59 protein-coding genes, 2 tRNA genes and 1 riboswitch are annotated in these 55,186 nt (G+C 59.1%); of the genes, 26 read left to right on the forward strand and 35 right to left on the reverse strand.

The annotated features are described in order from the left end of the window. Positions 1-73 precede the first annotated feature (73 nt). The 13 genes from FBY04_RS08785 to FBY04_RS08850 form a co-directional block, all read right to left on the reverse strand. Complete coding sequence (locus tag FBY04_RS08785; protein ID WP_145314995.1) at positions 74-1,018, reverse strand: site-specific integrase; 945 nt, start codon at positions 1,016-1,018, stop codon at positions 74-76. A 681-nt stretch (positions 1,019-1,699) separates the two neighbouring features. Next, positions 1,700-1,773 (reverse strand) — tRNA-Gly (locus FBY04_RS08790). A 270-nt stretch (positions 1,774-2,043) separates the two neighbouring features. Beyond that, the gene (locus FBY04_RS08795; RefSeq protein ID WP_084322634.1) at positions 2,044-2,928 is read right to left on the reverse strand and encodes an alpha/beta fold hydrolase; all 885 of its coding nucleotides are present in this window, start codon (positions 2,926-2,928) and stop codon (positions 2,044-2,046) included. Between the two features lie 314 nt (positions 2,929-3,242). Continuing rightward, complete coding sequence (locus FBY04_RS08800; RefSeq protein ID WP_145314996.1) at positions 3,243-3,935, reverse strand: pseudouridine synthase; 693 nt, start codon at positions 3,933-3,935, stop codon at positions 3,243-3,245. Between the two features lie 57 nt (positions 3,936-3,992). Then, complete coding sequence (locus tag FBY04_RS08805; protein WP_084322636.1) at positions 3,993-4,187, reverse strand: cysteine-rich CWC family protein; 195 nt, start codon at positions 4,185-4,187, stop codon at positions 3,993-3,995. A 6-nt stretch (positions 4,188-4,193) separates the two neighbouring features. Beyond that, on the reverse strand, positions 4,194-5,681 hold the full coding sequence (locus FBY04_RS08810) for a sensor domain-containing diguanylate cyclase (protein ID WP_145314997.1): 1,488 nt from the start codon (positions 5,679-5,681) through the stop codon (positions 4,194-4,196). 321 nt (positions 5,682-6,002) lie between these two features. Continuing rightward, positions 6,003-7,775, reverse strand: coding sequence for an allophanate hydrolase (atzF, locus tag FBY04_RS08815; RefSeq protein ID WP_145314998.1), 1,773 nt, complete (start codon positions 7,773-7,775; stop codon positions 6,003-6,005). A 25-nt stretch (positions 7,776-7,800) separates the two neighbouring features. Continuing rightward, positions 7,801-11,418, reverse strand: coding sequence for an urea carboxylase (gene uca, locus FBY04_RS08820; protein WP_145314999.1), 3,618 nt, complete (start codon positions 11,416-11,418; stop codon positions 7,801-7,803). A 277-nt stretch (positions 11,419-11,695) separates the two neighbouring features. Beyond that, a complete protein-coding gene (locus FBY04_RS08830; protein WP_017336948.1) occupies positions 11,696-12,337 on the reverse strand; it encodes an urea amidolyase associated protein UAAP2 in 642 nt (213 codons plus the stop codon). Between the two features lie 11 nt (positions 12,338-12,348). After that, positions 12,349-13,074 (reverse strand): urea amidolyase associated protein UAAP1, encoded by a 726-nt coding sequence (locus FBY04_RS08835; RefSeq protein ID WP_084322640.1) that lies wholly within the window; start codon positions 13,072-13,074, stop codon positions 12,349-12,351. Positions 13,075-13,086: 12 nt separating this feature from the next. Further along, positions 13,087-13,875: an ABC transporter ATP-binding protein gene (locus FBY04_RS08840; protein ID WP_145315001.1), complete on the reverse strand. Its 789-nt coding sequence runs from the start codon at positions 13,873-13,875 to the stop codon at positions 13,087-13,089. Further along, the gene (locus tag FBY04_RS08845) at positions 13,872-14,687 is read right to left on the reverse strand and encodes an ABC transporter permease (RefSeq protein WP_145315002.1); all 816 of its coding nucleotides are present in this window, start codon (positions 14,685-14,687) and stop codon (positions 13,872-13,874) included. The genes FBY04_RS08840 and FBY04_RS08845 overlap by 4 nt, the downstream gene beginning before the upstream one ends. A gap of 15 nt (positions 14,688-14,702) precedes the next feature. Further along, positions 14,703-15,770: a putative urea ABC transporter substrate-binding protein gene (locus FBY04_RS08850; RefSeq protein ID WP_145315003.1), complete on the reverse strand. Its 1,068-nt coding sequence runs from the start codon at positions 15,768-15,770 to the stop codon at positions 14,703-14,705. Positions 15,771-15,832: 62 nt separating this feature from the next. Continuing rightward, a riboswitch (guanidine-I (ykkC/yxkD leader) is annotated at positions 15,833-15,933 on the reverse strand. Positions 15,934-16,213: 280 nt separating this feature from the next. On the opposite strand from FBY04_RS08850, the gene FBY04_RS08860 reads away from it, so the two are divergent. After that, the gene (locus tag FBY04_RS08860; protein ID WP_145315004.1) at positions 16,214-16,456 is read left to right on the forward strand and encodes a hypothetical protein; all 243 of its coding nucleotides are present in this window, start codon (positions 16,214-16,216) and stop codon (positions 16,454-16,456) included. A gap of 167 nt (positions 16,457-16,623) precedes the next feature. Then, complete coding sequence (locus FBY04_RS08865; RefSeq protein WP_084322645.1) at positions 16,624-17,067, forward strand: hypothetical protein; 444 nt, start codon at positions 16,624-16,626, stop codon at positions 17,065-17,067. A 124-nt stretch (positions 17,068-17,191) separates the two neighbouring features. Here the strand turns inward: FBY04_RS08865 and FBY04_RS08870 are convergent, their stop codons facing one another. Next, positions 17,192-18,295 (reverse strand): enoyl-CoA hydratase/isomerase family protein, encoded by a 1,104-nt coding sequence (locus FBY04_RS08870; protein ID WP_145315005.1) that lies wholly within the window; start codon positions 18,293-18,295, stop codon positions 17,192-17,194. Between the two features lie 132 nt (positions 18,296-18,427). On the opposite strand from FBY04_RS08870, the gene ung reads away from it, so the two are divergent. Further along, complete coding sequence (gene ung / locus FBY04_RS08875; RefSeq protein ID WP_010462292.1) at positions 18,428-19,120, forward strand: uracil-DNA glycosylase; 693 nt, start codon at positions 18,428-18,430, stop codon at positions 19,118-19,120. 131 nt (positions 19,121-19,251) lie between these two features. Here the strand turns inward: ung and FBY04_RS08885 are convergent, their stop codons facing one another. From FBY04_RS08885 to FBY04_RS08900, 4 genes are read right to left on the reverse strand one after another with little or no spacing between them, the layout of a single operon-like run. Continuing rightward, entirely contained in the window at positions 19,252-20,292 is a 1,041-nt protein-coding gene (locus FBY04_RS08885; protein WP_145315007.1) for an AbrB family transcriptional regulator, read from the reverse strand. After that, positions 20,285-21,799, reverse strand: a complete 1,515-nt coding sequence (locus FBY04_RS08890) for a tripartite tricarboxylate transporter permease (RefSeq protein ID WP_084322651.1) — start codon at positions 21,797-21,799, stop codon at positions 20,285-20,287. The genes FBY04_RS08885 and FBY04_RS08890 overlap by 8 nt, the downstream gene beginning before the upstream one ends. Position 21,800: 1 nt before the next feature. Further along, positions 21,801-22,259 (reverse strand): tripartite tricarboxylate transporter TctB family protein, encoded by a 459-nt coding sequence (locus FBY04_RS08895; protein ID WP_145315008.1) that lies wholly within the window; start codon positions 22,257-22,259, stop codon positions 21,801-21,803. A gap of 59 nt (positions 22,260-22,318) precedes the next feature. After that, entirely contained in the window at positions 22,319-23,296 is a 978-nt protein-coding gene (locus FBY04_RS08900) for a tripartite tricarboxylate transporter substrate binding protein (RefSeq protein ID WP_084322653.1), read from the reverse strand. Between the two features lie 390 nt (positions 23,297-23,686). On the opposite strand from FBY04_RS08900, the gene FBY04_RS08905 reads away from it, so the two are divergent. Both FBY04_RS08905 and FBY04_RS08910 read left to right on the forward strand, forming a co-directional pair. Further along, positions 23,687-24,358, forward strand: coding sequence for a response regulator (locus FBY04_RS08905; RefSeq protein WP_084322654.1), 672 nt, complete (start codon positions 23,687-23,689; stop codon positions 24,356-24,358). After that, on the forward strand, positions 24,351-25,739 hold the full coding sequence (locus FBY04_RS08910) for a sensor histidine kinase (protein ID WP_084322655.1): 1,389 nt from the start codon (positions 24,351-24,353) through the stop codon (positions 25,737-25,739). Before FBY04_RS08905 ends, FBY04_RS08910 begins: the two co-directional genes overlap by 8 nt. Positions 25,740-25,874: 135 nt before the next feature. Here the strand turns inward: FBY04_RS08910 and FBY04_RS08915 are convergent, their stop codons facing one another. Next, entirely contained in the window at positions 25,875-26,696 is an 822-nt protein-coding gene (locus FBY04_RS08915; protein WP_145315009.1) for an HDOD domain-containing protein, read from the reverse strand. Positions 26,697-26,730: 34 nt separating this feature from the next. Next, positions 26,731-27,672, reverse strand: coding sequence for a folate-binding protein YgfZ (locus FBY04_RS08920; protein WP_084322657.1), 942 nt, complete (start codon positions 27,670-27,672; stop codon positions 26,731-26,733). 150 nt (positions 27,673-27,822) lie between these two features. Between FBY04_RS08920 and FBY04_RS08925 the strand changes: the two genes are divergently transcribed. Together FBY04_RS08925 and FBY04_RS08930 are read left to right on the forward strand one after the other, a co-directional pair. Continuing rightward, entirely contained in the window at positions 27,823-28,077 is a 255-nt protein-coding gene (locus FBY04_RS08925) for a succinate dehydrogenase assembly factor 2 (protein ID WP_019692540.1), read from the forward strand. After that, positions 28,061-28,513: a protein YgfX gene (locus tag FBY04_RS08930; protein ID WP_145315010.1), complete on the forward strand. Its 453-nt coding sequence runs from the start codon at positions 28,061-28,063 to the stop codon at positions 28,511-28,513. Before FBY04_RS08925 ends, FBY04_RS08930 begins: the two co-directional genes overlap by 17 nt. Here the strand turns inward: FBY04_RS08930 and nadB are convergent. Then, on the reverse strand, positions 28,482-30,098 hold the full coding sequence (gene nadB, locus FBY04_RS08935; protein ID WP_084322659.1) for an L-aspartate oxidase: 1,617 nt from the start codon (positions 30,096-30,098) through the stop codon (positions 28,482-28,484). The two genes, FBY04_RS08930 and nadB, sit on opposite strands and share 32 nt — an antisense overlap. Positions 30,099-30,655: 557 nt before the next feature. On the opposite strand from nadB, the gene rpoE reads away from it, so the two are divergent. The 4 genes from rpoE to FBY04_RS08955 all read left to right on the forward strand — a co-directional run bounded on the left by rpoE (position 30,656) and on the right by FBY04_RS08955 (position 34,426). Then, positions 30,656-31,237, forward strand: a complete 582-nt coding sequence (gene rpoE / locus FBY04_RS08940; RefSeq protein WP_003172477.1) for an RNA polymerase sigma factor RpoE — start codon at positions 30,656-30,658, stop codon at positions 31,235-31,237. A gap of 30 nt (positions 31,238-31,267) precedes the next feature. Next, on the forward strand, positions 31,268-31,855 hold the full coding sequence (locus FBY04_RS08945; protein WP_084322660.1) for a sigma-E factor negative regulatory protein: 588 nt from the start codon (positions 31,268-31,270) through the stop codon (positions 31,853-31,855). 8 nt (positions 31,856-31,863) lie between these two features. Further along, positions 31,864-32,820 carry a MucB/RseB C-terminal domain-containing protein gene (locus tag FBY04_RS08950; protein ID WP_084322661.1) on the forward strand — a complete coding sequence of 319 codons (957 nt, stop codon included), beginning with the start codon at positions 31,864-31,866 and terminating at the stop codon, positions 32,818-32,820. A 181-nt stretch (positions 32,821-33,001) separates the two neighbouring features. Then, a complete protein-coding gene (locus tag FBY04_RS08955) occupies positions 33,002-34,426 on the forward strand; it encodes a DegQ family serine endoprotease (protein ID WP_084322662.1) in 1,425 nt (474 codons plus the stop codon). 77 nt (positions 34,427-34,503) lie between these two features. Here FBY04_RS08955 and FBY04_RS08960 read toward each other — a convergent pair whose 3' ends face one another. Beyond that, a complete protein-coding gene (locus tag FBY04_RS08960) occupies positions 34,504-35,937 on the reverse strand; it encodes a M48 family metalloprotease (RefSeq protein ID WP_084322663.1) in 1,434 nt (477 codons plus the stop codon). Positions 35,938-36,035: 98 nt separating this feature from the next. On the opposite strand from FBY04_RS08960, the gene FBY04_RS08965 reads away from it, so the two are divergent. Continuing rightward, positions 36,036-36,275: a sulfurtransferase TusA family protein gene (locus FBY04_RS08965; RefSeq protein WP_084322664.1), complete on the forward strand. Its 240-nt coding sequence runs from the start codon at positions 36,036-36,038 to the stop codon at positions 36,273-36,275. Positions 36,276-36,307: 32 nt separating this feature from the next. Next, positions 36,308-37,378, forward strand: coding sequence for an AI-2E family transporter (locus FBY04_RS08970; protein WP_017336972.1), 1,071 nt, complete (start codon positions 36,308-36,310; stop codon positions 37,376-37,378). 161 nt (positions 37,379-37,539) lie between these two features. Here the strand turns inward: FBY04_RS08970 and FBY04_RS08975 are convergent, their stop codons facing one another. Together FBY04_RS08975 and FBY04_RS08980 are read right to left on the reverse strand one after the other, a co-directional pair. Beyond that, the gene (locus FBY04_RS08975; protein ID WP_084322666.1) at positions 37,540-38,013 is read right to left on the reverse strand and encodes a peroxiredoxin; all 474 of its coding nucleotides are present in this window, start codon (positions 38,011-38,013) and stop codon (positions 37,540-37,542) included. A gap of 10 nt (positions 38,014-38,023) precedes the next feature. After that, the gene (locus tag FBY04_RS08980; RefSeq protein WP_084322667.1) at positions 38,024-38,584 is read right to left on the reverse strand and encodes a glycine cleavage system protein R; all 561 of its coding nucleotides are present in this window, start codon (positions 38,582-38,584) and stop codon (positions 38,024-38,026) included. A gap of 328 nt (positions 38,585-38,912) precedes the next feature. Here FBY04_RS08980 and dapA point away from each other — a divergent pair, with 328 nt between their 5' ends. From dapA to FBY04_RS09015, 6 genes are all read left to right on the forward strand, one after another. Then, positions 38,913-39,791 carry a 4-hydroxy-tetrahydrodipicolinate synthase gene (gene dapA / locus FBY04_RS08990; protein ID WP_084322668.1) on the forward strand — a complete coding sequence of 293 codons (879 nt, stop codon included), beginning with the start codon at positions 38,913-38,915 and terminating at the stop codon, positions 39,789-39,791. Positions 39,792-39,808: 17 nt separating this feature from the next. Further along, positions 39,809-40,924 carry an outer membrane protein assembly factor BamC gene (gene bamC / locus FBY04_RS08995; protein ID WP_084322669.1) on the forward strand — a complete coding sequence of 372 codons (1,116 nt, stop codon included), beginning with the start codon at positions 39,809-39,811 and terminating at the stop codon, positions 40,922-40,924. 4 nt (positions 40,925-40,928) lie between these two features. Further along, positions 40,929-41,687 carry an MBL fold metallo-hydrolase gene (locus tag FBY04_RS09000; protein ID WP_008034928.1) on the forward strand — a complete coding sequence of 253 codons (759 nt, stop codon included), beginning with the start codon at positions 40,929-40,931 and terminating at the stop codon, positions 41,685-41,687. 28 nt (positions 41,688-41,715) lie between these two features. Continuing rightward, positions 41,716-42,429 (forward strand): phosphoribosylaminoimidazolesuccinocarboxamide synthase, encoded by a 714-nt coding sequence (purC, locus tag FBY04_RS09005; protein WP_008034929.1) that lies wholly within the window; start codon positions 41,716-41,718, stop codon positions 42,427-42,429. 83 nt (positions 42,430-42,512) lie between these two features. Continuing rightward, positions 42,513-42,602 (forward strand) — tRNA-Ser (locus FBY04_RS09010). A 160-nt stretch (positions 42,603-42,762) separates the two neighbouring features. After that, positions 42,763-43,518, forward strand: coding sequence for a hypothetical protein (locus FBY04_RS09015; RefSeq protein WP_145315011.1), 756 nt, complete (start codon positions 42,763-42,765; stop codon positions 43,516-43,518). Between the two features lie 43 nt (positions 43,519-43,561). On the opposite strand, the gene FBY04_RS09020 is transcribed toward FBY04_RS09015, so the two are convergent. The 11 genes from FBY04_RS09020 to FBY04_RS09070 all read right to left on the reverse strand — a co-directional run bounded on the left by FBY04_RS09020 (position 43,562) and on the right by FBY04_RS09070 (position 49,545). After that, positions 43,562-44,779, reverse strand: a complete 1,218-nt coding sequence (locus FBY04_RS09020; RefSeq protein WP_145315012.1) for an Arm DNA-binding domain-containing protein — start codon at positions 44,777-44,779, stop codon at positions 43,562-43,564. After that, positions 44,776-44,991, reverse strand: a complete 216-nt coding sequence (gene xisR / locus FBY04_RS09025) for an excisionase family protein (RefSeq protein WP_145315013.1) — start codon at positions 44,989-44,991, stop codon at positions 44,776-44,778. Before xisR ends, FBY04_RS09020 begins: the two co-directional genes overlap by 4 nt. Then, positions 44,988-45,827 (reverse strand): DNA cytosine methyltransferase, encoded by an 840-nt coding sequence (locus FBY04_RS09030; protein WP_256666817.1) that lies wholly within the window; start codon positions 45,825-45,827, stop codon positions 44,988-44,990. The genes xisR and FBY04_RS09030 overlap by 4 nt, the downstream gene beginning before the upstream one ends. 150 nt (positions 45,828-45,977) lie before the next feature. Continuing rightward, positions 45,978-46,790, reverse strand: coding sequence for a DUF2303 family protein (locus FBY04_RS09035; RefSeq protein ID WP_145315014.1), 813 nt, complete (start codon positions 46,788-46,790; stop codon positions 45,978-45,980). Between the two features lie 42 nt (positions 46,791-46,832). After that, entirely contained in the window at positions 46,833-47,183 is a 351-nt protein-coding gene (locus FBY04_RS09040) for a hypothetical protein (RefSeq protein WP_145315015.1), read from the reverse strand. 59 nt (positions 47,184-47,242) lie between these two features. Next, positions 47,243-47,485, reverse strand: coding sequence for a pyocin activator PrtN family protein (locus FBY04_RS09045; protein ID WP_145315016.1), 243 nt, complete (start codon positions 47,483-47,485; stop codon positions 47,243-47,245). Then, positions 47,482-47,865 carry a hypothetical protein gene (locus FBY04_RS09050; RefSeq protein WP_145315017.1) on the reverse strand — a complete coding sequence of 128 codons (384 nt, stop codon included), beginning with the start codon at positions 47,863-47,865 and terminating at the stop codon, positions 47,482-47,484. The genes FBY04_RS09045 and FBY04_RS09050 overlap by 4 nt, the downstream gene beginning before the upstream one ends. Continuing rightward, the gene (locus FBY04_RS09055) at positions 47,862-48,137 is read right to left on the reverse strand and encodes a hypothetical protein (RefSeq protein WP_145315018.1); all 276 of its coding nucleotides are present in this window, start codon (positions 48,135-48,137) and stop codon (positions 47,862-47,864) included. Before FBY04_RS09055 ends, FBY04_RS09050 begins: the two co-directional genes overlap by 4 nt. A 10-nt stretch (positions 48,138-48,147) precedes the next feature. Continuing rightward, complete coding sequence (locus FBY04_RS09060; protein WP_145315019.1) at positions 48,148-48,525, reverse strand: hypothetical protein; 378 nt, start codon at positions 48,523-48,525, stop codon at positions 48,148-48,150. Continuing rightward, positions 48,522-48,728 carry a hypothetical protein gene (locus tag FBY04_RS09065; protein WP_145315020.1) on the reverse strand — a complete coding sequence of 69 codons (207 nt, stop codon included), beginning with the start codon at positions 48,726-48,728 and terminating at the stop codon, positions 48,522-48,524. Before FBY04_RS09065 ends, FBY04_RS09060 begins: the two co-directional genes overlap by 4 nt. A 139-nt stretch (positions 48,729-48,867) precedes the next feature. Next, positions 48,868-49,545 carry a LexA family transcriptional regulator gene (locus tag FBY04_RS09070; protein WP_145315021.1) on the reverse strand — a complete coding sequence of 226 codons (678 nt, stop codon included), beginning with the start codon at positions 49,543-49,545 and terminating at the stop codon, positions 48,868-48,870. A gap of 101 nt (positions 49,546-49,646) precedes the next feature. On the opposite strand from FBY04_RS09070, the gene FBY04_RS09075 reads away from it, so the two are divergent. The 7 genes from FBY04_RS09075 to FBY04_RS09105 all read left to right on the forward strand — a co-directional run bounded on the left by FBY04_RS09075 (position 49,647) and on the right by FBY04_RS09105 (position 55,132). Then, on the forward strand, positions 49,647-49,844 hold the full coding sequence (locus FBY04_RS09075) for a hypothetical protein (RefSeq protein ID WP_145315022.1): 198 nt from the start codon (positions 49,647-49,649) through the stop codon (positions 49,842-49,844). Between the two features lie 139 nt (positions 49,845-49,983). Beyond that, positions 49,984-50,472, forward strand: coding sequence for a phage regulatory CII family protein (locus FBY04_RS09080; protein ID WP_145315023.1), 489 nt, complete (start codon positions 49,984-49,986; stop codon positions 50,470-50,472). Next, positions 50,465-50,671: a TraR/DksA C4-type zinc finger protein gene (locus FBY04_RS09085; protein ID WP_145315024.1), complete on the forward strand. Its 207-nt coding sequence runs from the start codon at positions 50,465-50,467 to the stop codon at positions 50,669-50,671. Before FBY04_RS09080 ends, FBY04_RS09085 begins: the two co-directional genes overlap by 8 nt. Beyond that, positions 50,668-53,367 (forward strand): DUF5906 domain-containing protein, encoded by a 2,700-nt coding sequence (locus tag FBY04_RS09090; RefSeq protein WP_145315025.1) that lies wholly within the window; start codon positions 50,668-50,670, stop codon positions 53,365-53,367. The genes FBY04_RS09085 and FBY04_RS09090 overlap by 4 nt, the downstream gene beginning before the upstream one ends. 328 nt (positions 53,368-53,695) lie before the next feature. After that, the gene (locus FBY04_RS32640) at positions 53,696-54,184 is read left to right on the forward strand and encodes a hypothetical protein (protein ID WP_145315026.1); all 489 of its coding nucleotides are present in this window, start codon (positions 53,696-53,698) and stop codon (positions 54,182-54,184) included. A gap of 254 nt (positions 54,185-54,438) precedes the next feature. Further along, a complete protein-coding gene (locus tag FBY04_RS09100; protein ID WP_145315027.1) occupies positions 54,439-54,783 on the forward strand; it encodes a phage holin family protein in 345 nt (114 codons plus the stop codon). After that, entirely contained in the window at positions 54,764-55,132 is a 369-nt protein-coding gene (locus FBY04_RS09105) for an HNH endonuclease (RefSeq protein ID WP_145315028.1), read from the forward strand. The genes FBY04_RS09100 and FBY04_RS09105 overlap by 20 nt, the downstream gene beginning before the upstream one ends. The last annotated feature ends 54 nt before the right edge of the window (positions 55,133-55,186 follow it).

Here is a 55,186-nt window from a genome sequence, read left to right on the forward strand (position 1 = left end):
GACGTCACAGTTTCAACAATCAGCTGTCACCGGTAGAGTTTGAAAAGCGTTACGCAGCGAGCCTGGAGAGTGTCTAGAAAACCCGGGGCGATTCAGGCCGTACATCCAGATAGTCAGCCAGAGACTCAAAAAACAGGCTCTTGAAGGGCTCGAACATTACAATGGTCGCAAGTGTTCTGCCTTTGAATGGCAGCTTTCTCGCAGCTTTCTCCGCCGCAGGGTTGCGGTGGAAGTTAGGATCTTCAATCCGGATGGTACGCGAATCAATATCGATGTCCGACCGTCTAATCCCCCAAACTTCTGAATGGCGTAAGCCGCCTGCGGCAATCATTGCGGCAGCGCACCTGCATTGAGGGTCTTCAATGCTATTGAGTAGCGTCAGAACATGTTCAGTGGGGAAATTCCGACTAACGTGAGAGCTTTTGACCTTACCGCCGGGAATGCCGCCAGGGGCGTAAGCATGGGCATCCTTAGGTGTATTGCCGAATGTCAACGTGTTGTTATGAATGTTGTCCATTTCGGCTTTGGTGCGCCGTCTGTCCTGCGTTTGGGGTAGAGACATGACGTTGGCGAATGCGTCGCTCTTGGTGAGGATCCGAATGAGGGATGCCAAGTCATTGAGCTTCATTTGGCTGGTGCGAAGGAAGTCATTAACCCCGGCCAAATACTTTTCAGCACTCACAGTTTTGACTGGAGTCTTTCCCAGCGCTTTAGCAGCTCGGCGCACGATGAAGTCAGTGCTGTTAACCCCTTTGGTCAAAAACTCCCAGTACAGGTTAATGGTCTTTTGAGCGACTTCGGGTGGCATAGGCTGGCCTCCCATCACACCTGTTTCGTAGCAGTAGTCGAAGAAATGAGCTACCGAGCTGCAATATTGGTAGGGCACAGATTCACCAAACGCATGACCCACTTCTTTCGTCTTGTATCCCGCATACCTGTTGAAGGCGTCAATCGGGCGTTCGGTGGCTACCTCGAATAGGCGGGGTGTGTCCATCTGAATGAGGTAAACATGCTTCACAGGGCTCTCCTTCCGACCTGGAGGGCCCGAGCTGACAGCCGAGTATCTGCGCTTGGGAATGGAGAAGACTGACAATTCTGTGTAAAAACATTAAGCATATATTGACGCGCCAGGCATGGTGGTGTATAAATTAGTGCCGAATTCTACGCATCTAGCATTTCAATTGTGTAATTCCTTTTTGGAATTAAAACTTTAATTTTGGCTGTGTTCAGGAATATAGGCGTTTCGGGCCTTCCGTCATTCGTAGATTTATGGGAAGTCGCTTATTCCCTCCGCAGTTTCTTTGGCAATAACTCCCACATCATTCGCGTCTCTTGTCCGGTTCCCTGTGCTCGATAAGCCAGACATCCGTCGGGCACGCTGCTGTGCGAATGCTGTATGGGCTTAGAGCTCTCAGTGGAGTTTTGTAGGTTGTCTTGGTCTGATGCGCGACGGAGGTTCTCTATGATTTCCTGCCTCATGCAGGTCTCACTGCCTAGCGTGTATTCACTGCGTCCGATAGTTACCGTTTGGCGTGCGTTTCAGGGTTTCTTTATTCACAACTTGATGTGATCGCGGATGGTTGTTTATTGGCGCGGAGGGAAGGGGGTGTGTGATTGGAAAGTAGGTTGGGATGGAGGGAATGCTGATCAGGGATCAGGGAGGGGAAGTCCATATTTGCTGGGGCGTGGTGCTGTGTTGTGGAGCGGGTAGAGGGAATCGAACCCTCAACTAAAGCTTGGGAAGCTTTCGTTTTGCCACTAAACTATACCCGCATTACACATATTTCTTTGCTCACAAAACGGGATGTCCTATAAGAACCCTCGTTATCAGCTTGGGAAGCTGGAGTAATGCCATTATACGACACCCGCTCAGAGCGGCTGACTTTGTACCAGATGTGCGCGTGGAAATGAAGTTTTTCTTTGCGCGAGATGGCTTTAGCGCAGGTGAAACAAGACATCGGACCGCGTGACGGTCGTTCGCGGGCAAGCCTCGCGCCTACTGTATGGCGTTAGGCTGCGAAGCTTGCTCGCGATGACGCTGTTTCAGATTGACAATGCATGGTGGTCCTGGACGTAGTGGTAACGCGGTCGGCTTGCCTGTTGCTCTGGTTTCAGGAAACCGAGCAATGCGTTGCGACTGTCTCGGCAGGCGGCTTTGTGTTCCATGTCGAGAAAGTGGCCCGTCGCATCCAGCGTCGTGAAGGAGGCGTGTTTCACGTGGTCGGCGAACAACCGGGCGCCATCGGCGGCGGTGTATTCGTCCCATTCGCCGTTCATGAACAGCACCGGCACGTTGATTTTCTCAGCGGCTTTGAAGAAGCACTGGCGATCGCTGTGCAACAGGTCGTTGATGTGGAAGTGCATCTGCCCGTATTCATGATCGGCCAGGCTGCTGACGTGTCGATAGTTGAAGCGCTTGAACAGGGTCGGCAGGTGTTTGCCGATAGTGCTGTTCACCAGGTTGCCGACCCGGTCGCCGTCACGGCTGCCGAGGTAGTCAACACCGCGCTCGAGGTAGTCGAGCATGTGCGCGTTGATCTCCGGGGAGAACGAGCTGATCACGGCTTTTTCGATCCGTCGCGGTTGTTGGGCGAGGGCGACCAGGGTCGCGGCGCCACCCCAGGAAAACGACAGCACGTGTTCGGCGGCGAAGTGGTCGATCAGCTCCAGGAGGATCTGCCCTTCGACTTCCTTGGTCAGCAATTTCTCATGCAGGTTGTGGGCTTTTGACTTGCCCGCGTAGGGCTGGTCGTAGCAGACCACATTGAACTGCGGATGGAGGTTTTTCACGGTTTGTGCAAACGACGCAGTCGTGGCCATCGAGCCGTTGACCAAGATAATGGTCTTCTCTGCGGCGTCTGCGCGATAGAACTCCGTGTAAACCCGATACTGACCCTGTATATCCAGCACAGCGATTTCTGGCCTCATGTCATAAGACTCCTGGCAAGCGGGTATGCGCGCAAATGAGATTGCACGAGCTTTGTGACAGGTAGGCATACGCCTGGAATTTTGGAGGCCCATGTCGATCCATTGCAGTCCGGTCGACGGGTATTGTTATTGGCGGGCAGTCTGCCGGTCTGAGGCGGAACCTGAGGGTTCTCTAACCGACAAAAAGTTTCTTAGAAGTATGTTGTGACTCGTCAGTCACATTTCGGCTGACGACCTGATTCAAGCAGGGGAGAGGGGATCGCGCAAGTGCCATTGGTGAATTGTTCGACAACTTCTGCTGAGCGGTAGGCTGCTTAGATCAATTGGATCTCTTCGGTGCGCAACGCACGGTACTCGCCCGGTTTTAGCGCGTTATCGAGCACCAGCGGACCCATGCTTTCGCGGTGCAGGCGCAGTACTTTGTTGTCGAAGTGGCCGAACATCCGCTTCACCTGGTGATAACGGCCTTCGACGATACTCAGGCGCGCCGACTTCGGCCCGAGCACGATCAGCTCGGCAGGTTGGGTGGTGAGGTCTTCGAAGGCGAAATACAGGCCTTCGGTGAATTTCAGCGCGTATTGCGGGCCGATCTCCTGTTCGGTCTCGACGTAATAGACCTTGGGCAGTTTGGTCTGCGGTTGGGTCAGGCGTCGCGACCAGCTGCCGTCGTTGGTGATCAGCATCAGACCGGTGGTGTTGAAGTCGAGGCGGCCGGCGATGTGCAGGTCTTCCTTGTCCGGCTCGTCGATCAGGTCGAGCACGGTCGGATGCTCTGGGTCGCGAGTGGCGCTGACGCAACCGGGCGGTTTGTGCAGCATGAAGTAGCGGGCGGGTTTGCCGACTTGCAGGACTTCCTCATCGACCTCGACACGGCTGAATTCCAGCACCTCGGTGTGCGGGTCGCTGACGATTTTTCCGTCAACCCGCACGCGCTTTTCCACCAGCAACAGGCGAACCTGCTTACGGTTGAAGCGGGGCAGGTTGCTGAGGAAACGGTCAACACGCATGAGTTGAGATCGGCAGGAAAAGGGCCGCGCATCTTACGCGATCGGCCGGGCCGCTGCTTACAACTGCGACTCGACCTGTGCGCAGCGAGGGCACAGGCAGGATTTGTCGCGCAGCTCGGCGGGCAGCGCTTCGAGTACCGCCGGGTCGATGCTGACGCTGTAGCACCAGCAGGGCCGATCGGCGGTTCGCGGGTCGGCCAGGGTGCAGTCATTGGAGGCGCCGCAGGCCGGGCAGAATTCAGGCTTGTTCATGTAGGGCTATGCATAACTGGTGTGAGGCATTTCCGCGCAGGTACGGCTACGGCCGGATTGCTTGGCCCGATACATCGCATGATCGGCCCGAGAGAGCAGGGTGTGTAAGGTGTCATCCGGTTGCAAGGTGGTCAAGCCGATGCTGACCGTCAGCTGCAAGGCATGATCGTTGTAGGCATAACGCTGGTGTTCGACATGCTGGCGAATTTTCTCGGCGATCATCAGACCCGTCTCACCGTCTGTGTCCTTGAGCAGCACGATGAACTCTTCACCGCCCCAGCGACAGACGATGTCGGAATGGCGCAGGCAGCTCTCAAGATCCCTTGCGAAACCGATCAGCACCTGATCGCCGGCGAGGTGGCCATAGGTGTCGTTCAAGGCCTTGAAGTGGTCCAGATCCAGCAACAATGCAGTCAGCGGTTTCGGTTCGCGTTGGGCTTCGTGCATGGCTTGCGCGGCCAGCAGGTCGAAGCCGCGACGGTTCGGCAATTCGGTCAGGCTGTCGAGCGTCGCCTGCGCGTGGATCTTGCCCTGATAGCGTTTGATCACCCGGTTGAGCAGCATCAGCACGATCAGCGTAACGAGCAGGCAAATCAGTAAATTGAGGTACAGCGACTGACGGATCTCACTCAGGGCGCCGTCTTCGCGTTTGTCGACGAACAGGTACCAGTTCAGCTCCGGAATGAACCGCACGTTAAGGAAATGTCCCTGGCCCTGGACGGAATATTCGTAGCTGCCGCTGTGGGGTTTGGGCAGTTGGCTGACCAGGTCTTTCATGCTCTCGAGTTCACTGAGTTTCTGGCCGATGTGCGCGCCTTGCGGGCCACCCTCTGCGCCGGTGAGTACCAGCCTGCCAAAGCTGTCGACGAAGTACACACTGCGCTGGTAGCGCTGCTGGTACTTGTCGATCAGCTTGATCACCGCATCCACCGTCAGACCGACGCCCGCCGCGCCGATGAAACGGTTGTTGTAGTCGTAGACCTTGTAGTTGATGAAGAACGTCAGGTTGTCTTTGTTGGCAAGGTCGGGGTCGACGTTGATCTCGTAGGGATCGGCCATGTCACGCACGCGGAAATACCAGGCGTCGCGCGGTTCAGTGACTTTGACTTGCTTGAGCACGCCTTTGGCGTGGTAGTAGGTGAGCGTGCCGTTGGAGACGAAAAACGCGGTGTAGGCGCCGTAGTGGGTCATGACCTCGTTGAGGTAGCGGGTCATCTGGTCGGGGTCTTTTTCGCCGTTGACCACCCAGTCGCGCATGAAGGTGTCGCGAGACATCATCGAGGAAATCAGGATCGGTCTGACAAGGTCTTTCTGGATTTCCGAGTAGACCGTGTCCGATGTCAGCGGCAGCTCGGTGTTGACGATGTTGTCGCGGATCGACGCGCGCGAGGCGTAGTAGCTGAGGAATGACGTGGCGAGGAAGCCTGCGCCCAGCAGCGCGATCAGCGTGAGGACCAGCGAACGTTGCGAATACAGCGGCGAGTGAAGCGGCATGGCGATTCCGTTGGCAGTGACCTGATGGGGAGCATTCTAGAGGGACTGCGGGGAAATAACTGCGGGATTTGTGGGGTGAATCGGCAGGAATCAGGTGCGATGGCGCCTGTGCGGACGCCTTCGCGGGCACGTCGGAACGCCGACCGCTCGCTCCAGATCAACACCGCATGACCTGTAGGAGCCGGCTTGCTGGCGATGGTGGGTCAGCTACATAGACGTCAACTGACACACCATCGCCAGCAAGCCGGCTCCTACAAAGGGTATTGCGGTGTCACTCTGGAGCGAGCGGTCAGTGTTCCGACGTGCCCGCGAATCGTGAGATCAGCGCCGATCTGTCAGATACGCACGCCACCCACCCAGATGACTGATATCCACCGCCCCCTCCAATCCATATTGCTCACAGATAAAGCCACTCTCCCAACGCCCATCCGCCAGTTGCACCTTGCCCAATCCCAACGGCGCCGGAATTCCGGTCAGGAACGACCCCAGCTCACGGCTCGGCAATTCCCAGACCTCCACTGCAATCGCCACACCGCCGTCCTTCACCCGCACCATCCCCGGACGAAACGGCGGACCACCAGCCAGTGCATACAGCTGATAGTCCGGCGAACTGAACGTCGATTCGACCAGCGTCGCGCCGCGCTGCTTCAGTTGCCAGTTCAGCGCCAATCCATCCAGGTGCGCACCGCACACCACCAACCGTGCGCGGTCATTGCGGGCGACTGCCGACGATGCAGGCGCATCCGAACGACGCTGAAACGCATCCGCCACGCTCAATAAGTACTGATCGGTAAACGCCCGACCAAACACCGTCACACCCCACGGCAAACCATTGCCCATGAACCCGCTCGGCACGGCGACGGCGGCGTAGTCGAGCAGGTTCATGAAGTTGGTGTAGTAACCCAGTTCCGAATTGCGCAGCACCGGTTCAGCCTCAAGTTCGGCCAGCGTCACTGGACGGCCGAGGGTCGGCGTGACCACACAATCGAGTCCTTCCAGCGCCTTGTCGCACAGCGCCTTCAAGGCTTGCAACCGATACTGCGCACGGAACGTTTGCACGCCGCTCACCGCTGGCGCCTTGGCCAACACGGCGCGAATCACCGGCAACACCGCTTGAGGATTCTGCTCCATCAGTTCGCCGGCAACGCTGTAGCGCTCCGCCACCCACGGGCCTTCGTAAAGCAAACGCGCGGCTTCGAGAAACGGCGACATATCCAGATCCACCGCTTCACCGCCCAGCGCCTTGAGCTGATCGATGGCGTCTCCAAACAACAGCGGACCTTCAGGGCAACCGAAGAACTCCAGGTCCTGCGCACGCGGCACGCCGAAGCGGAAGGGGCGCGGAGTGCCGAACGCCGAGCCGTCATTCCACAGTGGATTCCTGCGGCTGTATTCGTCCCGCGGATCGAGGTGTGCGGTGAGCGCCAGCAACTGGCTCGCCTCCCGCGCCGTCGCGGTAAACGTCGTGACGCAATCGAGCGTCCGGCACGCTGGCACCACACCTGCCGTCGAGATCAGCCCCTTGGTGGCTTTCATCCCCACCAGATTGTTCAGCGCCGCCGGCACGCGCCCGGAACCTGCGGTGTCCGTGCCCAACGAAAAACTCGCCACTCCCAGCGCCACTGCCAGCGAAGACCCGGCGCTGGAACCACCCGACGGATACTCCGGCAACACGCTGTTCGGGCAGGCGCCATACGGTGAGCGACTGCCGTTGAGCCCGGTGGCGAACTGATCGAGATTGGTCTTGCCCAGCGGAATCGCGCCCAGCGCCAGCAACTGCTCGACGATGGTCGCCGACTGCTGCGGCACATAGGCAAACGCCGGGCACGCCGCGGTGGTCGGAATGCCGGCCAGATCGATGTTGTCCTTGATCGCGAACGGCACGCCGTACAGCGGCAGGCTGTCGATGTCCTGACCGTCGAGCGCGGCGAGGTACGGTTCCAGTTCTTCAACACTGAGCAAATGAATGAACAGGTGATAGTCGGGGTTCAGCGCGGCGGCTTTGTCGCGCAGGCTCAGCAGCAGTTGTCGCGGTGTGGTGCGGCCTTCGCGGTAAGCACTGCGCAGGGCGTCGAGTTGCAGATTGATCGTCATGGCGTTAATCCTTTTTCAAATGGGTTCAGTCGAGTTCCAGCACCACGACGCGCTGTCCGGCGCGCACCGCCGAACCCGGTTGCACGCGGATCTCGCGCACCACGCCGGCCATGGGCGCGAGCAGCGGAATTTCCATCTTCATCGACTCCAGAATCACCAGCACATCACCGGCGGCCACGCGGCTGCCGGTCTGCACCTGAACCTGCCAGAGGTTGCCGGCGATGTGGCTGTCGACGCTCATTTCACCACTGGCCAGTGGTGCGTCTTCAGTCGTTTCCGGTGCCGGCTCTTCACTGTCGTAATGCGCCTGGCCGCTGGCGATCCAGCGCTCGCGCTCGGCGTTGAACGCGCCTTTTTGCTGCTCGCGAAACGTGGCAATGGTCTCGGCTTCTTTCGCCAGGAACGCCTGGTAATCCGCGAGGTTCAACTGGCTGTGTTCGATGTTCAGATCGAAGCGCCCGAGCGGGAAATCCCGGCGGATGCGCAGCAGTTCATCGGCGCTCACCGGGTAGAAACGGATCTGATCGAAGAAGCGCAGCAGCCACGGTTTGCCATCGAACGCGGCGACTTCGCGGTAGCGGTTCCACATCTGCAACGTACGACCGACGAACTGATAACCACCGGGACCTTCCATGCCGTACACGCACATGTAGGCGCCACCGATGCCCACCGAGTTTTCCGCGGTCCAGGTGCGGGCCGGGTTGTACTTGGTGGTCACCAGGCGGTGGCGCGGGTCGAGCGGCGTGGCGACCGGTGCGCCGAGGTAAACGTCGCCCAGGCCCATCACCAGGTAACTGGCATCGAACACTGTGCGCTGTACTTCGTCGAGGTTCGGCAGGTCGTTGATGCGGCGGATGAACTCCAGATTGCTCGGGCACCATGGCGCGTCCTTGCGCACGGTGGTCATGTATTTCTCGATCGCCAACTGGCAGGCCGGGTCGTCCCAGGACAGCGGCAGATGGACGATGCGCGAGGGGACTTGCAGGTCCTTGGCGGCGCACACCGCGTCCCATTCACCGGCGACGATGCCGAGCAGATCGGCCAGCGGCAGTTGTTCGGGTTGGTAGTGCACTTGCAGTGAACGGATGCCGGGTGTGAGGTCGATGACACCGTGCAGGTTTTTGCTTTCCAGGGCTTGCATGAGTGCGTGGGCGCGGAAGCGCAAAACAAGGTCGAGTTCCGGTGCGCCGATCTCCAGCAGAAGATGAGTATCCCCCGAAAGACGTGCAACCAACCGCGTATCCTCCTGACCCAAATCCAACACCACAGGCGACTGTAGGCGCCGGCTTGCTGGCGATGAAGTTGACGCGGTGTCTGTTAGGGCCCCATCGCCAGCAAGCCGGCTCCTACAAGGGTTCCATTTCAGGGCGAGATTGCGGGCGGTTTTGAGATCGACGGGGAGGAACTGCACTTTGTCCCCAGCCTTCAATTGCCCCAACTGCCAAAGATCCGCCTCGATCACCGTCACCGGGCACACAAACCCGCCCAGGCTCGGACCGTCCGGCCCGAGAATCACTGGCATGTCCCCAGTGAAATCCACCGCGCCAATGGCATACGGATTGTCATGAATGTTCGACGGATGCAGCCCCGCCTCACCACCATCAGCACGCACCCATTCCGGCTTCGGCCCGATCAGCCGCACGCCGGTTCTGCTGGAGTTGAAATGCACTTCCCACTGAGTCGCAAAGAAAGTGCCGATGTAGTTTTCGGTGAAGTATTCCGGTGCGCCATGCGGGCCGTAGATCACCCGAATTTGCCGCAGGGCAGGCAATTCAGCGATTTCAGACAGTTGCTCGCCGACGCTGCGATCAATCAAAGCAGGCACATGCAACACGTCACCTGCGCGCAACGCCCGACCACCATGCCCGCCAAACTGGCCAAGGGTGAAGGTACTTTTACTGCCCAGATAATCCGGCACCTGCAGACCGCCGCGCAGGCACAGATAACTGCGAGCGCCCGCACCGGCAATCGTCCCGAGACTTAGCGTGGCACCGGCCGGAATCAGCAGCGCCGTGTTCATCGCAACCGTTTCACCGTTCAACGCCAGCGGAATCACCGCCCCGGTGACCGCCACCACGGCGTCGCAATTGAAGCGCAGCAACGGCCCGCTCATGGTGATTTCCAGCGCGGCGGCACCTGCTTCGTTACCCAGCAAAAGGTTGCCCAAGCGCAGCGCGCGACTGTCCATCGGCCCCGACGGTGGCACGCCCACGGCCCAGTATCCAAGGCGGCCGGGATAGTCCTGAACACTGGTCTGCGTACCGGCGCTGAGTACTTCAAATGTGTTGGCCTGATAGACCAGATGTTCGAGGCAGCGGGTCCACGGCTGACCGCTGGCGAACGGCGCATCGAGCAAAATCTGCCGCAGATAATCGCGGTTGGTTTCCACACCGTAGAGCAGGCTATCGCCCAATGCTTGATGCAGATCGGCGCGCGCTGCTTCGCGGGTCGGCGCCCAGCAAATGACCTTGGCGATCATCGGGTCGAAGTACGGCGGAATCTCGCAACCGGCCTCGACCCAGGTGTCGATGCGCAGCTGTTTGCCGTCGGCTACGGGGAAATTGACAGCGGTCAGCAAACCGGGGCTCGGCTGAAAATCACGACCCGGGTCTTCCGCATACAGCCGTGCCTGAATCGCATGGCCGTTGGCTTTCAAGCCTTGGCTCAACACGCTCAACGGCGGCAAATCCCCGGCCGCCAGTTCGACCATCCAGCGCACCAGGTCCACGCCCCACACCTGTTCGGTGACGCCGTGCTCCACCTGCAGACGGGTGTTCACTTCGAGAAAATAGAAACGCCGGGCCTCACTGTCGAAGACGAATTCCACGGTGCCGGCGCTGCGGTAATTCACGGCTTTTGCCAGTTTGATCGCAGCGGCGCAAAGCGCCTCCGCCATGCCTTCGGGCAGGTTCGGCGCCGGGGTTTCTTCAAGGACTTTCTGGTTGCGGCGCTGCACCGAGCAATCGCGTACGCCGAGGGCGATCACTTCACCGCGACCGTCGCCGAACACCTGGACTTCCAGGTGCCGTGCGCGCTGGATGTACTTCTCGATGAACACCCCGGCGTCACTGAAATTGTTCTGGCCGAGGCGTTTCACCGCTTCAAAGGATTCGCTCAACTCGGCCGCACTGCGGCACACGCGCATGCCGATGCCGCCACCGCCTGCGGTGCTTTTGAGCATCACCGGGTAGCCGACCTGTTCGCCGGCGATCAGCGCCGCGTCGAGGCTGTCGAGCAACTCGGTGCCTTCGAGCATCGGCACGCCGTGTTGCTTGGCCAATGCGCGCGCGGTGTGTTTGAGGCCGAACACGCGCAGTTGTTCTGGCGTCGGGCCGATGAAGGCGATGTCGGCAGCTGCGCAGGCTTCGGCGAACGCGGCGTTCTCCGAAAGGAAACCGTAGCCGGGATGGATCGCCGTGGCGCCGGTGGCTTTGGCGATGGCGAGGATTTTGTCGACCGCCAGATAGGTGCCGGCCGCCGCGCCTTCACCGAGGCTGTGGGCTTCATCGGCTTGCAGAATGTGCAGGCTCGCGGCATCGGCTTCGGAGTACACGGCGACGCCGTTGACGTGCAGCTCACGCAGGGTGCGCAGGATGCGGCAGGCAATGGCGCCACGGTTGGCAATCAGGACTTTTTCGAACATGGCATAGACCCCGGAGGGGATGCGGGCCGTCCCGCAGTTTTTCGTTGGGCGCCGGGGTCGTCCCCGACGGCAGAATCACTTGTCTTCAGAACGCCACCGAACCCCTGTGGGAAAGGGCTTGCTCGCGATGGGGCCAGTACATTCGAGATTGATGTCGACTGACACACCGCAATCGCGAGCAAGCCCGCTCCCACATTGGGTTTGTGGTGTTTTTACTTTTTGAGGCACTGGCCTGAGCGGGCCTGACACAAGGCATACAGCCAGCGGCGTAAACGACTCAGTTCCATACCAGTAACTCCGCAGGCGTAGGGTTGTAGGCATTGCACGGATTGTTCAGCTGCGGACAGTTTGAAATCAGCACGATCACATCCATCTCCGCCCGCAGATCAACGTACTTGCCCGGCGCCGAAATCCCGTCTTCAAACGTCAGCCCGCCATCCGCCGTGACCGGCACGTTCATGAAGAAATTGATGTTCGGCCCGATGTCGCCCTTGCCCAGTCGCCCGTCGTGGACGCAGGCGCGCAGGTAGTTGTCGCGGCAGCTGTGCATGTAGCGTTTTTCCAGCGCGTAACGCACGGTGTTGCTCTCTTGCGCGCAGGCACCGCCGAGGGTGTCGTGGCGACCGCAGGTGTCGGCGACGATGGTCAGCATCGGTTTGCCGAGGTTGGAATACAGCACGCTGCCGGTGCTCAGGTAGACGCTGTTTTGCCGGCGCAAAGTGCGTTGCACGTCGTAGCGTTCTTTCGGGTTGGCGACGCTGTAGAACAAGGTATCGACGGCCTGATTGCCTTCCAGATCGAGGATACGCAAGGTCTGGCCGGCCTTGACTTCCATCAGCCACGGTTCACCGGCGGGGATGGTGGCGCGATAGACCGCCGTTTCCGGATGCTTTTGAGCGGTAGCGATTGCGAGTGACATGGCAGCGATCCTCAGGCGAACAGACGGTCGGTGTTGATGAAGCCGCGCTCGTTTTCCGGGCGCGAAGTGCGACAGTGCTCGGCGACGCTGGCGTCGGCGTTCATCCAGCTCAGCTTCAGTGGTTTCGGTGCGTATTCCGGCGACGGGTCCATGGGATGTTGCAGGGCAGTGAGCACCACCAGCGTGTCCATCGGCGCGTACAACTCGATGTAGTCGCCGGCCTTGGAATTGCCTTCGACGAAGTGGAAACCCCCGGCCTCATCGACATTCACGCGGCTGAACAGGTTAAGGGTCATCAGCAGGTCCGACAGGCCCAGCCCCCACTTGCCCAGTTCCACCAACAGGTTGTCGGTGCCGTTGCGGAAGAAGCCGTTGCGCAGTTCCTGATAGCGGCCTGCGCCGTATTTTTGCGCGACTTCCTCAGCGCAGAGCACGCCGCCGAGGCTGTCACTCCAACCGCAGGTGTCGGCGGTTATTGCCGCCAGCACCCGGCCCATGTCCGAGTAGAGGCAATGGCCAGTGGTGAGCTTGGCGGTGTGTTGGCATTTGAGGCTGTCGGGCAGGTTCAGGCGTTCGGTTTTTTCGTTGGCATTGAGCAGCGTCAGGCTGACGTTGGCGCCGCCGCGCAGGTCGGTGAGACGCAGCAGTTGGCCGCGTTTCAGGACGAACGAACGATGGCCGCCACCGGGGAGTATTTCTTCGGCGAAGGGAGGGAACAGTTGGGTCGAATCAGTCATGTGCAGATTCCTCTAAGCGATACGAAGCGTGCCTGCCAGCTCAGCCGGCAAGGCATCGACGGCTTTGCTGTGGGCGCGGCGGTCGCTGTTCAAAGGGATGTCGTAGGTGATGCGCGCGCCATAGGCGCCGGGGGCGTGCGGGTCGACGCGGACCTTGTCGAAGACCAGCAAACGGGTGCCGAGGCTGAAACCTTCGGACAGGTCATGGGTGACCATGAACACCGTCAGTCGCGTCTCGCGCCACAGCTCCAGCAACAAGGCGTGCATGTCTTTGCGGATGCCCGGATCGAGGGCGCCGAACGGTTCGTCGAGCAGCAACACGCGGGGTTTCATGATCAACGCCTGGGCGATGGCCAACCGTTGTTGCATGCCGCCGGAGAGCTGCGCCGGGTACTTGTCCAGCGAGTGGCCGAGCCCCATTTTGTGCAGCAGCACCGAGGCCTGTTCTCGCGCCTCTTTTTTAGCGCTGCCGAACAACCGCCCAAGCAGCGGCGAGCGTGGCAGTTCGAGGCCGAGGGCGACGTTGTCCAGCACCGTCAGGTGCGGGAACACCGAGTAGCGCTGGAACACCACGCCACGGCTCGAGTCCGGTTCGCCGGCCAGCGTTTGACCGTCCAACAAAATCTCGCCGCGACTGGCGCGCTCCTGACCGAGTAGCAGTCGAAGGAAGGTGGATTTGCCACAACCCGATGCGCCGACCAGGGTGCAGAACTCACCTTCGTTGACGTTCAGGTTCAAACCTTCGAGCACCACTTGATCGGCGTATTGCTGCCAGACGTTTTTTACCGTGATGAAGCTCATGCGCGGGCTCCTTCATACCAGGGGAACGCGCGCTGGGTCAGGCGCTTCAGGCCCCAGTCCATTAGCCAGGCGAGCAGGGTGATCCACACCACGTACGGCAGAATCACATCCATCGCCAGGTAACGACGCACCAGGAAAATCCGGTAACCGAGGCCGTCGGTGGAGGCGATGGCTTCGGCAGCGATCAGGAACAACCACGCCGAACCGAGCATCAGCTGCAGCGAGATCAGCAGGCGCGGCAGCAATTGCGGCAGCACCACACGCAGCATCAGCGTCCAGGTTGAAGCGCCGAGGGTCTGGGCCTTGATCAGCAATTCCACCGGAATTTCCCGGGCGCGCTGTTCCAGATCCCGCGCCAGGCACGGGGTGATGCCGATCACGATCAGCATCACTTTCGACAATTCACCCAACCCGAAGACGATGAACAGAATCGGCAGGATCGCCAGCGGCGGCACCATCGACAGCACTGTCAGCAGCGGCGACAGCGGCGCGCCAAACAGCGGCAACGTCCCGGCGGCGATGCCCAGGCACAGCCCGGCCAGTGCGCTGATGCCGAGACCGATCGCGAGCCGGCGCAAACTGGACGCGGTGTCTTGCCACAGCACGTATTCGCCGGTGCGACTGTCGGCGGTGAACGCCAGGCGCTTCACCGCGTCGGTCATCTGCACCGCGCTCGGCAACAGTTTGTCGTTGGGGTTGTCCGTCAGCCGCTCGGCCGAGCCCATGAAGTAGGCGAACAGCACCAGGGCGAACGGCAAGATCACCAACAACAGGCGACTCGGACGATCCGGGTGGCGATTGATCAGGCGCATGGCCAGTTCCTCTTCTTACAGCTTGGCGTCGGCGGCCATCTGCACGTAACTCGGGTCGAAGCGCAGCTTGAGGTTGGTCTTGTCGCCGCTGGTCACGCCATTGGCGAAGGCCATGCCGACGGCGCTGGTGTCCTTGGCGCCTTCACCGAGCAAGCCGTGCTGAAAGGAGAACTCGGCGACCTTGCGCATGGTCTCCGGCAGTTGCTTGCTGGTGGCGAACCCCAGGGCTTCTTTCGGCGTGGCGAACAATTTGGTGGTGTCGAGCTGCGCCTGGAAACCTGCGAGGTCGGTGCCAGACGCTTTGGCCATGTGTTCGAGGGCCGCCTTGCTGGCCGCGTTTTTCGCGTTCATCAACTCGACCACTTCGAACCAGGCGCCGGTCAGCGCTTTGCCCAGGGCAGGGTTGTTTTTGAGGGTGGCGCTGTTGACCACCATCATGTCCATGATTTCGCCGGGGATCTGGCTGGAGTTGAAGACTTCGGTCACACCGGGCTTGGCCTTGATGTCGGAGAGCATCGGGTTCCAGGTGGTGACGGCGTTGACCTGGTCGGTGTTGAACGCCGCCGAGATGTCGGCGTCGGAGGTGTTGACCACTTTCAGGTCTTTCTCGGTGAGGTCCACCGAATCCAGTGCCCGAGCCAGCAAGTAGTGGGAAACCGACAGCTCGACGAGATTGACGTCCATGCCCTTGAGGTCGCTGACTTTCTTGCCGTCGCCCTTGAGCACGATGCCGTCGTTGCCGTTGGAGAAGTCGCTGACGATCAGCGCGGTGCTGTCGACGCCACCGGCTGCCGGAATGGTCAGCGCGTCCATGTTGGTCATGGTGCAGCCGTCGAACTGGCCGGCGGTGTATTGGTTGATGGATTCGACGTAGTCATTGAGCTGCACCACATCAATCTTGATGCCGTACTTTTTCGCCCATTTGTCGACGATGCCTTGGCTGCCGGCGTACTCCCAGGGCATCCAACCGGCGTAGATGGTCCAGCAGACGCTGAAGTGGTCTTTTTGCGCAGCCTGGGACGAAACGCTCACGAAGGCTGCGAACGCAGCGGCGAGGAGGGCGGGTAAACGAAGCTTGAGCATGGGTGGTTCTCCAGTTGATCAAGGGCGGGCAGGAGTCAACGCGGCACCGTGAACGGTGGCTTGTCTCCCGGGCTTTTGTCCCGCCGTGTAACCTCAACTGGAGGTCGCCAACTCTCGGACCAGTCACTCGCGTCAGCGAGCCGGAACCCTAGTCAGCCATTGCAAATTGTGGTGCCGCGAACCTGTGATGACTCCTGCACGGGGTTTGTTAAAGCGAGAGCCGTGCCAAGTCGCCCGAAGCGCTCTGGGCCGAGGGATTGCCATTAAATGGCGTGATGGAAGGGGTGTTCGTTGCTTTGTGATGGTGCGTCCGTGCACCGAGATGCAGCGCGGCTGGCCGCTGATCCGAAGGCCGGAGTCGCCCGGCACTCGCCATCGTATTTCCAGTCAAAACAGGTGTCAGCCGGCCTGTATCGGCTGCGGGTCTTTCAGGAGGCCACGCCATGTTTCGTCGACTGTTGCTGGGTGTTGTGCTTAGTGCCGGGCTGGCCGGTTGCTACTACTACGCCGGCTCATACGATGTGTACTCCACACCTTATTACTATCCCGGCTATGCGCCGTATTCCTACTACTACGGCCCGCGCTATTACTATGGCCCACGCTTTTATGGCGGCTATCGCTACTACTATTGGGGCGGGCATGGGCCACGTCATTACGGCGGTGGATATCGTGGAGGGCACCATTAATCAGCAGGTGAATGGATGAAAAACCTTTCATCGGCCAGATGTTTCAACTTGTTGCAGGACCGCACCAGATTTCGAATTCGATGTCTGATCTTTCGACAGTCACCGAATAATTGACTGTCGCTCGCCAGCGTCGCTGGTGTGGCTCACTCGCGGTCCAGGAGGCCGCTATGCTCCGTCGAATTCTTCTGATTGCCTTGTTGGGTTTGTCTGTTGGTGCGTGCGTACCCTATGCCGATGGAGGAGGCAGCTACTACAGTTCCGAGGTGTACACATCCCCTGCGCCGTATTACTCCGGTGGCGGGCCTTACTACTCCAATGGCGGTTACTACACATCGCCACGCCGGTATTACTCGCCACCGGCCCGGTATTACCAGCCTACTCCGCGGTATTACTACCAGCCGCGGGTTTATCAACCGGCGCCGCGTTATTACCAGCCGTCGCCACGAGGCGACTACCGAGCTCATCAGAGTCGCGGCTGGGACGGTCATGGCCGTGGCGGTTGGGACGGTCGTAACCGTGGCAATTGGAACAACGACAATCGCGGTGGCCATGGCGGACGCGATGGTCGGGGTGGACGGGGCGGCCATGATGGTCGCGGCAGTCACCGTTAACATGAGTTAACTGCAATACCTGTGGGAGCGAGCCTGCTCGCGAAAGCGGAATGTCAGTCACATCATTGATGGATGGCAAACCGCATTCGCGAGCAGGCTCGCTCCCACATTTCGTTTTGTGACCTTATAAGTCCGCCAGCGGATGCCGCCCTTCCCAAACCTTGTGAAAATGCGCCTCCACCACCGCATCCGGCACATTATTGATATCTGGCCAATGCCAGTGCGGTTTCTGGTCCTTGTCGATCAACCGCGCCCGCACGCCTTCGCTGAATTCCGGATGACGGCAGCAGTTGAGGCTCAAGGTGTATTCCATCTGAAAAACCTGTGCCAGCGACAGGTGTCGGGCGCGGATGATTTGTTCCCACACCAGATGAGCGGTCAGCGGCGAACCTTCACTCATTGTCCGCGCAGCACGGCTGAGGAGCAGGTCGGTGCTATCGCGCTGTTGGCTGATGGCCTTCCAGGCGCATTCCACGTCACTGACGTCCAGCAGTTCATCGATCTGCTGACGACGCGGCAGCCATTGGGCTTCGGGCATCTGCGCGAGCGCTTCCTGTTGCAACGCCTTCAGCAGACTGTTGAGCTGCATCGGCGTCTGTTCCTGCCAGTTCAATTGCAGCAAACCTTCGATCAGCTCTTCTTGCTGTTCATCGAGCAGGAAACGGTCGGCCAGGTCAAGATCGATCGCATCCCGACCGTTCATGTGCGCACCGGTCAGACCGAGGAACAGACCGAGCTTGCCGGGCAGGCGCGACAGAAACCAACTGGCGCCGACATCGGGGTACAGACCAATGCTGATTTCCGGCATCGCCAATCGGCTGCTTGGCGTTACGATGCGGATGCTCGCGCCTTGCAAGAGGCCCATGCCGCCACCCAGAACGTAGCCATGGCCCCAGCAGATCAGCGGTTTCGGGTAGGTGTGCAGGCTGAAGTCCAGTCGGTATTCCGCCGCGAAGAAATGCGCGGCCAGCGGCGGTACTTCACCCGGATGCGCGCGGCAGGCTTCCACCAGGCTGCGGACTTCGCCGCCGGCGCAAAAGGCCTTGGCACCTTCGCCGCGTAATAATACGCAGACGATTTGCGGCTCCTTGGCCCAAGCGTCCAATTGATCGCGCAAGGCGTTGATCATCGGCAAGGACAGGGCGTTCAGGGACTTTTCGGCATCCAGGCTGGCAACGCCGATGCGGGCGCCGTCGGTGCCGGTGAGTTCTTCGAAGTGCAGATTCATCGTGACCTCGATCGGGAATTTGAGCGTTCAGTATGATCGCAATGCAGGAAAGTGCCGGTTCTGTGTCAGATCAATTGACAAGCGTGATGGGCTTTCCTAGGGTTCGCCCCATTGTTTTTACCGGATGTAACCATGACTGCTGATGACCGTATCAAACTCGAACCGGGCTGGAAGGAGGCACTGCGTGCTGAGTTCGACCAGCCCTACATGGCAGAGTTGCGCAATTTCCTGCAGCAGGAGCGCGCGGCGGGCAAGGAAATCTATCCTCCGGGACCGATGATTTTCAATGCGCTCAACTCGACGCCGCTGGACAAGGTCAAAGTGGTGATACTCGGTCAGGACCCGTATCACGGCCCGGGCCAGGCCCATGGCTTGTGCTTCTCGGTGCAACCGGGCGTGCCGGCGCCGCCGTCGCTGGTGAACATCTATAAAGAGCTCAAGCGCGACCTGAACATCGACATCCCCAATCACGGTTACCTGCAGAGCTGGGCCGATCAGGGTGTGTTGATGCTCAATACCACGATGACGGTGGAGCGGGCCAATGCCAATGCGCACAAGGACAAGGGCTGGCAGTTTTTTACCGACCGGATCATTGAAGTGGTCAGCCAACAGCAACCGCATCTAGTGTTCATGCTGTGGGGCGCCCATGCCCAGAGCAAGCAGAAACTGATCGATGCGACCAAGCATCTGGTGTTGACGTCGGTGCATCCGTCGCCGCTGTCCGCTTATCGCGGTTTTCTCGGGTGCGGGCACTTCAGCCGGACCAACAAGTTTCTTGAGCAGAATGGCGAGACACCGATCGAGTGGCGGTTGCCGCCGGTTTGATGGGGTGTACGTGATGGCCCCATCGCGAGCAAGCCCGCTCCCACATTCGATCTGCTGTGAACACAAACAGTGTGTTCACAGCAGATCGAATGTGGGAGCGGGCTTGCTCGCGAAGTAGGCGCCTCGGTCTATCAGACGGAATCTGGGGTGCGATTCCAATACTTGAACAACGGCTCCGCCAGAAACAACACAAACAACAACCGCATCACCTGCATTGCCGTCACCAGCGGCACCGACAATTGCAGGGTCTCCGCCGTCAGGCTCATCTCCGCAATCCCGCCGGGCATCATGCCCAGGGTCAGCGAACGCAAATCCAGATGCGTCAGCGCACTCAATCCGAGCGCTGCCGCCGTGGCGATCAGCATGGTCAGCACCGTCCCGATCAAGGTCCGCCCCATAAACGAAGGCGCCCGCCGAAAAAACTGCCGATTGAAATGACAGCCCAGGCCGCTGCCGATCAGCCATTGGCCGATCTGGCTGCCGCCATGGGGCAAACCGATATGCAAATCCCAGCCAATGCTCACCGCCGCACTTACCAGCAGCGGTCCGAACAGCCATGGGTTGGGTTGACGAAGACGTTCCCAAAGCCAGGCCGCCAAGGCGCCCGCCGGGAATAGAAGGGCCAGCCACCACCAGTTGACGGCTGTCGGATGAACGATCGGCGCACCGTCACCCAGCAAATACTTGAAGGCGGCCGGCACACACAGCACGACTACCAGCACCCGCAGACTTTGCCCGGCCGCTACGCGACTGAGCACCGCGCCATTGCGCGCGCCGAGGTTGACCATCTCCCCGGAGCCGCCGGGCATGCTGGAAAAGAACGCCGTGGCGCGATCCTCACCGGTGCGCCGCATCAGCCAGACCCCGACGATGGCCGAGAGGCTGGTGACCAACGCACCGAAGAAGATCAGACCGAAGTGGCTCAGCACCTGCTCCATCACCATCGGGGTGAAGTGCAGGCCGATGCCGATACCGACAATCCACTGACCGCACTTGCGGCCGCCAGGGATTTCCGCCAGTTGCCAGGGCGTCAGGCAACGCACCAGGATGATCGCCAGCAACGAGCCGACCATCCACGGCAGTGGCCAGGCGACAAGGCTGGCCAGGTAACCGCCCAGCGCGCCGACCAGCGGCGTACCCCACCAGGCGTTGAAGGGTGTTCGATCAGACATCAGCAATGGCGCGCTGAGCAGCCGAACGTTTACGCCAGATCCGCAGCAGTGGCATCAGCAGCATGATCGCTGTCAGTACCCAGACACCGAACGTGATCGGGCTCGACCAGAGGATCTCCAGCGCACCGTTGGAAATTGACAGGGCGCGACGCAGGTTCTGCTCCATCAAACCTCCGAGGATGAAACCCAGCAGGACGGGCGACAACGGGAAGTCCAGCTTGCGCAGGATGTAACCGAAGATGCCAATGCCGATCATCAGGAACAGGTCGAATGTGGTGGCGTGCACCGCGTAGACGCCGATCCCGGTGATGATTGCGATCACCGGCACCAGTGCCCAGTTCGGCACGGCAAGGATGCGGGTGAAGATGCGGATCATCGGGATGTTGAGGATCACCAGCATGATGTTGGCGACGAACAAGGAGGCGATCAGGCCCCAGACAATGTCCGGTTGCTGTTGGAACAACAGCGGACCCGGGGTGATGTTGTACAGCGACAAGGCGCCGATCATCACCGCCGTGGTGCCTGAACCCGGGACACCAAGGGTCAGCATCGGTACCAAAGCGCCGCACGCTGCACCGCCGATGGCGGTTTCCGGTGCCGCGAGGCCGCGCATGTCGCCCTGGCCGAACGTGCCTTTGGCACCGGCGATGCGCTTCTCGGTCATGTAGGCCACGGCGCTGGCCAGTGTCGCACCGGCACCCGGCAGCACGCCCATGATGAAGCCCAGTACGCCACAACGGATGTTCACCATAAACACCGCCGACGCTTCCTTGAAGTTGAACATCATTCGGCCGGTGGCTTTTACCGCTTCCTGACCGTGATGGGTTTTTTCCAGCAGCAGAAGAATTTCACTGATGGAGAACAGGCCTAATACCAATACGACGAATTGAATACCATCCGTCAGATGGATGTTGTCCCCGGTGAACCGGTACACACCGCTGTTGGCATCGATCCCGACAGTCGACAGAAACAGGCCGATCAAGGCAGCGATAAAAGTCTTCAGCGGACGATCACCCGCCATGCCGCCCAGGCAGACAATAGCAAACACCATCAGCACGAAATATTCCGCCGGCCCGAATGCAATCGCCCATTTCGCCAGCAGCGGTGCGAACAGAACCATGCCGCAGGTGGCGATAAACGCACCGATGAACGAACTCCATGCCGATAGCGACAGCGCGACACCAGCCAGGCCTTTGCGGGCCATCGGGTAACCGTCGAGGGTGGTCATGACGGTGGACGCTTCGCCCGGAATGTTCAGCAGAATCGAACTGATTCGGCCGCCGTATTCACAACCCAGGTACACCGCTGCCAGCAGGATCAAGGCTGACTCCGGTGGCAGGCCCAGGGCGAATGCAATCGGGATCAGCAATGCCACGCCGTTGATCGGGCCCAGGCCCGGCAACAGACCGACCACGGTGCCGATCAAGGTGCCGCAGAGGGCGGTCACCAGGTTGTACGGGCTCAGCGCGACGCCGAAACCCTGTCCCAAATAGCCAAGAGTATCCATATCAGTTCTCCAGAACGTCGAGCACGCCCAACGGCAGCGGTACGTCCATCAACTTGTCGAACAGCAAGTAAAGACCCACCGCCATCAGCGTGATGATCACCACACTGGGCAGCCAGCGGCCACCGTACAGGCGGGCCATCGGGATGCCGATCAGGGTGCTGGCGACGATGAAACCCAGTGGCTCGAAAGTGCCTGCGAACACGAGCAACAGCAGCACACAGATACCGATTTTGGTCAGGGTTTCGCGGTCCATCGGCGGTTCGTCGGGGTTGTGCTTGATCGGTGCGGGACGAAACACCATGTACAACAGCGCGATGCCCATCAGGCCGAGCATCAACAATGGAAAGGCCCGAGGCCCGACGGGTTCATAAGAAAAAGCCGCCTGATACGGCCACGCCATCAGCGCCAGGCCAATACAGGCCAGCAACAGCACCGAAGCAAAAATGCGTTGTAAGAGCATAGGGAACTCCTGTGCCGCAGCCCCGCAGAACGGGGGCCGCAGCCGCTAGACAGAGGCGATCACTGAATCAGGCCGAACTCTTTGGCCAGCACTTTGTAGTCCGCGACCTGCTTCTTCACGTAGGTGTCCAGCTCCGGGCCGGTCATGGCGAACGGGAACAGTTCACGCTGATCGCGCAGCTTGGCGAACTCGGGTGACGCCAGCAGTTTGTCGAAGGAGTCTTTCCACCAGGCGTAGTCTTCATCGCTGACCTTTGGCCCGAGGTAGAAGCCGCGAACCACTGGCCAGACGATGTCGTAGCCTTGCTCCTTGGCGGTCGGAATGTCTTTCATTTCCGGCTCGTCCAGGCGTTTCTCGGAGAACACGGCCAGCAGGCGCATGTCGCCACTCTGGATGTGCGGCATGGAGTCGGAGATGTCGGTGCTCCCGACCTGGATATGACCACCGAGCAGCGCGGTGGCGATTTCACCGCCGCCTTCGAGGGCGACGTAACGCAAGTCGCGCGGGTTGATCCCGGCGGCCTTGGCGATCAGCGCGGTTTGCATCCAGTCCTGGCTGCCGACGGTGCCGCCGGAGCCGATCACCACTTTGCTCGGATCTTTCTTCAGGGCCTGAACGAGGTCGTCGAGATTCTTGTAAGGCGAATCGCTTTTCACCGCGATGGCGCCGTAGCTGGTGCCGACGGCGGCCAGCCAACGCACGTTGGTTTCATCGAAGCGACCGAACTTGCCCTGGGCCAGGTTCAGCAACGAACCGCTGGACCACGCCACGAGCGTGCCGGCATCCGCCGGACGTTGAGCGACCACCGCGTTGTACGCCACCGCGCCGACACCGCCGGGCATGTAGGTCACGCGCATCGGTTTGGTCAGCAGCTTTTCGTTGACCAGCGCGCTCTGCGCCAGTTTGCAGGTCAGGTCGAAACCGCCGCCGGGGGAAGCCGGGGCGATGCATTCCGGGCGTTTCGGTTCGGCCATCAGTTGGCCGGCAAACAGCATGCAACTGGCGGCGAGGGCGAAACGGCGCAGTGATCGATTCATTGTTATCTCCACGGGAGTTGTTGTTTTTGGGGATGTTTCAGATGCGACGGTTTCGCGTTGCGCAGCCAGCAACGGCGCTGACGAGCGTATACGAAGGGAATCGAGAAAAGGGGTGGGGCGGGCAAATCTGGAGCTGTGTGGACAGCATGGCGGAGTACCTCGTTATTGTTCTTATTGGCGAAAACGCATCGGGGCGTTTTTCGGGAGCTACATTTCAAAGCAGGTTCGGTGGCTTACAGTCGAAACCATCCGTGGGCCGACTCTAACGGTCGAACCTTTCGCTAACCTTTCAGCGGACTTTCACGGTTTTCGGGCTTCACAGCGGCGGATGCGGCTGTAAACTCCGCGCCAAAGAATGGCGTCGAACATCCCTGAGTGAGGTAAAGATCCATGCGTGTTCTGCTCGTCGAAGACCATCTGCAACTCGCCGACAGTGTCGCCCAGGCGCTCAAGAGCACCGGGCTGACCGTGGATGTGCTGCACGACGGCGTGGCCGCCGACCTGGCGTTGAGCAGCGAGGAATACGCCATGGCGATCCTCGACGTCGGCCTGCCGCGCATGGATGGTTTCGAAGTGCTGGCGCGTCTGCGGGCCCGTGGCAAGAACCTGCCAGTGCTGATGCTGACCGCACGCAGCGACGTCAAGGACCGGGTCCATGGCCTGAACCTTGGCGCTGACGATTACCTGGCCAAGCCTTTCGAACTGACCGAACTCGAAGCCCGGGTCAAAGCCTTGCTGCGCCGTAGCGTGCTCGGCGGCGAGCGCCAGCAGACCTGCGGCGTACTGGCTTACGATCTGGACACCCGGCGCTTCACCCTTGGTGAAGAATTGCTGACCCTGACCTCCCGCGAACAGGCGGTGCTCGAAGCCCTGATCGCCCGTCCCGGTCGGGTGATGAGCAAGGAGCAACTGGCTGCCCAGGTGTTCGGTCTGGACGAAGAGGCCAGCCCCGACGCCATCGAAATCTACGTCCACCGCTTGCGCAAGAAACTCGACGGCCAACCGGTCGCCATCGTGACCTTCCGTGGTCTCGGCTACTTGCTGGAAAGCCGTGATGCATAAGCCCAGCAGCCTGCGCTGGCGGTTGCTGTGGAACCTCGCGCTGTTGTTGGTGGTGTTGATGCTGGCCAGTGGTTTGAGCGCGTACTGGAATGGGCGCGAGGCTGCCGACACCGCGTACGACCGGACCCTGCTGGCCTCGGCACGAACCATTGCCGCCGGGGTGTCTCAGCGAGATGGCAGCCTGAGTGCCGACGTGCCTTACGTGGCCCTCGATACCTTCGCCTACGACAGCGCCGGGCGGATTTTCTATCTGGTCAATGACATCAATCAGAAGTTGATCTCCGGTTACGAAAACCTGCCGCCACCGCCACCGGGTACGCCGCGCACCGATGACTACCCGGCGCTCGCACGTTTCTACAATGCAACGTATCAGGGGCAGAACGTGCGGGTGGTGAGCCTGCTCAAACCCGTGAGCGAGCCGAACATGAACGGCATGGCGGAAATCCGCGTCGCGGAAACCGACGAAGCGCGGGTCAGCATGGCCCGTAGCCTGGCGGCGGACACGTTACTGCGATTGGGCATGCTGGCGGTCGGCGCGTTGCTGATGGTGTGGTTCGCGGTGAGTGCGGCGTTGCGTCCATTGGAGCGCTTGCGCACGGCGGTGGAGGAGCGGCAGTCCGACGATCTGCGGCCGCTGCCGTTGGTGGAAGTGCAGCACGAATTGTGGCCGCTGGTGCGCGCGCTCAATCACTTTACCGAGCGTCTGCGCGGGCAGTTCGAGCGACAGGCGCAATTCATTGCCGATGCGGCGCATGAACTGCGTACACCATTGGCGGCGCTCAAGGCCCGGCTTGAGCTGGGGCTGCGCTCGACCGAACCCGAGACCTGGCGTAACACATTGGAAACGGCGGCCCAGGGCACAGACCGTTTGACCCATCTGGCCAATCAATTGCTCTCGTTGGCACGGGTCGAGAACGGTGCCCGGGCGATCGCCGAGGGCGGCGCGCAGTTGCTGGACTTGAGTCAGCTGGCCCGCGAACTCGGCATGGCCATGGCGCCGCTGGCCCATGCCCGTGGCGTGGCGCTGGCGCTGGAGGCGGACGAGCCGGTATGGCTGCGCGGCGAGCCGACGCTGTTGAACGAGCTATTGAGCAATCTGGTGGATAACGCGCTGGCACATACGCCGTCCGGCGGCAATGTGATCCTGCGGGTTTCGGCGCCGGCAGTGCTGGAGGTCGAGGACGATGGCCCGGGGATTCCTCTTGAAGAACGCGACCGGGTGTTCGAACGCTTCTATCGACGCAACCAGCAAGTCGCCGGCTCGGGGTTGGGGCTGGCGATTGTCGGCGAGATTTGCCGTGCGCATTTGGCGCAGATCAGCCTGCACGACGGTGAACAGGCGGGGTTGAAGGTGCGGGTGAGTTTTATCGCGGGAGAGTGATGGTGTCTGTACCGGCCTCTTCGTCGGAACACCGTCCGGAGCAAGCCCGCTCCCACATTTGACCGAGTTACTCCTGGAGAAATGCGATCAAGTGTGGGAGCGGGCTTGCTCGCGAAGGGCGCGCTGCGGTCTCGGCTAGTAAAACATCGACCGCGATTCTTCCAGGTCCCTGCACATCGCCTCGTTCTCCGGATCGATCCCCAACTTCCTGAAAGCCGGGACACTGATCGCGTCGATACGGGCGATAGGATGGTCGGTGTCCTTGTGGCAATACAAGCTGGCCACTTGCACCAGATCCACATAGTCGACGCACTCGGAGTCACGCTTGAAGTCCAGATACAGCCCCGGCAATTGCACCAGCATTTCCGGAAACTCCCAGACCCGCAGCAGTTTGTCGCCCAGTAACGGGTGAATCTGGTCGATGACATGGTTCAGGCTGACCGGGTCGGACAGCAGCTCGTAATGGTCTTCGGCGTAGGTCAGGATCGGCAGTACGCCAATCTGATGTACCAGCCCGCCGAGAGCCGCCTGGTCAGGTTTGAGTTGCGTGTAACTGCGGCACAGCGCGTAACTGACGCCGGCGATTTCCAGGCTTTTGCGCCAGACATCGCGCATCTTCTTTTCCACCACGTCGGAACGCGCGTGGAAAATCTGCTCCATCACCAGGCCAATGGCCAGGTTGCTGCTGTAGTTGACGCCCAGGCGCGTAATGGCCGTGTGCAAGTCCGTCACTTCCTGAGTCGCACGAAGGAGCGGGCTGTTGACCACTTTGATCAGTCGCGCCGACAACGCGGTGTCACGACCGATCACTTTACTCAGGGTGCTGACACTGATTTCCGGGTCTTCAGCGGCCTTGCGAATCTGCAGGGCCACTTCCGGCAATGTTGGCAGAACCAGGTCATCGTTATCGATGGCCTCAACCAAATCCTGTTGGACCTTATCCGCCAGCTCACTCATTTCTTTTCTCTAGGTGTTGCGACAATTGCTGCCGTTAACGCTGGATCTCACGATCGCGATCCAGTTCATAAGGCAGGTCGAGCAGGTGCAGGGCTGGCCCTTCGAGTGCGCCCAGATGGACATCACCACCTTCGGCTGCTTCGGCTTGCAGCACGGCCAGGAGTTCAATGTTTTGTTCGGAGTGTGCGGCGATAACCACTTCGCCGATGGAACTGCCGTGGGTCGGGGAGAACAGTTGAGTGCCGGGCTCAGGCAAATCATTGGCGTCCAGCTTCAGGCGATACAAGCGGCGCTTGAGTTTGCCCAGGTACTGCATCCGCGCCACGATTTCCTGGCCGGTATAGCAACCCTTTTTGAAACTCACGCCACCGATGGCTTGCAGATTGAGCATCTGCGGAATGAACAGCTCGCGGGTGCTCGGCATGACCTGGCCGATCCCTGCGCGGATCTGGCCCAGCAGCCACTCGTTGAGATCGCCTTCGGTCAACAGGGCGGATAACCGGCCTTTGATGGCATCGGCCTGCTCGGCGGCAACCCAGAGTTCAGCACGGTCCGGCGAAACGCGGACGGCGATCAGCCCGTCATTGCGCGCAACGCTGTCGGTGTCTGCCGGCAGTTCCAGGCCCAGACTGATCAACGCGGCATCGCCATGGTCGACGCCGAAGCGGACCCACGCGGCGCTTTCATCAGTCAGTTTGGATTTGGAGAATACGGCGTACTTTTTCAGATCCGCCAGTTGCGGTTCCAGCAGCTCGGTGGCCATGGCCATGAGCACACCGTCGCCTTGCAGCAGGATACGGAAACTCGATTGCATCCGGCCTTTCTGGGTGCAGCGTGCGCCGAGGCTGGCCTGGGTGTCGCTCAGGTAATTGAGGTTGCAGGTCAGTTGGCCTTGCAGGAATTTACCGGCATCCGCGCCGCGGACCGCGAGAACGCCTTCGTGAGACAGGGTGCAGAAAAAAGCAGAATCGGCCATGGGTCATCGCAGAGAAGAAGAGTCTGGGGGACATCATAAGGGGGCGCCCATGAAATGGGTAGTTCACAAAAGGTCGGCAGTGCCCGACCAAAGCCGACTGTTCGATGGTGTCGGGGGCTGTATACTTGCCGCCTATTTGAGGAGCGCTCCATGGTCGAAGATGTAGAACTGAATCGCCTCTACTGGCACAGCCGTCGCGGCATGCTTGAACTTGACGTGTTGCTGGTGCCGTTCGTGAAAGAGGTCTACCCGCACCTCAATGATGTCGACCGCGAATGCTACCGCAAGCTGCTCGAATGCGAAGATCAGGACATGTTCGGCTGGTTCATGGAACGCGCCGAATCGGAAGATCCGGAGCTCCAGCGCATGGTTCGCATGATTCTGGATCGTGTCCAGCCCAAGTAACGCGTTCGAATGCCGCTGGCATGCCTCACGGCAGTTGCTGGCGGCGTATCTGTTGGCTCAGCTGTTCGCGCTGGGTTCGTTGTTTTTTCTTTCCATACCGGTCTGGGTCAGTTTGCCCGGCGCTTTCTGCTGCCTGGCGCATGGCATGTGGGCATTGCCAAGACAGATTTTACTGACACATCCGCAGGCGTTTCGCGGCTTGCGTCGCGATGCAGATGGCTGGCAGTTATGGAATCAGGCGGCCGGTTGGCAGGCGGTTCAACTGCGACGGGACAGTCTGGCGCTGCCGCTGGTCGTCGTCCTGCGTTTTCGCCTGCAGGGCGAGCGGCGGGTCCGGGCAATCTGTGTGCCCAGGGATTCGCAGACGGCGGATGTGCACCGACGCCTGCGGGTTCGGCTCACGTTCAGTCGGCGTAGGTGGGCGGCACCAGAATAGTGTCCAGCGCCTCCGGCAGCAGGTTCGGGTAGTCGAGGGTGTAATGCAGGCCGCGACTTTCCTTGCGCTCCATGGCTGACAGAATCATCAGCTCGGCGACCTGGGCCAGGTTACGCAGTTCGATCAAATCCCGACTGACCTTGTAGTTGCTGTAGAACTCGTCGATTTCATCCAGCAGCAACTGCACGCGGTGCTGCGCTCGTTGCAGGCGCTTGTTGGTGCGCACGATGCCAACATAGTCCCACATGAAGCGCCGCAGTTCATCCCAGTTGTGCGCAATGATCACGTCTTCATCCGAGTCGGTGACCTGGCTGGCGTCCCAGACGGGCAGGGCGACGGGGATCGAAACCTGCGGCAACTGCTCAAGAATGTCTGCTGCTGCCGAGCGCGCGTAAACGAAGCATTCCAGCAGTGAGTTGCTGGCCATGCGGTTGGCGCCGTGCAGACCGGTAAAACTGGTTTCGCCAATCGCATACAGCCCTGGCACGTCGGTGCGACCTTGCTGATCGACCATCACGCCGCCGCAGGTGTAGTGCGCCGCAGGAACCACCGGGATCGGTTGTTTGGTGATGTCGATGGAAAACTCGAGGCAACGCTCGTACACCGTCGGGAAGTGCGACTTGATAAAGGTTTCTGGCTTGTGACTGATGTCCAGGTAGACGCAGTCGATACCGAGCCGCTTCATCTCATGGTCGATCGCCCGGGCGACGATGTCCCGTGGTGCAAGCTCGGCGCGCGGGTCGAAACGCTGCATGAAACGTTCGCCGTTAGGCAGTTTCAGGTGTGCGCCTTCACCACGCAACGCCTCGGTGATCAGGAAGCTTTTGGCCTGCGGGTGATACAGGCAGGTCGGGTGGAACTGGTTGAACTCCAGGTTTGCCACCCTGCAGCCCGAACGCCAGGCCATGGCGATGCCATCACCGCAGGCGCCGTCTGGGTTGCTGGTATAGAGGTAGACCTTGGCGGCACCGCCGGATGCGAGGATCACAAAGCGTGCGCCGTAGGTGTCGACTTCGCCTGTACCGCGGTTGAGCACGTAGGCGCCGAGACAGCGGTCGCCTTCAAGGCCCAGGCGTTTCTCGGTGATCAGATCGACCGCGACGCGCTGTTCCAGCAGTTCGATATTGGGTCGTTGTCTGGCTTTGTCGAGCAGGGTTCTGAAAATCGCTGCGCCCGTGGCGTCGGCGGCGTGAATGATGCGCCGATGGCTGTGACCGCCTTCGCGGGTCAGATGGAATTCGAACCCGCCGTCTTCGGTGCCGGACTGCTCATCGCGGGTAAACGGTACGCCCTGATCGATCAGCCATTGAATGGCCTCTTTACTGTGCTCGACGGTGAAGCGTACAGCGTCTTCGTGGCACAGGCCGCCGCCGGCGTTGAGGGTGTCATCGACGTGGGACTCAACGGTATCGGTGTCGTCCAGAACGGCAGCGACACCGCCCTGGGCCCAGAATGTCGAGCCATTGGCGAGGTCGCCTTTGCTCAGTACGGCGATACGCAAATGATCGGGCAAGGTCAGCGCAAGACTCAAACCGGCTGCACCGCTGCCAATGACCAGAACATCGTGTTGAAACTGTTGGCTCATTTCAGGATTCCGCTCAAAGCGACCCGGGTCGGGGTTGGCGCCAGACTACTGGAACGACGAGTCAAGGCGGCCACACAGCCCACTAGTATATAGAGGGGGGGAGCGGCACAATAGCCGGGCTGACATGGCATTGTGAAACTACAGTGACAGAAAAGACCTGACGCTTCGTCGGATGGTTTTTCGACCTGTTCGGCGACAAGACGACTGTATCGTGGATTTAACAGTCTTTTTCCGTTCCGGGTTGCACAATGTCGGTCTGGCACAGCTATAAATATTTGGAACTTTTGCCAAAGGCCCAAGATCAATAGACCGTTGCCTGAATCAAGGGACAGTGTCGGCTTCATTGCGGGATTGCGGTTTGATCCTGGCAGTCGAATCCGATGACAAGATTATTCGCGCAGCCGGGTTCGCTCGAGCTGCGCTTTTCGTGCGTGCCAATCAGAGCCCGCAGGAAACTTGCTTGGAGGGGGAGAACTTTTGCGAAAAGCCCGAGTCTATGTTTGCAAGTCTGGTCGTTTAGTTATGCAAGCTTCCTCCGAGCTTATCGAGGAGAGTTCATGCTAACCCAGGAAGAGGATCAGCAGCTCGTCGAACGCGTCCAACGCGGCGACAAGCGAGCTTTCGATCTGCTAGTGCTGAAATACCAGCACAAAATTCTCGGGTTGATCGTGCGTTTCGTGCACGACACCCATGAAGCCCAGGATGTGGCACAGGAAGCCTTTATCAAGGCATACCGTGCGCTTGGAAATTTTCGCGGAGACAGCGCGTTTTATACGTGGCTTTACCGCATCGCCATCAACACGGCGAAAAACTATCTGGTTTCACGCGGCCGTCGGCCGCCGGATAGCGATGTCAGTTCCGAGGATGCAGAGTTCTACGATGGCGATCATGGCCTCAAGGATCTCGAGTCGCCAGAACGTGCATTGCTGCGGGATGAGATCGAAGGCACCGTCCATCGAACCATTCAGCAACTGCCAGAAGATTTGCGTACGGCTTTAACTTTACGTGAATTCGATGGTCTGAGTTACGAGGACATTGCTAGCGTCATGCAATGTCCGGTGGGTACCGTGCGCTCCCGGATTTTCCGCGCTCGGGAGGCCATCGATAAAGCCCTGCAGCCGTTGTTGCAGGAAAACTGAGACAGCGGCGACAGCCAAGAGAGGAACGCCATGAGTCGTGAAGCCCTGCAGGAATCGCTGTCCGCAGTGATGGATAACGAAGCGGACGAATTGGAATTGCGTCGGGTATTGAATGCCTTTGACGATGTTGAAACCCGTGAAACATGGGCTCGTTATCAGATCGCTCGGGCAGTGATGCATAAGGATCTGCTGCTTCCACGTCTGGATATCGCCGCGGCCGTTTCCGCTGCGCTGGCTGACGAAGCCGTACCGGCAAAAGCTTCCCGTGGTCCATGGCGCAGCCTGGGTCGTCTGGCGGTCGCAGCTTCGGTCACCGTTGCCGTGCTGGCGGGTGTTCGTCTGTACAACCAGGACGAGATCGCAGGTGTCGAGCTGGCTCAACATTCCAGCCAACCGGGTCTTGCCGTTCCTCAGGTCAAGGGCCCAGCTGTATTGGCAGGCTATAATGAGAGTTCGGAAGCCACCGGTCCTATGGCCAACGGCGTTTTGCAAGGTCAGCCGGGCTGGCACGATCAGCGTTTGCCAGGCTACTTGCGCCAACATGCTCAACAGGCTGCACTGAAAGGTACTGAGAGCGCTCTGCCTTATGCTCGTGCAGCAAGTATGGAAAACCGTTAAGGAGGATCATGCGCGCCATACCTCTACTTTCGCTTCTGCTCGGTGGCTGGTTCATTGTTCCAGCCCACGCCGATGAGGCCCAGGACTGGTTGACCCGTCTTGGTCAGGCCGAGCAACAGCAAAGCTTTCACGGCACTTTTGTTTACGAGCGAAACGGTAGTTTTTCTACTCACAACATCTGGCACCGTGTCCAGGATGGCAAGGTCCGCGAGCGTTTACTCCAGCTTGATGGCTCTGCTCAGGAAGTCGTGCGCATTGATGGACGTACTCAATGCGTCAGCGGCACCTTGATCGCAGGACTTGGGGACTCCCCCAATTCCGCTGCTCGTGCACTCGATCCCCAGAAACTCAAGAATTGGTACGAACTTGCCGTCATCGGCAGGTCGCGTGTTGCCGGGCGTGCCGCGGTAATCGTTTCCCTGAAGCCGCGTGATCAGCACCGTTACGGTTTTGAATTGCATCTGGACAAAGAAACCGGTTTGCCGCTCAAGTCATTGCTCCTGAATGATAAAGGGCAGTTGCTGGAGCGCTTTCAGTTCACGCAACTGGATACCTCCGGTGTCCCTTCCGACAGTGATCTGCAGCCGGGCAGTGATTGCAAAACCATCGCTCTCGACAGCGACAAGGCTTCAGCGGTCAAGGTTGCCCAGACCTGGCATTCAGACTGGTTGCCTGCAGGCTTCGAGCTGACCAGTAGCACTTCGCGCAAGGATCCAGAGACCAAAATCCAGGTCAACAGCCTGATGTATGATGATGGTCTCGCCCGTTTCTCGGTGTTCCTTGAACCGCTGAATGGCGCTACCCTCACCGATACTCGCACTCAGCTCGGTCCGACCGTTGCTGTATCCCGACGCTTGACCACGCCTCAAGGCGACATGATGGTTACCGTGGTCGGTGAAATCCCGGTAGGTACTGCTGAACGGATCGCGCTGTCCATGCGCACCGATGCCGCTGCAACCCAGTAGTGAGCTGATATCGAAATGTTTGGTGAGCATTTCAGTTTGCAAATATCCCCAAAATTTTTTATAGGTCAGAGCCCCTCGGCTCTGGCCTTGTTTGTTGTTCCCGGAACAAAAATACCGGCGTATCGTTCCCGGTGTTCCTTGCTCCATATCGCTTAACCATGCTCGTCGTAACGGGAGCCGTATGTCGATACCACGCTTGAAGTCTTATCTCACCATTTTTGCCACGGTACTGGTGCTCGGTCAGGCGGTCGCTGCTCAAGCGGTCGAATTGCCTGATTTTACGCAACTGGTCGAACAGGCCTCGCCTGCTGTGGTGAACATCAGCACCACGCAGAAACTGCCGGATCGCAAAGTGAGCGAGCAGATTCCCGACCTCGAAGGTTTGCCGCCGATGTTGCGCGAGTTCTTCGAACGAGGCATGCCGCCGCCGCGTTCACCTCGGGGTGATCGTCAGCGTGAAGCACAGTCACTGGGTTCGGGTTTCATCATTTCCCCGGACGGCTACATCCTGACCAATAACCATGTGATCGCCGATGCTGACGAAATTATCGTCCGTCTCGCCGACCGTAGTGAGTTGAAAGCCAAACTGGTTGGCACCGATCCACGTTCCGACGTGGCCTTGCTGAAGGTAGAAGGCAAGGATTTGCCGGTCCTGAAGCTGGGTAAATCCCGGGACCTGAAAGCGGGGCAGTGGGTCGTCGCAATTGGTTCGCCATTCGGCTTCGATCATACCGTGACCCAAGGCATCGTCAGCGCCATCGGGCGCAGCCTGCCGAACGAAAACTACGTGCCGTTCATCCAGACCGACGTGCCGATCAATCCGGGTAACTCCGGTGGTCCGCTGTTCAACCTGGCGGGTGAAGTAGTCGGGATCAACTCGCAGATCTACACCCGTTCCGGCGGCTTCATGGGCGTGTCCTTCGCGATCCCTATCGACGTGGCCATGGACGTTTCCAACCAGCTGAAAAGCGGCGGCAAAGTCAGCCGTGGCTGGTTGGGCGTCGTCATTCAGGAAGTGAACAAGGATCTGGCCGAGTCGTTCGGTCTTGAAAAACCGGCCGGTGCGCTGGTGGCTCAGATCCAGGACGATGGCCCGGCTGCCAAGGGTGGTCTGCAAGTGGGCGACGTGATCCTGAGCATGAACGATCAACCGATCGTCATGTCCGCCGATCTGCCGCACCTGGTGGGCGCACTGAAAGCCGGCTCGAAAGCCAATCTGGAAGTGATCCGAGAAGGCAAGCGCAAGAATGTCGAGTTGACGGTCGGCGCTATCCCGGAAGAAGGCAAAGAGCTGGACGCATTGCCGAAATCCAGCGCCGAGCGTAGCAGCAATCGCCTGGGTGTTTCCGTGGCCGAGCTGACCGACGAGCAGAAGAAAACCTACGACCTCAAAGGTGGTGTGGTGATCAAGGAAGTCCAGGACGGTCCTGCTTCCATGATCGGCTTGCAGCCGGGCGACATCATCACTCACCTGAACAATCAGGCGATTGGTTCCACCAAGGAGTTCACCGATATCGCCAAGGCGCTGCCGAAGAACCGCTCGGTGTCGATGCGCGTTCTACGTCAAGGTCGCGCCAGCTTCATCACCTTCAAACTGGCTGAATAAACCGGTTGTCGGCTGAATAAAAAACCGCCTCGAAAGAGGCGGTTTTTTTGTGCCTGACTGTTTGTTTGAACAACAGGTCAGCCCATCAGGTCCTTGATCATGCGTTCCTGCTCCATCAGCTCACGTTGTCGAGCGTCGATGCGTGAAGACAGCGGGAAGTTGGTTCCGGCCTTGCGCTTGGCGAAGTCCAGTTGCTGGATGGCCTGGCGGTAGTCGCCGACCAGTGCGAAGTACTCGGCGCGAGCCTGATGCAGGCCGATGATGTTGCCGGACAGGCCTCGGGTTTCAGCCACCATGTACCAGACGTCCGGATCATCCGGGCGACTCTTGAGCAGGGCTTCCAGTGCTTTTTCCGCTTCGGGCGCACGGTTCTGCTTGAGCAGTAAGTCGACGCGCACCTGATTCAGCGGATAGTTGCCCGGATACTGAGTCAGCATCCGGTCAACCCGAGTCTGAGCATCCGGCAGTCGATTGTTGGTGATGTCCAGATCGATCTGCGCCAGGTTGTAGATGATCTCGTTCGGCGACTTGGCCAGCAGCAACTTGAGGTTTTCCCGTGCTTCGTTCAGCTGACCACCCTTGATCTGGGCGATCGCCAGGCCATAGCGTGCGACATCGTTTTTCGGGTTCTCATCCAGCTGCGCACGAAAGCGTTTGGCGCCCAGGCCTGGGGTTTCTTCGTAGATCAGTTGGACACGCGCACGAATCAGCTGATAACGCATGGAGTCTTCAATGCCGCCCGGTTTGGCCTGCTCGGCGCGGTTGCGGGTGTCGGCGATCCGCGATTCGGTCACCGGGTGAGTCAGCAGGAATTCCGGCGGCTTGGCGTCAAAACGGTATTGGCGCGCCAGCCGCTCGAACATGGTTGGCATCGAGCGTGGATCGTAACCGGCTTTTTCAAGGTTCAGGATGCCGATGCGGTCGGCCTCCTGCTCGTTCTGGCGCGAAAAGCGTCGTTGTTCCTGAATCGCCGCCGCCTGTGTGCCCGCAATGGCGGCGATACCGGCATCGCCGGCACCGGCAGCGGCAATCACGATCCCGGCCAGCAGCGCGGCCATCATCGGCACCTGCATGCGCTGTTGCGCTTCAACGCCGCGTGCGAAGTGGCGCTGCGACAAGTGAGCCAGTTCGTGAGCGAGTACCGAAGCGTATTCGCCCTCGGTCTGGGCATTGAGGAACAAGCCACCGTTGACCCCGACAATCCCGCCTGGCGCCGCAAAGGCGTTGAGTTGCGGGCTGTTGATCAGGATGAATTCCAGGCGCCGGTCGTTGACCTGGCTGGTCTCCACCAGGCGGTAGACGCTGGATTCGACGTAATCCTTGAGCTGCGGATCGTTGAGCTGGGAAACCTGACTGCGCAGCAGCGCCAGCCAGGCACGGCCCAACTGATATTCCTGTTGCGGCGAGACAATGGCAGAACTGGCGTCGCCGAGTGACGGCAGGTCGTCGGCGAAGCCCGGTGAGGCGAGCAGGCAAGCGAGCGTCAGCAGGGTAGGGCGCAAAAAAGTCATGCACAAAGCCTTAGTCGACAAAGACCTTACTGTAGCCGGACAGTACGCTTCGGACCAGATATTCTAAGCCCCTCGACCATCTGACCCGGAGTGACGCAATGACCGACGCTGTAGCCCATGACGCCGAACTGGACGCCAGCGGCCTGAATTGTCCGTTGCCGTTGCTCAAGGCCAAGATGGAACTCAATCGCATGGCCAGTGGCGCGGTGCTCAAGGTGATCGCCACCGATGCGGGTTCGCAGCGCGACTTCCGCACCTTTGCTCGTTTGGCCGGTCATACGCTGCTTCGTGAAGAAGATGAAGCAGGCGTTTACCGCTACTGGTTGAAAAAAGCCTGAAACCTGCCGCATTCGTTTCTAAGGGATTATTGATGTTCAAGGTGTTACGCGACTGGATTCAGCGCTATTTTTCCGACGAAGAAGCCGTGGTGCTCGCGGTTTTGCTGTTTCTGGCGTTTACCGCTGTCCTGACGCTGGGCGGCATGCTTGCGCCGGTGCTCGCCGGTATGGTGCTGGCGTACCTGATGCAAGGACTGGTGGTAACCCTCGAACGCTTGCGCATGCCGGGCGGGGTGGCCGTGGGACTGGTGTTCGCGTTGTTCATGGGGGTTTTGCTGGTGTTCATCGTGATCGTGGTGCCGTTGCTCTGGCATCAACTGATCACGTTGTTCAATGAACTGCCGGGCATGCTCGCCAAGTGGCAATCCCTGTTATTGCTGCTGCCCGAGCGCTACCCGCACCTGGTGTCAGACGAACAGGTGTTGCAGGCCATCGAAGTGGCACGGGGCGAGATCGGCAAGTTCGGCCAGTGGGCACTGACGTTTTCGCTGTCGAGTCTGCCGCTGCTGGTGAACATCATGATTTACCTGGTGTTGGTGCCGATCCTGGTGTTCTTCTTCCTCAAGGACCGCGAGATGATCGGCCAATGGGTGCGCGGTTACTTGCCCCGCGAGCGCGCGCTGATCACCCGTGTCGCCCACGAGATGAACAGGCAGATCGCCAATTACATTCGCGGCAAGGTCATCGAAATCTTCATCTGCGGTGGCGCGACCTACATCGGGTTTGTCGTGCTGGGGCTCAACTACGCGGCGTTGCTGGCGTTGTTGGTGGGGGTGTCGGTGGTGGTGCCTTACGTCGGCGCGGTGGTGGTGACGGTGCCGGTGCTGCTGATTGCGTTATTCCAATGGGGCTGGAGCGATCAGTTCATCTATTTGATGGCGGTTTACGGAATCATCCAGGTGCTGGATGGCAACGTGCTGGTACCGCTGCTGTTTTCGGAAGCGGTCAACCTGCACCCGGTGGCAATTATCTGCGCGGTGCTGTTGTTTGGCGGGTTGTGGGGATTCTGGGGAGTGTTCTTCGCGATTCCGCTGGCGACGTTGTTCAAGGCGGTGCTGGATGCCTGGCCGCGCAAGGAGCCGGTAGTGGCGCCGCTGCTTTAACGGATCACCCTGATTTTTTCAGTGAGGCTAAGGGCCTCTTCGTCGGAATGCCGCCCGGAGCAAGCCCGCCCCACATTCGATCGCATTCTTACAGGAAGAACTCGGTTGAATGTGGAAGCGGGCTCGCTCGCGAAAGCGCCAGAACAGGCGCCAAATATCTATCAGGCCTTGTTCAGCGCCTGTGCCGCCGCCAAAACAGCATCCACATGCCCCGGCACCTTCACGCCACGCCATTCCTGACGCAACACACCCTCCTTATCAATCAGGAATGTGCTGCGATCAACACCCATGTATTCCTTGCCATAAAGCTTCTTCAGCTTGATCACATCAAACAGCTGGCACAGCGCTTCTTCCTTGTCGCTGATCAGCTCGAAGGTGAACGCTTGCTTGGCCTTGAAGTTTTCGTGAGATTTCAGGCTGTCACGCGACACGCCAAAGACCTCAGTGTTAGCCGCTTTAAAGGCGTCCAGCTGATCGCGAAAGCCTTGGCCCTGGGTCGTGCAACCCGGCGTGCTGTCCTTCGGATAGAAGTAGATCACCACTTGCTTGCCTTTGAGGCTCGCGAGGCTGACGGTCTGCCCGCTGGTGGCGGGGGCTTCGAAGTCGGCAACCGGTTGGTCGATGGCAACGGCCATGAAAGCTTCCTTACATTGGGTTTTGTGGGCGCCACGGTTCGATCAGCGCATCCAGGTTCAGCGCGTCGGCGAAATCCAGGAACTGATCGCGCAGCCAGCTGATCTGCACACCGGCCGGCAAGGTCACGGTAAACGTGGCATTGAGCATGGTGCCGCCGGTTTGCGGCGCCTGATACGTGTCGCAGGTCAGGTTTTCCAGCTCGACGTTGTGGTCCATGAAGAACTGGCACAGCTCGTTGATGATGTCCGAGCGATACGCCGAGCTGACGTAGGCGACGTACGGCAGGGCTTGAGGGCGATTCTCCAGCGCCGCACTGCGCACCACGTTGACCGTGAAGGCGTGCTTCTTGGCGAGGGTCGGCAGGCTGCCTTCGAGGCGCGCCAGGGCGTCCCAGCTGCCGGAGACCTCGAGGACCAACGCACTGCACTCGCCATGTCGGGTCAGGCGAGAGGTGACCACGGCGCAGCGGTTTTCATGGCTGGCGCGGCACAGGACGTTAGTCAGCTCCATGGGGTTGGCGCCGAGGGCACTGATGACAAGGAATTGTTCGCGAACTGTGGGGGTGGACATGCAGCATTCCTAAAGCGATGAGCGGTCGATACTTCTACGGGCTTTTTTTGCCGGGGGCGAGCCTGCGGATGCGAATTCAGAAAACCCGGGCCGAAGGTTGCAACGTGCTCCATCAAGGCAGGAGCGAAGGGTGGCAACGCTGGATCGGGGCTTGTGATGCCGAAAATGGAGGCTGAAACCCGGCGTAAGAGCATGTCAGTACCGATCAAAGTCTGAAGGGTAGCGAAAAGCAGCGCCAAGGGGAATGGCAGCAGCGCAGTACTTCGCTTGTACAAGCATCTTGGCGCCAGTACCATTACGGCTCTCTTTTTCCGGCAGGAGCGGTTGCATGATTGCGGGCAGTATGGTGGCACTGGTCACACCCATGGATGCACAAGGTCGTCTCGACTGGGACAGCCTGAGCAAACTGGTGGACTTTCACCTGCAGAACGGCACCCACGCGATCGTGGCGGTCGGTACTACAGGCGAATCGGCCACCCTTGACGTGAACGAGCACATCGAAGTGATTCGTTACGTGGTGAAGCAGGTGGCAGGGCGCATTCCGGTGATCGCCGGTACCGGCGCCAACTCGACGCGCGAAGCCATCGAGCTGACCACCAATGCGAAGACCGCCGGCGCCGATGCCTGCCTGCTGGTGACGCCGTATTACAACAAGCCGACCCAGGAAGGCTTGTACCAGCACTTCAAGGCCATCGCCGAAGCCGTCGACATCCCGCAGATCCTTTATAACGTGCCTGGCCGCACGGCATGCGACATGCTGGCCGAGACCGTTATCCGTCTGTCGACCGTGAAAAACATCATCGGTATCAAGGAAGCCACCGGCGACCTCGATCGTGCCAAAGCCATCCTCGACGGCGTCAGCAAAGACTTCCTGGTGCTTTCCGGTGACGACGCCACCGCGGTCGAGCTGATGCTGCTCGGCGGCAAAGGCAACATCTCGGTGACTGCCAACGTTGCCCCGCGCGACATGGCCGACCTGTGCAACGCTGCTTTGAAAGGCGATGCCGTCACAGCCCGCGCGATCCATGAAAAGCTGATGCCGCTCAATAAAACCCTGTTTATCGAATCCAACCCTATTCCCGTGAAATGGGCGCTGCATGAAATGGGCTTGATGCCGGACGGTATCCGTCTGCCGCTCACCTGGCTCAGTGCTGCCTGTCACGAACCGCTGCGGCAGGCCATGCGCCAGTCCGGCGTCCTGGTTTAATTGAGGAAGCACTACGCATGAAGCGATTGGCCGGACTTTCCGCACTTGCCTTGATTATCTCCAGCACCAGTGGCTGTGGATGGGTCTGGGGCCCGGAAGGTTATTTCCGTGACCGTGGTAGCGATTACCTGGAAGCGCAACAGACTGCACCGATGCAATTGCCACCGGACGTCAGCACCTCCAAACACCTGGACCCGCTGCTGCCGATCCCGCGCAACGTGGCTGATGACACCGTCAAGGGCGAATACATCGTGCCGCGTCCGCAGCCGCTGTCCGCCGCTGCCGATGCCAGTGCCTACTCGCTGCAGAAGACCGGTGACTCGCGCTGGATCGTCGCTCAGAACCCGCCGGCCGAAGTCTGGCCAGTGGCTGTGCAGTTCTTCCAGGACAACGGTTTCCGTCTGGATGAACAGCGTCCGCAAACCGGCGAGTTCACCACCACCTGGCAGCATTCCGACGAACTGTCCGCAGCGATGGCCAAGCGCCTGAGCGCAGCCGGTGTCGGCGCTGACAGCGAAACCCGTGTGCGCGTGCGCATCGAGCCGGGCGTGCAACGCAACACCAGTGAAGTCTACGTGGTAAGCGCCGAACGTCCTGCCGGCAGCACCGCCGATGTGGCCTTCACCAACCGTTCGGTCAACACCGGCCTGGACGCGGCACTGGTCGACGACATGCTCGCGAGCATGAGCCGCATCTCGGAGAAGGGCGGTTCGGTCTCCATGCTGGCATCGCGTGATTTCGACACGCCAAGTCGCGTCAGCCTGAGCGAAGACGGCAGCGGCAACCCGGTTCTGAACGTCGGCAACGACCTGGACCGTGCCTGGTCGAGCGTCGGTCGTGCGCTGGAGCAGGGCGAATGGCGCGTTGAAGACATCAACCGCAGCCTGGGCCTGTACTACATCAACCTGTCTGAAAAAGCCGAGAAGAAAGACGAGAAGCCCGGTTTCCTCAGCGGCCTGTTCGGCAGTGCGCCGAGCAAGGAAGAAGTTGAAGCCCGCGCCGAGCGTTATCAGGTTCGCCTGAGTAAGGTGGGCGATACAGTTCAGGTCACCGTCGAGAAAAACATCAACACCGTGGCGCCGGCTGACGTGGCGCGCAAAGTGTTGAGCGTGATTCAGGACAACCTGGGCTGATCACATGCGTTTTGCCGTTCTCGGCAGCGGTAGCCAAGGGAACGGCACGCTGATAGCCAGCGCTGACACGTATGTGCTGGTGGATTGTGGTTTCTCCCTGCGGGAAACCGAAAAACGCTTACTGCGCCTGGGTGTGAACCCGGCGCAACTGAGCGCGATACTCGTGACCCACGAACATGCCGACCACGTGCATGGCGTGGGTTTGCTGTCTCGGCGCTACAATCTGCCTGTCTACCTCAGTCGCGGCACCCTGCGCGGGATGCGCAAGCCGATTGAACCGGCCGGCCTTCTGGCCGGCGGCGAGCAACTGCAGATCGGCGCACTGAGCATCGGCGTCATTGCCGTGGCCCACGATGCACAGGAACCGACGCAATATGTGTTCAGTGACGGTGAGCGGCGCTTCGGCCTGTTGACCGACCTGGGTTCATACTGCAACAAAGTGCTGGACGGCTATCGGGATCTCGATGCGTTGATGATCGAGGCCAACCATTGCCGTGACATGCTGGCTCGCGGTCACTACCCGTACTTTCTCAAGCAGCGGGTGGGCGGTGAACTGGGACATTTGAACAACCACCAGGCGGCATTCCTGGTGTCCGAGTTGGGCTGGCAAGGCCTGCAACACCTGGTCCTGGCCCATCTGAGCAGCAAGAACAACCTGCCGCAGCTGGCCCGGCAATGTTTTGTCGACACCCTCGGGTGCGACCCGGACTGGCTGCAACTGGCCGATCAAGACTCAGGGCTCGACTGGCGACACATCGCCTAGCCCACCTACTTAGCAAGCGGAGCCCATCATGGAAAAACGTGAAGAACTCTACCGCGGCAAAGCCAAATCGGTTTTCAAGACCGACGACGCTGACCGCTTGATCCTGCTGTTTCGCAACGACACCTCGGCGTTCGACGGCAAGCGCATCGAGCAGCTCGACCGCAAAGGCATGGTGAACAACAAGTTCAACGCCTTCATCATGCAGAAACTCGAAGCAGCCGGCGTGCCGACTCAATTCGACAAACTGCTGGGCGACAACGAATGCCTGGTGAAAAAACTCGACATGATCCCGGTCGAGTGCGTCGTGCGTAACTACGCCGCCGGCAGCCTGGTCAAGCGCCTGGGCGTCGAAGAAGGCATGAAGCTCAACCCTTACACCTTCGAGCTGTTCCTGAAGGACGACGCCAAGGGCGACCCGTTCATCAACGAATCCCACGTCGTGGCCTTCGGTTGGGGCACCGCCGAGCAACTGGTTCGCATGAAAGAACTGTCGCTCAAGGTCAACGAAGTCCTGAGCAAACTGTTCGACGACGCCGGCCTGCTGCTGGTCGACTTCAAACTTGAATTCGGCGTGTTCTCCGACGGCTCCATCGTTCTGGGCGACGAGTTCAGCCCGGACGGCTGCCGTCTGTGGGACAAGGCCACCGGCAAGAAAATGGACAAGGACCGCTTCCGTCAGGGCCTCGGTGACGTCATCGAAGCCTACGAAGAAGTCGCCAATCGTCTGGGCGTACCGCTTTAATCGACGCAAGCATCTGATAGCACAGAAATATTTCGCTCAGGGGGTTCGCTTCCGGCAAAAGTGTTGTTATGATGCGCGCCGTTGGAGAGATGCCAGAGTGGCCGAATGGGACGGATTCGAAATCCGTTGTACCTTCACCGGTACCTAGGGTTCGAATCCCTATCTCTCCGCCATTATTGAATACGACTAAGCCCCTGAAATGGTTGAACATTTCAGGGGTTTTTTCGTTTCTATGATTTTAATTAGGGCATTTTTAGGGCAGAAAATGCAGTCATTGGAACGCTTTAGGCCGTCCTGCGCTCGTTGCTGCAGCACCTTAAGGGAGTAAAAGGTATGTGGATTTGGAGGGATGCGCGGGAGCGCTGGTTATTGGCTGCAGTAGTTGCGGCGTTTGTACTTGTTTGCCTGGTAAACGCTAGGCTTCCATTGTGGGGAGTGTTTGAAGGCGGGGTAACTGCATCCTTTCTTCGCGCCGACGCGACGATTAGCGTCACCAGTGATCTCTTGGTGGGCCTCATTTCCGCGTACATTTTCTATGTGATCATTGAGTTGTTACCAAATCACCGCCGAAAAACTGAGACGTTTCGAGTACTGAATCTATTGGTTGCTTCCGTGGTTGATGCGTTCGATAGAACCAGGCTGTTCGGACATGAGACGCCAATAATTTCAGTCGATCTCAATGTACTCAAACTCGCCCGGCTGGAATCAAATATCGCAATCATACGTGCTCATCCTGAGTTTCTTCGCCTGAAATATGCAATGGAAACCGGTCATTCCCGGTATCAGGATTTTCAGCACGCCCTTAGCCTGGCTATAGGATTATCTCCGGAGCACGCGTTGGACTGGCTTGTGCTGACTGACAAAATTCGGTTGCTTGCTCAAGAGTACGGAGGGCAGCCAGTAAATCCAGTAACGGAAAATTTTATGGTTGAGCTTCCCAACCAACACATGGGCGTTGAGTTTTTAGGGGCAGTAAATAATTACAACCTTGCAATGGCAGATTTCGAAAGCACTCTACAGTTGAGGGTTTTGGAGGTATTTGAGTCGTCAGTGAAATGGATGAAACGTCAGAACGTTCCTGAGATCTAGATAGTCACGATAGGAATTAGGCCCTTTAATCGGGCCTGTAATTTCAATCTTTTCTAAATCCAAGCATCTTAGAAACGATTCCCGCCATGCTCTTGGTGTCCTTGGGTATCCATCTCCCGTAGTGCTTTCTCACCATCGTTGTATCGGCGTGCCCGAGTTGCCGGGCCACCCATTCGACCGGAACGTAACTCGACAGCATCTGGCTGGCAAAAGTGTGGCGACACTGATTCGCACCACGATGGCGGACCTCTGCCTTTTTCAGATGGGCGGTAAACCAGTTGCTCAAAGTCTTGCCGCTCCAGAGCAAACCGCTGGTCGAGCTGCGGAAAAGAAACCTGACTTTCATCTTCTTGGACGTGATGTTGTCGCGTTGGATAACGGTGATCTCTTCGACTACTGCTTCCTTGGCAGCGGCGACTATCTCCCGCATCAGTTCGAGGGCTGGGTCTATCAATTCGACGACTCGGACCCTGGAGCGTTCTTTGGGGACTTTGAATTCGCCGACGACCAATGCCCGGCGGACGTGTACTACGCCGGCTTCAAGATCTACGTCTTCAACGGCGAGCCCGATGAGTTCGGACAGGGACAGTCCGGCCCAGCAGTTGAACTCAATCATCCGGGTGTCAGCTCGCCGGTCTGGGTCCGCTTTACTGATCAATTCGATCTCGGTGCGACTGAAGGGGTCGGCATGTTCTAGGTCGACGTCTGATCCGACGTTACTGATCCGGTCGAGCGGGTTGGCTTTCAGGATGCCGTCGCCGAAGGCATCAGCCCAGACCCCGCGGACGACGGTGAAAATGTCGTTCACTGTCTTCGGGGCCAGGCCTTGCTTGAGCAGTTGCGCTTGAAACAACTCGATGTCGCTCTTGCTGATGTCGACGATCCGACGCTTGCCGAATTTCTTCTCGACGTGCACAGCCTTGCTGACGTAGTTGACGACAGTGCTCGAAGCTTTTAGCGCGCGCTGAACCTCCAGCCAGCGATCAATGCCTTCCTTCACGGTGCGCTTTAGCGAAGGGCCGCCAGTCCCCGTGAACATGGCAGCCCTGGGCGAGTTCGGAAAGTGGGCCGCGTAGTCGAAGCGGCCCTCTTTAATTTCTGCGAGGATGGTACGGCGCTTGTTATCGGCATAGGCGATCGCGGCCTTGTTGACTTTCGAGATCCCTTCCAAGGGTTCCCGACACCGTTGGCCGTTAAAGATGAACCAGATGCGTAGCTGCTTGCCGTTCATCTCAACGCCGGTCGGCATCTTGTCGATCATGGTTTCCCTTCCATCCAGCGTTCAATTGCGGCGCGGTTGTAGACGATCACGTTGGCTGGGTCATAGCGCCAGTGCTTGCCCTCAAGCCAGAGCCCGCGTGTGCGATATTTACGAACAGCCTCAGAGCTCAGACCGAACACTGGGTACAGTAGGTCCTGACGGAACCAAGCACCTGGCGTGATGTGGAAGTCGAGTTTTTCTGCTGCGCTCATGCGTTCACCTCAACGTTATCCCTTGGAAAGCTCATAAAATGCTGCAGCTGCCACTCGCGGAACTTGTCCGTTTCCAAGGGCTTTAATCCGGTCCACCCGATAGGCCACCCCATTAGCCACTCGACCCATTCCGGGTTCAGTTGGCCACCGTCGGAAGCCATCACCGCGTGGTCCAGTCGATCGTTCGATCGGTCTGCTCCGGACTTGCGTGTCAGTGCTGCTGGAGATGATCCCTTTGCCATGCTCGCTACGGGCGTGGGCCAGTTCCGGTACGCCGACACCAAGCTCGGCGATCGCCTTTGGCGCTCCGATGGACAATCTCCTCGCCGGCTGTCGCCAGCCATTGGCGTGCCAACAAGCCAAATGCGTTCGCGCTGATGGGGCGCTCCAACGTCGGATGCTGAAACAATGCACCACTGCGCGTCATACCCCATTTCGGCAAGGTCACCGAGGACCAGTGCAAGTCCTCTTCCCACAAGCAGAGGTGAGTTTTCCAGGTAGACCTCTTCAGGTCGTACTTCGCCGATGATTCGCGCCATTTCACGCCAGAGCCCAGACCTCGCACCGTCGATGCCGGCGCCATTCCCGGCAGCCGATATGTCCTGGCACGGGAATCCGCCAGAAACCACGTCAACAAGGCCGCGCCATGGTCTTCCGTCAAAACTGCACACGTCAGACCAAATCGGGAAAGCTGGGAGGGCTCCATCGTTTTGTCGTTGCGCCAGAACTTGTGCGGAGTAGGCATCACGCTCAACGGCGCAGACGGTGTGCCATCCGAGCAGGTGGCCACCGAGTATTCCGCCACCAGAGCCCGCGAAAAGAGCCAGCTCATTCAAGATTCATCCTTACAGATGGGTGTATTCCGCTAACCGGGCGAGCGCTGTGAGTGGTTACGAGGTGTTGAGTTTGCATGTGCTGTGTTCCTCGGTAGAGCCCGCCGCCGGGATTCTTGGTGAGAGGCCGGCGGCGAGGTGTTGTAATGGTGGTTAGCCTAGGTTGAAGTTGCCGATGGTCAGCTTCGCGCCGCCGCCGACTTCTTGTTGCACGACATCCTTGAACTCTTGGGCGAGGTCTTCGCGCAGTTGCTCTTCGCCGATCCAGCGCAGGCGCAGCAGGGGTTTGTCACCGCCGGTGAGCACGGCAACACGGAGGCGGATGATCTGGACCTTCAGCCCTTCGTATGGCTCGACGGTGAACAGGAGTTCAGCGGGCAGGCCTTCGGCGGATTTGGCCTCAATCTGGTCCATTGCCGAACGGGATGTGCTCATGTCGCCGACGACGTGTTCGCTCTTGCGTGCCTGCTCGATGCTGATGGAGCGGATTGCGCTCGCGGCTTTGCGTAAGTCGATCTGACTGTCATCGGCTGCAAGGGCTTGAAGGTTCGATGCCCAATCCTCAATCCAGTCGCTCAGGTCTTTCTGCGCGAATTGGACGGAGGCGGCACGCTCCAGGGCCCGGAAGGCAGCGGTCTTTCTCAGGTTGAGGGTGGCTGTGAAGTCGCCGTGCCCTGGCTCTTTGGTGTTACCCAGGTTGAAAATCACGGTGCACGACATGGCTTCTGCATCGACAAAGCCAGAGGCAACGACATCGGTGCTTTGCTCCATCACGTAATTGCCGAAGTCCACCAGTGAGTGTGTAGTCAGCGCGCCACGGAAGCGGCTGCGTGCAGCCTGAAATTTCTCGATGCTGTGGATCTTCTGGTCCGACGGCAGTACCAATGTCGGGGTGAAAGTGCCCAGCGGCTTGGCATAGGCCAGAACGGCAGTGTCTTGAATCAACTGAATTGCTTTGGCTTCCATTGGATCTATTTCCTTTTGGTGAGAGGCATGGAGCGGGTTGGTTTAGGACCTGGCGTGAACCGGTGCGTCGTTGCGATTGAACAGCTGGCCAGCGCGAGGGGCTTCGGCAAACAGCGTCAGGCGTCCGCCCTCGTTGACGTGCATCGGCGTGTCGAGCGTGGTGTCTTCGCTGCGGCTGCCACGTTTCGTTGGCACCTTGTAGGCGAGCTTGTGGTTGACGGTGACCTGGTGGCTGTCGGCGATCTGCTTCAGGGTGAAGGTCAGCGTGACGGAGCCGACCTTGCCGTTATCGACAACGCCCGATGCCACTTCGGAAAGTGCATGACCGATCTGATTTGCGAAAACACCGGCGTTCAGTTCGCCGATGAATTCGGCTGTGTCGGTAGGTTTCATGTGCTGTGCCTCGTTGAGTGCGAGTTGTTTGCCCTTGGGCGGCAGGGGCTACCGTTGAATCAAGCCGCTGCCTTCGTCGCTTGGGCGTCGAGGTATTCAGCGAGGTTGTGCAGGTACACCACCGGCTTTGCTCGTGCCGAGCAGTGCAGGCGCGTTACGACCAAGGCGATGCGGCCGGCCTTGATCTCGGCCAGCAGGTAGCGGTCGGTGCGGATGTGTGCGAAGTACTGTTCGCGTACTGCCGACAAGGTCGGGCAGGGCGTGGCGAACTGTTTCCGTAGTTGATCTAGGGTGTCGCTCACGCGGCATCCTCCCCGAACCCCTCCGATGGGGGCACCAGCTTGAGGCGGATCAATTCGGCGAGGCCTTCTTTGCTCTTGCCTATGCCGGCGGCGCAGATGTGGCCAGCAGCGTCAGCGACGACGGCACCGAAGGGGTATTCGGGCGAGTTGGTCGGGGTGACGTAGGCGGTCTGGCCTTCGTGGATCACGTTGTTGACGCAGCGGAACACTTCGGCCAATTCGGTGCTGAGCGCTGGCATGCTTTCCAGCAGCTGAACCGCTTCGGTCGAGGCGCCCAGGATCGTGGCTCGGCTGATCACGCCCGGGCACGTCAGGTAGATTGGGATCAGCTTCAGGGCGCCGAGCGCTTGGGTGTAGGCGTTGAGTTGATTGGTTTTCATGCGGCGGCGTCCTTTTTTGTGATGGTGATTCCCAGCTTTTTTGCCAACCAATCCACACCGTCTTCCTTCACCATCACCACGGAGTAGTGACGGCATTTGTTGAGCGACGGGATCAAGGTGCTGCGTGGGTCCGAGTACAGGTGCCCACGGTCTCTGTACTGGCTGGCAAGGTCACCACTGCTATTCAAAATGCCCACTTCCCGCAGCCTTGTGCGGAATGCGCGGGGCTTGAGGCCGAGCACTGCGGCCGTTTCGTCCAGGGTGCGGTTCATGGCGCTGGCCTCAGGCGGCAATCAGTTTGCGGACGCGGTCAAGCAAGGCTTTTGACTCGTCCAGCATCTGATCAAGTTGCGCAAGCGCGCGCCCGGGTTGCACGTACGGCGGCGTCGGTTGTGCCGACTCTATGCGGCCGTTCGCGATGTCCTGGATAAAGTCCCGCAGATGAAGGTGGTTGGCCCGATCTGAACGCTTAAGGGTCAACTCTCCAGTGTGGCTGCCGAAGTCAACGCTGATAACGGCGTTGTTGTCGGTGAGCTCAACTTCAAATTTTGCATGGATAGTTTGCTCTGGCCGTTGGAGGGGGCACACGGCGGCGCCGCCAACCTGCAGCATGTGATGCAGGAGCTCTTGTTTTTCGAGTGGAATGAGATAGTTGTTCATGCCGCGTCGCCTCCGAACGGCCGAGTGCTGGCCTCGGTGTCGGAGTTGCTGAATGGCTTGATGGCCTCGGTGCGGCCTTTGGGGTTGGTAATCACCAACAATCCGGTGCGTTGCTGAATTGATTCGACGGCTGCCCGGCTGCTGCATGCAGAGGGATGCAGGTAGACCGGGCAGCGGGTGTTGCTTTGCTGTGTGGTTTGCATGGCTCGTACTCTTTGGTGAGAGGTATACGATGCGAACGATACAAATACGTATTGATCTAGTCAATACGTATTTGAATTGATTTTGGCGGCGCGCATAAAAAAGCCCGCAAGGTGCGGGCTCTGTCTGCTCGGAAATGTATTAGAAAATTTCTAGTTTCGAAAAGACAACGCCGCAAATCATCGCGTCGGAGCCTAGCTCAATGATGGGCTCCGGCCAAGCTGGGTTCAACGGCTTCAGGAAGCGGCGGTTTCCTTCCATCACCAACTGTTTAAAAGTCGCCTCTTGGCTATCAACAAGTTTTGCAATGACAAGCGAACCGTTTTCCGCGTCCTTTGCGGGATCTACAAAGATGATGTCGCCGTCTCGGAAGGAGCGTCGTTCGTGTTGGTTGAACATAGAAAGCCCGCGGACTCTAAGGGCATAGCTCTGGCTGCTATGTGAGGCGGCGCAGGGCAGCCATATCTCTGCATCATCAAGTGTTCGCACGTCCTCGACTTCACACCAGGCGCCTGCCTGCACCCATGAAATCAATGGAACATAGCCCTTGATAGCCGGTCCTGGCTCGACGTTGGAATCAGACGTAGATGGTGTTGCCTGATCATTGGTCGGGTTTTTGTGTTCGCCTCCCTTCCAGAGCCAGTTGCTACTGACCTTCAAAGCTTTGGCGATCTTTTCAACGTTCTCATGACGCGGACTGGCCACGGCATTCGTCACGATTCTATGAATTGTTGGCTGCGGAACGCCGGAGCGGCGACCGAGTTCGCCTTCTGATAACTCCATTTCCTGCATGCGTTGAGCGATGCGGTCTCCGATCACTTTTCTCTGCCTTGATTCAAAAACGTATCGCCGATTGTATTGAATCAATCAATACGTTTGTGTATTGTGGCGTTCAATGCGAAAGCGCATCGGTGAACGATATGACTATCCAAGAAATGCTCGCGGAATTACTGCGGTCCGGTTTATCCCAACGGGTTATTGCAGATCGCGTAGGAACAACACAGCCGACTATTAATCGCGCCGCTAAAGGTGCGGATGTTCGGTACGTAACGGGTAAGGCCATTGAAAGCCTATACATCCAAGAAAAAGAAGCGGCTGACGTGAAGTCGGCAGCTTAAAGGGTGCCGAGCTGGGGCCTCTCACCAAAGAATCCCCCAGCTCAGCTACGACGACACACAGCACATGCACATCGGTCGTGGTTGTAGGATAGGGACTACCCTGTTTTATGGCTACACCGTAAACAGGGGATTTACGGTTATGAGTCGCACAGATCTTTTACCGGACGCTGGTCCGGTCCTACCACTACGCCAGGCGATCTATCGCGCTGGTCGGGACTATAAGGGCGGAATCACCGCCCTTGCCTTTGACATGGTGTTGGATAACGACACCCTCCAGAAAAAACTCAAACTCGACGAAGAGCGCCGTTGGCTGAACCCTGATGAGCTGGAAGAGCTAATCAGGTTGACTGGCGATGCTCGCTTGCTTGATGCGCTGATGCGCCCGGCGGGTGCAGTTTGGTATCGCCCGGTACCGGTACCGGCGACGCGTGACGCATTAAAAGCCGTTGGCAAGTTGCTCGGTGAGACCGGTGAGTTCGTGGCTGCGATGCACGATGGCGCTGCCGACAATGTCTGGGAGTTACACGAAGTCCTCGACCTTGAGAAGCAGGGCATGGATGTGATCCGCGAAGTCCTCGGCATCATGGCGGGTGCGCGCCAAGCGATGGAGGATCGCGACAATGGCTGACGATATCGATCGCGCCAATGATCAGGCGCAATACCTGCTCGACGTCGCCATCCATCGCAATCGTCGCGTGCCGTCGAGCCGCATCAGTGCACAGTTCTGCGAGGACAGCGACGAACCTATCCCGTTGCTTCGACAGCAGACGATTGAGGGTTGCGAGACCTGCGTCCATTGTCAGGGGTTGCGGGAGGCTCGGCGATGAGTGAACCGGCCAAAGGAATAGCCATCGCCACATGGGCAAAGCGTTACATCAATACATTCAACCTCGCCCTGGTATCCATTGAGCCAGGTGAGAAGGCCCCAAAAGGCATGGGGTGGAACAAACCGGGCGGCTATATCACCGATGCCGCCGCGGCTGAAGCATTCTGGCAACGAAACCCTAACCACAACCTCGGCGTCGTGCTCGGGCCGAGCCGTGTCTGTTCGTTGGACGTGGATGACGTTCAGTGGACACGGCATGTGCTGTATGAGTTGCTGGGTGTTGATCTGGATGCCATGGCGGTGGTTTACCCGACCATCGTCGGCAATCCCCTGCGCTTCCGGGTGTTGTTCAAATTGCCGGAAGGCGTTGAGCTGACCCGGCATTCTCTTTCATGGCCTAATGAAAATGACCCTGACGGTTCGATTTTCAAAGGCCTGATGGACAAGGCCAAGGCTGCGAAAGAGCAGGGTGATTTCGCCGGGGAAGCCGCTGCACGTGCGGAAGCTGATCCTTTCAAACGCTTCACGGTGTTTGAATTGCGTGCTGGCCTGGTTCAGGACGTATTCCCGCCATCGATTCATCCGGGTACCGGCAAGCCTTACACCTGGAAAACTCCGCCGAACGCTGAAGACGGTTTGCCTACGCTGACCAACGAGCTGCTTGCCATTTGGCAAAACTGGGACCTCTTTAAGCGTGATGCTGAAGGGGCGTGCCCGTGGGCGATCAAAGCTGCAGTGCCGACGCCGAAGGTTGCCAAGCGCACCATATCTCCGGCGGGAAAGTCCCCTTCGGTGATCGATGAGTTCAACCGCAGCCATGACATCGAAGAACTACTGCGTGCGCATGGCTACATCAAGCGTGGCAGCAAGTGGCTTTACCCCCAGAGCAGCACCGGCTTGCCGGGCGTGACGATCAGCGAGGGTAAGGTTTATTCGCACCATGGCGCCGATCCGCTCGCGAACGGGCATCAGAACGATGCCTTCGAAGTTTTCTGTTTACTCGAGCACGGCGGCGACCAGTCGAAGGCGGTGAAGGATGCTGCGCGGATGCTGGGTATGCAGCATTCAGCGCGACCCGATCCGCGTGATCTTCCCCCGACCCCATCTGGTGACCTGAGCGAGCAGAGCTGTGCGCCTGACGGCGACAGCGAGGCCGCTCCGGCTCCTGACGGGGGCGCGGGGGAGGTGCTGACGCTTGACCATATTCTTCGGCGGTTTGCGCTGGTGGAGGGCACCACGCATGTGTGGGACTTCGACCAGTCGCGGGTGATGAAGAAATCGGCATTTGAAGCGCGGGTCGGTAAGCCGCTGGCGAAGCAGTGGTTGGAAGACACCGTGCGTCGCAAGCTGATTTCGGATGACCACGTGCGTGACATCGAGCAGTCGCGGCGGATGGAGGGCAAAAAGGGCGGCGCCTTCGGGATGCCGCCGACCGAGCGTTATGTGTACATAGACGGCACCAAGGATGTTTGGGATCGCGAGAAGAAACGCCGCGTTGCCGAAGGTGCTGTGAAGATGGCCTTGGGCGACACGTACCCGTTGTGGTTGAACAGCAGTGAGCGGCGGGTGGTGGATGTGGACCATATCGTCTTTGACCCAACGATGACCAAAGACCCGAGCGTTTATATCAACACGTTCGACGGCTTGCCGCTGGAACCGGTCAGGGATGATGACGCTTGCGTGAACCTGCGTTGGTTGATTTCGTTCCTGTGCAACCACGATCAGAACGCAGCGGCTTGGTTGACCCGGTGGATGGCGTACCCGCTTCAGCACCTAGGCGCCAAGATGGATACGGCGGTTTTGATGCATTCCATTATGGAAGGCTCGGGCAAAAGCCTGCTGTTCGCTGATGCGCTGGGGATGCTTTACGGTCAGTACGCTGCCACGGTCGGTCAGACGCAGCTCGAAAGTAACTTCAATGCCTGGCAAAGCCGAAAGCTCTGGTCAGTGTTTGAGGAGGTTGTGAGCCGTGATCAGCGTTACAACCAGGTGGGGAAGATCAAGCACTTGATCACCGGCAAGACGGTGCGCATGGAATCCAAGTTCATCAATGGCTGGGAGGAAGCCAACCATATGAACGCGGTTTTCCTAAGCAACGAGATCCTGCCGTGGCCTATCAGCGAGAGCGATCGGCGAATGTTGGTGATGTGGCCCGAGCAGACCCTGCCCGAAGTCCGCCAGAAAGCTATCGGACACGAGCTGAAGAATGGCGGGGTCGCGGCGCTATATGGCTGGTTGCTGTCGGTCGACTTGGGTGACTTCGATGAGCGTACACGACCGCCAAGCACTGCGGCGCGTGAGCGTCTGGTGGCGTTGAGTCGAGCTGGTTGGCAAACGTTCCTGAACCTCTGGAAGTATGGCGAGCTGGGGCGCGACTTGTGGGGTGTGTGCCTATCAACCGACTTGTATTCATTGTTCCTTGAGTGGTGTCACCGCAACAAAGAGCACGTGATGAGTCAGACGAAGTTCTCGCTGTTCATTGGCTCTGAAGTCGACAAAACCCGCTCGATCCCATGGACTGAAGGCAGTAACAGGAAGTTCGGCGCGTTCTTCTTTCCGAACGATCCTGACGCTTCCCAGCCCCCATCACTGAAAGCGGCCGACCTGGGCAAGACGGTCAGCGCCTGGCGAGCGCAGGCGAAGCTGGCGGGTTGGAACGTGGACAACTGGGACCACGTGAAGGCGGCAGCAGCATGAGTGCGTCTAAAAGTGTGTTGGGTGTGTCGGGTGTGTGTTGGGTTGGTTTTTCGAACCCCACACAGTTTCAGGCCTTGAATTACGCGGGTTTCCGCCTGTTGTGTGGGGTGTGTTGGGTTTGTCGTCGCGCACGCGCATGCATGACGTTATTTGAACAGCAAACAGAGGCCGTAATTTTTTCTTATGCGAGGATCGATAAACCCAACCAACCCAACACACTCAACTCAAAGCTGATAAAGGTATTGATTTCAAAGAGATTTATTTGTGTTGGGTTTGTGTTGGGTAGTGTGTTTTTTGTGTCGGGTTCGGTTTTTCGGGGGGAAGGGCGGTGATCGAAGAAATTGAAGCGTTGATGCAGCACTGGGCACGCCAGCACTGCCAGGTCGGTGACGGCGCTGGATTGGGCAGTCCCATGGCGACAATCATGCAGTGGGGTGGAAGCGCGCCGCGCGGCACGCCTGGATCGCGTGACCTGTTGATGGCGGCGGGTGGCGGTATGGATCATGTCGCAACGGAAGTAGCGGCAGCCCTTGCGCAACTTGAGCGGCAGTCAGAGAAAGGGGCTCAGCTCGCGACGTTGGCTCGCAATCGGTACTTGCCGCAGCCTGCGTACTCGGTTCGCTCACAGTTGCAGCTACTTGGGCTTCGTGAGGACGCTGACCGGACTTACCGAAATTGGGTTCACCGTCTACACGAACAGGTGCAGTTAATTCTCACGGTTCGTAGTGCCACCACTCGAGGGATCGAGCGACGCAGTGGTGTGCCGGAAACGAACTTCACCCGCGTGTCGACTAGCAAGCGGGTCCGTACATGTTGACCATTGGTCAGAGTGTTTTGCCTCAAACCTGCGTCAAAGTTGCGTCAACTTTGCGTCGAGCCGAAGTACCGAAAATTACCCCTTTTCGGTTTTTCCGGAGAGGGGTAAAAAGTCCCCACGATATGGAATTTGCGCCTCGGCGCTGACCTCGCACGTGCTGTGCAGCTTCACCCGGCCCACCCTGAGCCGGTCACCTAACCCCGCTTCGGCGGGGTTTTCTTTTGGGGGCACGGCACCACCACTTAGGACAGAACATGACAAATGAACAGCAGGCGCTGGCGGAAATGCCGATCTGGTTGGTGATCCTCTTGGCCTTGGTCGGCGGCGTTTCGGGTGAGATGTGGCGGGCAGATAAAGACGGGGCTCGCGGTTGGGCATTGTTGCGGCGTTTGGCTCTGCGGTCTGGTGCCTGCATCGTCTGCGGTGTGTCGGCAATGATGCTGATGATCGGCGCCGGTATGTCGGTTTGGACGGCAGGCGCGATCGGATGCCTCACCGCCATGGCCGGCGCCGATGTGGCGATTGGGTTGTATGAGCGTTGGGTCGCGAAGCGGCTCGGAGTGTGCGAGGTTCCTGTTGATGTCCAGTCCGAGCAGTGATCGTCGAGGCAGTAGCACCGAGCGTGGTTATGGGTACAAGTGGCAGCGGTCTCGTGATGGGCATCTTCGTCAGCATCCCTACTGCACCATGTGTTCGACCGATCAGCGACCGGTTGCTGCCACTGTGGTTGACCACAAGATTGCGCCGAAGCTCAAGGACGCTAAGGAAAGTGGTGATCCGGTCCGCATCAAGGCCGCATGGAAGTTGTTCTGGAACCCGAAGAACTGGGCGAGCCTGTGCAAGTTCTGCCACGACTCGACCAAGCAGCGGATGGAGAAGAGCGGTCGGCTTCCTGGCTGTTACTCAGATGGCCGGCCGGTCGATCCGGGGCACCACTGGAACCGGTGATCCTCCATCCCCGACGCACCAAAAAAGCATCACCCCGAGGGTAGGGGGGGTGAA

The sequence above is a fragment of the Pseudomonas sp. SJZ080 genome (assembly GCF_007828295.1).
Lineage (GTDB): Bacteria > Pseudomonadota > Gammaproteobacteria > Pseudomonadales > Pseudomonadaceae > Aquipseudomonas > Aquipseudomonas migulae_A.

Excerpts from the sequence above, each read along its gene's own strand:
- FBY04_RS08795 (WP_084322634.1), bottom strand. The coding sequence starts at position 2,928 with ATGAGGCCAGAAATCGCTGTGCTGGATATACAGGGTCAGTATCGGGTT.
- FBY04_RS08800 (WP_145314996.1), bottom strand. The coding sequence starts at position 3,935 with ATGCGTGTTGACCGTTTCCTCAGCAACCTGCCCCGCTTCAACCGTAAG.
- FBY04_RS08805 (WP_084322636.1), bottom strand. The coding sequence starts at position 4,187 with ATGAACAAGCCTGAATTCTGCCCGGCCTGCGGCGCCTCCAATGACTGC.
- FBY04_RS08810 (WP_145314997.1), bottom strand. The coding sequence starts at position 5,681 with ATGCCGCTTCACTCGCCGCTGTATTCGCAACGTTCGCTGGTCCTCACG.
- atzF (WP_145314998.1), bottom strand. The coding sequence starts at position 7,775 with ATGACGATCAATCTGCAACTCGACGCCCTGCGCAGTGCTTACCGCGAA.
- uca (WP_145314999.1), bottom strand. The coding sequence starts at position 11,418 with ATGTTCGAAAAAGTCCTGATTGCCAACCGTGGCGCCATTGCCTGCCGC.
- FBY04_RS08830 (WP_017336948.1), bottom strand. The coding sequence starts at position 12,337 with ATGTCACTCGCAATCGCTACCGCTCAAAAGCATCCGGAAACGGCGGTC.
- FBY04_RS08835 (WP_084322640.1), bottom strand. The coding sequence starts at position 13,074 with ATGACTGATTCGACCCAACTGTTCCCTCCCTTCGCCGAAGAAATACTC.
- FBY04_RS08840 (WP_145315001.1), bottom strand. The coding sequence starts at position 13,875 with ATGAGCTTCATCACGGTAAAAAACGTCTGGCAGCAATACGCCGATCAA.
- FBY04_RS08845 (WP_145315002.1), bottom strand. The coding sequence starts at position 14,687 with ATGCGCCTGATCAATCGCCACCCGGATCGTCCGAGTCGCCTGTTGTTG.
- FBY04_RS08850 (WP_145315003.1), bottom strand. The coding sequence starts at position 15,770 with ATGCTCAAGCTTCGTTTACCCGCCCTCCTCGCCGCTGCGTTCGCAGCC.
- FBY04_RS08860 (WP_145315004.1), top strand. The coding sequence starts at position 16,214 with ATGTTTCGTCGACTGTTGCTGGGTGTTGTGCTTAGTGCCGGGCTGGCC.
- FBY04_RS08865 (WP_084322645.1), top strand. The coding sequence starts at position 16,624 with ATGCTCCGTCGAATTCTTCTGATTGCCTTGTTGGGTTTGTCTGTTGGT.
- FBY04_RS08870 (WP_145315005.1), bottom strand. The coding sequence starts at position 18,295 with ATGAATCTGCACTTCGAAGAACTCACCGGCACCGACGGCGCCCGCATC.
- ung (WP_010462292.1), top strand. The coding sequence starts at position 18,428 with ATGACTGCTGATGACCGTATCAAACTCGAACCGGGCTGGAAGGAGGCA.
- FBY04_RS08885 (WP_145315007.1), bottom strand. The coding sequence starts at position 20,292 with ATGTCTGATCGAACACCCTTCAACGCCTGGTGGGGTACGCCGCTGGTC.
- FBY04_RS08890 (WP_084322651.1), bottom strand. The coding sequence starts at position 21,799 with ATGGATACTCTTGGCTATTTGGGACAGGGTTTCGGCGTCGCGCTGAGC.
- FBY04_RS08895 (WP_145315008.1), bottom strand. The coding sequence starts at position 22,259 with ATGCTCTTACAACGCATTTTTGCTTCGGTGCTGTTGCTGGCCTGTATT.
- FBY04_RS08900 (WP_084322653.1), bottom strand. The coding sequence starts at position 23,296 with ATGAATCGATCACTGCGCCGTTTCGCCCTCGCCGCCAGTTGCATGCTG.
- FBY04_RS08905 (WP_084322654.1), top strand. The coding sequence starts at position 23,687 with ATGCGTGTTCTGCTCGTCGAAGACCATCTGCAACTCGCCGACAGTGTC.
- FBY04_RS08910 (WP_084322655.1), top strand. The coding sequence starts at position 24,351 with ATGCATAAGCCCAGCAGCCTGCGCTGGCGGTTGCTGTGGAACCTCGCG.
- FBY04_RS08915 (WP_145315009.1), bottom strand. The coding sequence starts at position 26,696 with ATGAGTGAGCTGGCGGATAAGGTCCAACAGGATTTGGTTGAGGCCATC.
- FBY04_RS08920 (WP_084322657.1), bottom strand. The coding sequence starts at position 27,672 with ATGGCCGATTCTGCTTTTTTCTGCACCCTGTCTCACGAAGGCGTTCTC.
- FBY04_RS08925 (WP_019692540.1), top strand. The coding sequence starts at position 27,823 with ATGGTCGAAGATGTAGAACTGAATCGCCTCTACTGGCACAGCCGTCGC.
- nadB (WP_084322659.1), bottom strand. The coding sequence starts at position 30,098 with ATGAGCCAACAGTTTCAACACGATGTTCTGGTCATTGGCAGCGGTGCA.
- rpoE (WP_003172477.1), top strand. The coding sequence starts at position 30,656 with ATGCTAACCCAGGAAGAGGATCAGCAGCTCGTCGAACGCGTCCAACGC.
- FBY04_RS08945 (WP_084322660.1), top strand. The coding sequence starts at position 31,268 with ATGAGTCGTGAAGCCCTGCAGGAATCGCTGTCCGCAGTGATGGATAAC.
- FBY04_RS08950 (WP_084322661.1), top strand. The coding sequence starts at position 31,864 with ATGCGCGCCATACCTCTACTTTCGCTTCTGCTCGGTGGCTGGTTCATT.
- FBY04_RS08955 (WP_084322662.1), top strand. The coding sequence starts at position 33,002 with ATGTCGATACCACGCTTGAAGTCTTATCTCACCATTTTTGCCACGGTA.
- FBY04_RS08960 (WP_084322663.1), bottom strand. The coding sequence starts at position 35,937 with ATGACTTTTTTGCGCCCTACCCTGCTGACGCTCGCTTGCCTGCTCGCC.
- FBY04_RS08965 (WP_084322664.1), top strand. The coding sequence starts at position 36,036 with ATGACCGACGCTGTAGCCCATGACGCCGAACTGGACGCCAGCGGCCTG.
- FBY04_RS08970 (WP_017336972.1), top strand. The coding sequence starts at position 36,308 with ATGTTCAAGGTGTTACGCGACTGGATTCAGCGCTATTTTTCCGACGAA.
- FBY04_RS08975 (WP_084322666.1), bottom strand. The coding sequence starts at position 38,013 with ATGGCCGTTGCCATCGACCAACCGGTTGCCGACTTCGAAGCCCCCGCC.
- FBY04_RS08980 (WP_084322667.1), bottom strand. The coding sequence starts at position 38,584 with ATGTCCACCCCCACAGTTCGCGAACAATTCCTTGTCATCAGTGCCCTC.
- dapA (WP_084322668.1), top strand. The coding sequence starts at position 38,913 with ATGATTGCGGGCAGTATGGTGGCACTGGTCACACCCATGGATGCACAA.
- bamC (WP_084322669.1), top strand. The coding sequence starts at position 39,809 with ATGAAGCGATTGGCCGGACTTTCCGCACTTGCCTTGATTATCTCCAGC.
- FBY04_RS09000 (WP_008034928.1), top strand. The coding sequence starts at position 40,929 with ATGCGTTTTGCCGTTCTCGGCAGCGGTAGCCAAGGGAACGGCACGCTG.
- purC (WP_008034929.1), top strand. The coding sequence starts at position 41,716 with ATGGAAAAACGTGAAGAACTCTACCGCGGCAAAGCCAAATCGGTTTTC.
- FBY04_RS09015 (WP_145315011.1), top strand. The coding sequence starts at position 42,763 with ATGTGGATTTGGAGGGATGCGCGGGAGCGCTGGTTATTGGCTGCAGTA.
- FBY04_RS09020 (WP_145315012.1), bottom strand. The coding sequence starts at position 44,779 with ATGATCGACAAGATGCCGACCGGCGTTGAGATGAACGGCAAGCAGCTA.
- xisR (WP_145315013.1), bottom strand. The coding sequence starts at position 44,991 with ATGAGCGCAGCAGAAAAACTCGACTTCCACATCACGCCAGGTGCTTGG.
- FBY04_RS09035 (WP_145315014.1), bottom strand. The coding sequence starts at position 46,790 with ATGGAAGCCAAAGCAATTCAGTTGATTCAAGACACTGCCGTTCTGGCC.
- FBY04_RS09040 (WP_145315015.1), bottom strand. The coding sequence starts at position 47,183 with ATGAAACCTACCGACACAGCCGAATTCATCGGCGAACTGAACGCCGGT.
- FBY04_RS09050 (WP_145315017.1), bottom strand. The coding sequence starts at position 47,865 with ATGAAAACCAATCAACTCAACGCCTACACCCAAGCGCTCGGCGCCCTG.
- FBY04_RS09055 (WP_145315018.1), bottom strand. The coding sequence starts at position 48,137 with ATGAACCGCACCCTGGACGAAACGGCCGCAGTGCTCGGCCTCAAGCCC.
- FBY04_RS09060 (WP_145315019.1), bottom strand. The coding sequence starts at position 48,525 with ATGAACAACTATCTCATTCCACTCGAAAAACAAGAGCTCCTGCATCAC.
- FBY04_RS09065 (WP_145315020.1), bottom strand. The coding sequence starts at position 48,728 with ATGCAAACCACACAGCAAAGCAACACCCGCTGCCCGGTCTACCTGCAT.
- FBY04_RS09075 (WP_145315022.1), top strand. The coding sequence starts at position 49,647 with ATGACTATCCAAGAAATGCTCGCGGAATTACTGCGGTCCGGTTTATCC.
- FBY04_RS09080 (WP_145315023.1), top strand. The coding sequence starts at position 49,984 with ATGAGTCGCACAGATCTTTTACCGGACGCTGGTCCGGTCCTACCACTA.
- FBY04_RS09085 (WP_145315024.1), top strand. The coding sequence starts at position 50,465 with ATGGCTGACGATATCGATCGCGCCAATGATCAGGCGCAATACCTGCTC.
- FBY04_RS09090 (WP_145315025.1), top strand. The coding sequence starts at position 50,668 with ATGAGTGAACCGGCCAAAGGAATAGCCATCGCCACATGGGCAAAGCGT.
- FBY04_RS09100 (WP_145315027.1), top strand. The coding sequence starts at position 54,439 with ATGACAAATGAACAGCAGGCGCTGGCGGAAATGCCGATCTGGTTGGTG.
- FBY04_RS09105 (WP_145315028.1), top strand. The coding sequence starts at position 54,764 with ATGTCCAGTCCGAGCAGTGATCGTCGAGGCAGTAGCACCGAGCGTGGT.